Origin of the sequence: Thalassospira sp. MCCC 1A01428, assembly GCF_002115825.1 — a bacterium.
Taxonomy (GTDB): domain Bacteria; phylum Pseudomonadota; class Alphaproteobacteria; order Rhodospirillales; family Thalassospiraceae; genus Thalassospira.
Genome location: NZ_JFJZ01000011.1, coordinates 1 through 57671 on the forward strand (window position 1 = coordinate 1; position 57671 = coordinate 57671).

33 protein-coding genes, 2 pseudogenes and 2 CRISPR repeat arrays (1 of these 37 running past the window's edge) are annotated in these 57671 nt (G+C 55.9%); of the genes and pseudogenes, 11 read left to right on the top strand and 24 right to left on the bottom strand.

Annotated features, from left to right (window positions below):
* The 3 genes from THS27_RS10965 to THS27_RS10975 form a co-directional block, all read right to left on the bottom strand.
* Positions 1 to 21964: hypothetical protein (locus THS27_RS10965; protein WP_085590760.1), on the bottom strand; the 21964-nt coding region annotated here is incomplete at its 3' end.
* A gap of 257 nt (positions 21965 to 22221) precedes the next feature.
* Positions 22222 to 23526 (bottom strand): HlyD family type I secretion periplasmic adaptor subunit, encoded by a 1305-nt coding sequence (locus tag THS27_RS10970; RefSeq protein WP_085590762.1) that lies wholly within the window; start codon positions 23524 to 23526, stop codon positions 22222 to 22224.
* A complete protein-coding gene (locus tag THS27_RS10975) occupies positions 23523 to 25865 on the bottom strand; it encodes a type I secretion system permease/ATPase (protein ID WP_085590968.1) in 2343 nt (780 codons plus the stop codon). The genes THS27_RS10970 and THS27_RS10975 overlap by 4 nt, the downstream gene beginning before the upstream one ends.
* A gap of 311 nt (positions 25866 to 26176) precedes the next feature.
* Here THS27_RS10975 and THS27_RS26890 point away from each other — a divergent pair, with 311 nt between their 5' ends.
* From THS27_RS26890 to THS27_RS27730, 3 genes and pseudogenes are all read left to right on the top strand, one after another.
* The gene (locus THS27_RS26890; RefSeq protein ID WP_168184873.1) at positions 26177 to 26317 is read left to right on the top strand and encodes a hypothetical protein; all 141 of its coding nucleotides are present in this window, start codon (positions 26177 to 26179) and stop codon (positions 26315 to 26317) included.
* Positions 26318 to 26595: 278 nt separating this feature from the next.
* Complete coding sequence (locus THS27_RS10990; RefSeq protein WP_085590768.1) at positions 26596 to 27474, top strand: M48 family metalloprotease; 879 nt, start codon at positions 26596 to 26598, stop codon at positions 27472 to 27474.
* 339 nt (positions 27475 to 27813) lie between these two features.
* Positions 27814 to 28104 (top strand): annotated as a pseudogene (locus tag THS27_RS27730) (MarC family protein); the annotation flags it as partial.
* A 23-nt stretch (positions 28105 to 28127) separates the two neighbouring features.
* Here the strand turns inward: THS27_RS27730 and THS27_RS11000 are convergent.
* Entirely contained in the window at positions 28128 to 28376 is a 249-nt protein-coding gene (locus THS27_RS11000; RefSeq protein WP_139835547.1) for a hypothetical protein, read from the bottom strand.
* On the opposite strand from THS27_RS11000, the pseudogene THS27_RS27735 reads away from it, so the two are divergent.
* A pseudogene (locus THS27_RS27735) lies at positions 28321 to 28542 on the top strand (MarC family protein); the annotation flags it as partial. The gene THS27_RS11000 and the pseudogene THS27_RS27735 sit on opposite strands and share 56 nt — an antisense overlap.
* 55 nt (positions 28543 to 28597) lie before the next feature.
* Positions 28598 to 29427: direct repeats of the CRISPR family, unit length 36 nt; unit sequence GTTGTAGCTACCATCCAAAATCGAACCTGCTACAAT.
* A 72-nt stretch (positions 29428 to 29499) separates the two neighbouring features.
* Here the strand turns inward: THS27_RS27735 and cas2 are convergent.
* From cas2 to THS27_RS11025, 5 genes are all read right to left on the bottom strand, one after another.
* Entirely contained in the window at positions 29500 to 29829 is a 330-nt protein-coding gene (cas2, locus tag THS27_RS11005; protein WP_085590772.1) for a CRISPR-associated endonuclease Cas2, read from the bottom strand.
* Positions 29830 to 29875: 46 nt separating this feature from the next.
* Complete coding sequence (cas1, locus tag THS27_RS11010) at positions 29876 to 30793, bottom strand: type II CRISPR-associated endonuclease Cas1 (RefSeq protein WP_085590773.1); 918 nt, start codon at positions 30791 to 30793, stop codon at positions 29876 to 29878.
* Positions 30794 to 30817: 24 nt separating this feature from the next.
* A complete protein-coding gene (gene cas9 / locus THS27_RS11015; protein ID WP_085590775.1) occupies positions 30818 to 33712 on the bottom strand; it encodes a type II CRISPR RNA-guided endonuclease Cas9 in 2895 nt (964 codons plus the stop codon).
* 54 nt (positions 33713 to 33766) lie between these two features.
* The gene (locus tag THS27_RS11020; protein WP_085590777.1) at positions 33767 to 34351 is read right to left on the bottom strand and encodes a hypothetical protein; all 585 of its coding nucleotides are present in this window, start codon (positions 34349 to 34351) and stop codon (positions 33767 to 33769) included.
* Positions 34352 to 34750: 399 nt separating this feature from the next.
* A CRISPR array of direct repeats spans positions 34751 to 35052; the repeat unit is 38 nt; unit sequence CTATTGTAGCAGGTTCGATTTTGGATGGTAGCTACAAC.
* Between the two features lie 62 nt (positions 35053 to 35114).
* A complete protein-coding gene (locus THS27_RS11025) occupies positions 35115 to 37475 on the bottom strand; it encodes a transketolase (RefSeq protein ID WP_085590970.1) in 2361 nt (786 codons plus the stop codon).
* Between the two features lie 514 nt (positions 37476 to 37989).
* On the opposite strand from THS27_RS11025, the gene THS27_RS11035 reads away from it, so the two are divergent.
* Positions 37990 to 38982, top strand: a complete 993-nt coding sequence (locus THS27_RS11035; RefSeq protein ID WP_085590780.1) for an ABC transporter substrate-binding protein — start codon at positions 37990 to 37992, stop codon at positions 38980 to 38982.
* 59 nt (positions 38983 to 39041) lie between these two features.
* On the opposite strand, the gene THS27_RS11040 is transcribed toward THS27_RS11035, so the two are convergent.
* Positions 39042 to 40271, bottom strand: a complete 1230-nt coding sequence (locus THS27_RS11040) for a methionine gamma-lyase (RefSeq protein ID WP_085590782.1) — start codon at positions 40269 to 40271, stop codon at positions 39042 to 39044.
* A gap of 224 nt (positions 40272 to 40495) precedes the next feature.
* Here THS27_RS11040 and THS27_RS11045 point away from each other — a divergent pair, with 224 nt between their 5' ends.
* From THS27_RS11045 to THS27_RS11060, 4 genes are all read left to right on the top strand, one after another.
* Positions 40496 to 42169 carry a sigma 54-interacting transcriptional regulator gene (locus THS27_RS11045; RefSeq protein WP_085590783.1) on the top strand — a complete coding sequence of 558 codons (1674 nt, stop codon included), beginning with the start codon at positions 40496 to 40498 and terminating at the stop codon, positions 42167 to 42169.
* A 171-nt stretch (positions 42170 to 42340) separates the two neighbouring features.
* A complete protein-coding gene (locus THS27_RS11050) occupies positions 42341 to 43123 on the top strand; it encodes a 3-hydroxybutyrate dehydrogenase (protein WP_085590785.1) in 783 nt (260 codons plus the stop codon).
* Positions 43124 to 43338: 215 nt separating this feature from the next.
* Positions 43339 to 43755, top strand: coding sequence for an antitoxin Xre-like helix-turn-helix domain-containing protein (locus THS27_RS11055; RefSeq protein WP_210402885.1), 417 nt, complete (start codon positions 43339 to 43341; stop codon positions 43753 to 43755).
* On the top strand, positions 43752 to 44456 hold the full coding sequence (locus tag THS27_RS11060; protein ID WP_246832933.1) for an RES family NAD+ phosphorylase: 705 nt from the start codon (positions 43752 to 43754) through the stop codon (positions 44454 to 44456). Before THS27_RS11055 ends, THS27_RS11060 begins: the two co-directional genes overlap by 4 nt.
* 19 nt (positions 44457 to 44475) lie before the next feature.
* On the opposite strand, the gene THS27_RS11065 is transcribed toward THS27_RS11060, so the two are convergent.
* Positions 44476 to 45351 (bottom strand): LysR substrate-binding domain-containing protein, encoded by an 876-nt coding sequence (locus tag THS27_RS11065; RefSeq protein ID WP_085590788.1) that lies wholly within the window; start codon positions 45349 to 45351, stop codon positions 44476 to 44478.
* A gap of 124 nt (positions 45352 to 45475) precedes the next feature.
* Between THS27_RS11065 and THS27_RS11070 the strand changes: the two genes are divergently transcribed.
* Positions 45476 to 46615, top strand: a complete 1140-nt coding sequence (locus THS27_RS11070) for an S-(hydroxymethyl)glutathione dehydrogenase/class III alcohol dehydrogenase (protein ID WP_085590790.1) — start codon at positions 45476 to 45478, stop codon at positions 46613 to 46615.
* 60 nt (positions 46616 to 46675) lie between these two features.
* Positions 46676 to 47533: an S-formylglutathione hydrolase gene (gene fghA / locus THS27_RS11075; RefSeq protein WP_085590791.1), complete on the top strand. Its 858-nt coding sequence runs from the start codon at positions 46676 to 46678 to the stop codon at positions 47531 to 47533.
* Between the two features lie 57 nt (positions 47534 to 47590).
* Here fghA and THS27_RS11080 read toward each other — a convergent pair whose 3' ends face one another.
* From THS27_RS11080 to urtE, 13 genes are all read right to left on the bottom strand, one after another.
* On the bottom strand, positions 47591 to 48208 hold the full coding sequence (locus tag THS27_RS11080) for an energy-coupling factor transporter transmembrane protein EcfT (RefSeq protein WP_085590793.1): 618 nt from the start codon (positions 48206 to 48208) through the stop codon (positions 47591 to 47593).
* Complete coding sequence (locus THS27_RS11085; RefSeq protein ID WP_085590795.1) at positions 48205 to 48879, bottom strand: energy-coupling factor ABC transporter ATP-binding protein; 675 nt, start codon at positions 48877 to 48879, stop codon at positions 48205 to 48207. The genes THS27_RS11080 and THS27_RS11085 overlap by 4 nt, the downstream gene beginning before the upstream one ends.
* Positions 48880 to 48952: 73 nt before the next feature.
* A complete protein-coding gene (locus THS27_RS11090) occupies positions 48953 to 49498 on the bottom strand; it encodes a biotin transporter BioY (protein WP_085590797.1) in 546 nt (181 codons plus the stop codon).
* Positions 49499 to 49738: 240 nt separating this feature from the next.
* Positions 49739 to 50032, bottom strand: coding sequence for a hypothetical protein (locus tag THS27_RS11095; RefSeq protein WP_085590799.1), 294 nt, complete (start codon positions 50030 to 50032; stop codon positions 49739 to 49741).
* 1 nt (position 50033) lies between these two features.
* Positions 50034 to 51263 carry a DUF4258 domain-containing protein gene (locus THS27_RS11100; RefSeq protein WP_085590801.1) on the bottom strand — a complete coding sequence of 410 codons (1230 nt, stop codon included), beginning with the start codon at positions 51261 to 51263 and terminating at the stop codon, positions 50034 to 50036.
* A 320-nt stretch (positions 51264 to 51583) separates the two neighbouring features.
* On the bottom strand, positions 51584 to 52201 hold the full coding sequence (gene ureG / locus THS27_RS11105; protein WP_085590803.1) for an urease accessory protein UreG: 618 nt from the start codon (positions 52199 to 52201) through the stop codon (positions 51584 to 51586).
* Positions 52198 to 52917 (bottom strand): urease accessory protein UreF, encoded by a 720-nt coding sequence (locus THS27_RS11110; RefSeq protein WP_085590805.1) that lies wholly within the window; start codon positions 52915 to 52917, stop codon positions 52198 to 52200. Before THS27_RS11110 ends, ureG begins: the two co-directional genes overlap by 4 nt.
* Positions 52907 to 53608, bottom strand: coding sequence for an urease accessory protein UreE (locus THS27_RS11115; protein WP_085590807.1), 702 nt, complete (start codon positions 53606 to 53608; stop codon positions 52907 to 52909). Before THS27_RS11115 ends, THS27_RS11110 begins: the two co-directional genes overlap by 11 nt.
* Positions 53609 to 53619: 11 nt before the next feature.
* Positions 53620 to 55329 carry an urease subunit alpha gene (gene ureC / locus THS27_RS11120; protein ID WP_085590809.1) on the bottom strand — a complete coding sequence of 570 codons (1710 nt, stop codon included), beginning with the start codon at positions 55327 to 55329 and terminating at the stop codon, positions 53620 to 53622.
* A gap of 2 nt (positions 55330 to 55331) precedes the next feature.
* Positions 55332 to 55643 carry an urease subunit beta gene (locus THS27_RS11125; RefSeq protein WP_085590811.1) on the bottom strand — a complete coding sequence of 104 codons (312 nt, stop codon included), beginning with the start codon at positions 55641 to 55643 and terminating at the stop codon, positions 55332 to 55334.
* 15 nt (positions 55644 to 55658) lie between these two features.
* Positions 55659 to 55961: an urease subunit gamma gene (locus tag THS27_RS11130; protein ID WP_085590813.1), complete on the bottom strand. Its 303-nt coding sequence runs from the start codon at positions 55959 to 55961 to the stop codon at positions 55659 to 55661.
* Positions 55962 to 55999: 38 nt separating this feature from the next.
* On the bottom strand, positions 56000 to 57040 hold the full coding sequence (locus THS27_RS11135; RefSeq protein WP_085590974.1) for an urease accessory protein UreD: 1041 nt from the start codon (positions 57038 to 57040) through the stop codon (positions 56000 to 56002).
* Positions 57041 to 57111: 71 nt separating this feature from the next.
* Positions 57112 to 57671, bottom strand: the 3' portion of a protein-coding gene (gene urtE, locus THS27_RS11140; RefSeq protein ID WP_085590815.1) for an urea ABC transporter ATP-binding subunit UrtE. Its footprint extends 136 nt past the window's final position; 560 of the gene's 696 nt are visible here — the last part of the coding sequence; its start codon lies beyond the right edge, outside the window — the gene reads right to left on this strand; the stop codon is at positions 57112 to 57114.

Genomic DNA, 57671 nt, shown 5'->3' on the forward strand with positions numbered 1-57671 from the left:
CATTTCCGGCACCGCCATCAAGGGTATCATTGCCAGCATCACCTGACAGGCTGTCAGCACCATCGCCACCTTTAAGGGTGTCGTTTCCGGCACCGCCCAAAAGCGTATCGGCCCCGTCGCCGCCCGACAGGGTATCGTTGCCTGCGCCGCCATCAAGCAGGTTATCGCCCGCATTGCCGGTCAAAACGTCATCTTTTGATGAACCGATCACATCCTCGATGGAGGACAGCCGGTCGGTTTCGCCGGCCCCTACCTGGGCCGAGCCCGAGGCAAGGTTAACCGTTACGCCACTGCCAGATGTGCTGTAATCAGCGGTATCGCGCCCTTCGCCACCGATCAGCGTGTCGTTGCCTGCACCACCCGAAAGGGTGTCATCACCCGCACCGCCGTTCAGAACATTGGCCGATGCGTTACCGTTAATCGTATCGTTAAAGTCCGAACCGACAACATTTTCAACATATTGCAACACATCGTTGCCCGCACCACCGGTGGCGGTATTGGCCGACAAGTCAACATTTACACCCGAAATGGCATCATCAAACAGCACGGTATCAACATCACCGCCGCCATAAATGGTGTCATCACCCAGGCCACCGCGCAGGGTGTCGGCACCCACGCCGCCAATCAGGTAATCATTGCCCGATGCACCATCCAGCATGTCGTTGCCTGACCCGCCATCCAGCGTATCGTTCCCGGCACCACCATACAGATTGTCAAAACCATTACCGCCCAGAAGGGTATCGTTACCGGCATTGGCCCACAGGGTGTCGTTGCCATTACCGCCATCAATAACGACATCGCCATAGGTCAAATGGTCACTGGTCAAATCGACCACGTCATTACCATTACCTGCGGCGATGGTTTCAATACCGTCAATCTGGGCACCTGCCGGTGCCTCGGTTACCGCATCAAAACGAATGGACCGCAGGAAATAATCGCTGCTGTCGCTGCCCTGTGCGCCATTGCCATAAGGTTCGGCCGCAAAGGACAGGTAACGGAAGGAAACCGGGTTACCGCTGGCATCCAGCACGGAAATTTCGGCTGTGCCAACATCGCCGCTGGTGTAATCGATGGTATCCGCGTTCAAATCGCCCGTCGCAACAAGGTTGCCATCGGCATCAAATGCCTGCCAGCTGCCGGTTTCCCCACCGGATTCCCCTTTAAGCATGTTGGAAACCTGAATCGTCGCACGGACAGAATCCGCGCCGAGATCAACAACGATGCTTTCGCTTTGTCCGGTTTGGCCGTTATGGTTGATCTGACTGCTCGCCGGGCTGCCACCATTATTGCCAATGCCGTTGCCATCATAGGAAATGGTGTCTGTCCCGGCGCCCAGGTTCAGCTTGCCGTTTTCATCGGTCACTGAAACCCCGAAATCATAGGCATAAAGCCCGGCACCGGACCATGCCGATTGCACCTGATCAGGGGTGGACTGATTGGTCAGGCCAAAGCTGCGGGTTTCGGTGGTACCTTCACCGCCCAGCCCCAATTTACCACCATCAAGCACCAGCGCATCATTACCGTCCGACAATTGCAGCGTATCGTTGCCATCGCCACCGATAAAGCTGTCGGCCGAAATGGCATGGTTGCCAATATCGGCGACATCACCAGTGCCACTGACACCCGGGCTGCCCTCATTTTGCGTGGTTGTGCCGGCGTCAGCCTGATCATCGGCATTAAATTGCAACACATCATCGCCCGCACCACCGTCGAGCTGATCAGTCCCGTCGCCGCCGCCCAGCGTATCGTTGCCATTACCGCCCGCAAGGCTGTCATCACCGGCACCACCGGCAAGGCTGTCATCGCCAGCGCCACCGGCAAGGGTATCGTTACCGGCATCGCCACCCAGGCTGTCATTGCCATCGCCACCCAAAACCGTGTCATCCCCGGTGCCGCCCGATAACGTATCATTGCCGCCATCGCCCGACAGGGTATCGTCACCGGCACCACCGGCAATAGTGTCGTTGCCATCCAGCCCGTCTATTTCATCGTCGCCCTCGCCCCCGGCAAGGTTGTCGTCATAGGCAGTGCCACCATCGGCAACACCGACAAAATCATCTGCGCCCAACGTGCCAAGCGGAACGCCCTGAAGCGTAACTGTACCACCGGCAGGCAGGTTGATAATGGTGTTGCCATGGCCGTCATCAACCATCTGTTCGCGCAATTGCGTCCAGCTGATATAGCCGCTATCGGGCAGGGAAATGGTATCCTGACCATGGGTGAAGTCGGTTACCACATCATCATCAACACCATCGGCAAAACGGAACACATCATTGCCGGCACCACCGGTTAATGTATCGTCCCCAATGCCGCCATCAAGCAGATCATTGCCCGCACCACCGGCCAGCGAATTGTCACCATTGCTGCCCAGCAAGGTATCGTTCGAAGCCCCGCCAACCACATTTTCAAAACCGGAAACAGTATCATTACCGGTGGAACCGCTGCTGGCGGTACCTGCGGCCAGATCAACTGTAACAGCGCCAATGGCGCGGCTCATATCCAGGGTGTCGATCCCGGCATCGCCATTTAAAATGTCATCGCCTGCACCGGCATAAACCCAGTCATCGCCGGTTCCGGCATCAATGCTGTCATTGCCCGCGGCCCCATCGAGCACATCGTTACCGCTGCCGCCCAACAAATGGTCGGCCCCGGCACCGCCGGTCACCACGTCATGCCCGGCCCCACCGTCAAGGCGGTTGCCAACATCATTGCCTGTAATGAAATCACGCCCGGAACCACCGGTGACATTTTCAATACCGCTTAGGGTATCGTGCCCGGTTTGCGCCGAAACAGCTGTGCCGTCCTGCAGGTTAACCGTCGCGCCCGATTGCGCCTGCGACATATCAAGCGTGTCAAACCCGCCATCGCCCGCCAGCACATCGTCACCCGCACCAGCCAGCAATGTATCGTTGCCATCACCGGCCGAAACGATGTCATTGCCCGCACCATCGGCAATCACGTCATTTCCGGCACCGCCCGAAAGGCTGTCGTTCCCGGCTCCACCGTCCAGCGTATCGTTGCCTTCGCCACCGGCAAGGCTGTCATTTCCGTCACCACCGGCAAGGGTATCATTGCCGGTACCACCATCAATAACGTCGTCGCCGGTGCCGCCATCAAGGCGGTCATTCCCGGCACCACCGGAAATATCGTCGTTCCCGGCTCCACCATGCACGGCATCATTGCCATCACCGGCGACAATGGTGTCGTTGCCCTGACTGGTCCAAAGGGTATCGTCGCCGCTGCCACCATCAACCGTGACATCGCCATAACCAAACCGGGTTGATGTTAAATCGACAACGTCGTCGCCTGCACCGGTATTGATAACCTCAACGTCAACAATACCCGGCGTACCAGTGCTGGTACTGGCATGATTATCATCAAGAATAACGGCGTCCTTGCCATTGGTCCCTTGCAGGGTATCAATGCCATCGCCGCCATCAAACACATCGTCGCTAAGCCCGGCACCATTCAGCGATGCCACATCGCCGGTACCGGCAACGCCGGGGCTGCCAACATTGTTGGTACTGTCTGTGGTCGTGCCAGTCTGGTCAGCTTCAAAATGCAGGGTATCGTTGCCAGCACCGCCCAATACGGTATCGCGGCCTTCGCCGCCGCCCAGTGTGTCCTCGCCATCGCCGCCCGAAATCACATCATCGCCACTGCCGCCATCGATGGTGTCATTGCCATCACCACCGCCCAGCGTATCGGCACCATCACCGCCACCAAGGCTGTCATCGCCCGCACCGCCATCAAGGCTGTCGTCTCCGGCACCACCGCCCAGCGTGTCGTTGCCGTCGCCGCCGGTCAGGGTATCGTTACCGGCACCGGCATCAATCGTGTCGTCGCCATCACCACCGCCGAGGGTATCGTCACCATCGGTGGCAACATTTTCCACACCATCGAAGGCATCGGCATTCAAATCGGCAAGGGCCACACCGGTCAGGGTAATCGTTCCACCCTGCGGCAGGGTAATGACGGCATCGCCATTGTCGTTCTCACCCAGATAGGGCTGCAACAAGGTCCAGCTTGAAACATTGACATCAGGCAGGGAAATAACGTCTTCGCCAACGGTAAAGCCGTTTACCACATCATGGTCTGTGCCATCGGCAAAGACCAGCGTGTCGGACCCGGCCCCGCCATCGATAATGTCATTGCCTGCACCGGCGTTAATCACATCATTGCCAGCACCACCCGAAAGGCTGTCGTCGCCAACCCCACCCAAAAGCGTATCAGCCCCGTCGCCACCGCTGATCAGGTCGTTACCTGCGCCGCCGTCAAGCACATCATCTCCGGCACCACCCGAAAGGGTATCAACGCCGTCGCCACCAGAAAGCTGGTCGTCGCCTGTGCCACCATCGAGAATGTCGTTCCCGTCGCCGCCCGAAAGCGTATCGGCACCGTCACCACCCGAAAGCTGATCATTGCCTGCGCCACCGTCAAGAACATCATTTCCGGCACCGCCCAACAAGGTATCATTGCCCAGACCGCCCAGCAGGCTATCATTGCCATCATTACCGGACAAAAGATCGTCGCCAGCGCCGCCATCAAGAATATCGTTGCCTGCGCCGCCATCAACCGTATCGTTTCCGGCCCCGGCAGCAACGCTGTCATTGCCTGCATCGGCATTAATAACGTTATCACCCTCCGACCCGGCGATCGTATCATCCCCGGCAGAGCCAATAACGTTTTCAAAGCCCGAAAGGGTATCTGTGCCGCTGGCATCGCCCGTCGCTGTTCCGGCGGACAAATCAACATGGGCCTGACCGGCACCGGTCATATCAAGGGTATCGGTGCCGTCCCCGCCAATAAGCAGGTCATCACCGGCACCAGCCACAACCGTATCATCGCCCGCACCGGCATCAATCACGTCGTTACCGGCACCGCCGTCTATCACGTCATTGCCTGCCAGCCCGGCAAGGCTGTTGGCCCCGTCATTACCGGTCAGAGTATCGTTGCCCGCCGAGCCGCTAACATTTTCAATCCCGGAAAGCTGATCCGTGCCGGTCGCCCCCGAAGATGCGGTGCCCGTTGCCAGGTTTACCGTCGCCCCGTTGGCCGAAGCCATATCCAGCGTATCGGTGCCATCACCGCCCACAAGGGTATCATTGCCGGAACTGGCAACCAGCGTGTCGTTTCCGGCACCGCCGTCAACCACGTCGTTGCCCGCGCCGCCATTCAGGGCGTCGTTACCCGCGCCGCCCAACAAGGTATCGTTGCCCGCATTGGCCCACAACGTATCATCGCCCGCACCACCATCAAGTGTGGTGTCGCCATAGGCATATTTACCGCTGGTCAGATCAACAACGTCGTTGCCATCGCCAGCATCGATCACTTCAATATCGCTAAGCGCCGGGGCATCGCTGCCACCGGCATGATCGCCATCGAGAATAATGGCATCATCGCCCGATGTGCCCAGCAAGGTATCCGTGCCGCTGCCGCCATCAAAGCTGTCGTTGCTTAATCCTTTGCCATCGAGGTCGGCAATCGCGCCGGTGCCCGGCATGCCGGGGCTTCCGGCATGGTCGGTCTGATCGCCCGTTTGGCCCTGTCTGTCGCCTTCAAACTGCAATACATCGTCGCCAGCCCCGCCCGAAAGGGTATCGGTGCCGGTGCCGCCGCTCAGATGGTCGTCATCGTCGCCGCCATCAAGCACATCGTCGCCGCTGCCGCCATCGATGGTGTCATTGCCAGTTCCCCCGGCAACAGTATCGTTACCCGCACCCACGCTAACCGTGTCGTTACCGCCAATGGTGTCAAAGTTGTCGTCGCCGTCGGTGCCCGTCAGGGTATCGTCACCCGGTGTGCCAACATTTTGCACCCCGTCAAACTGGTCGGGGCCAAGCTGGTCAACCGCAACACCCTGCAAGGTTACCGTGCCGCCTTGCGGCAGGTTAATCACAGCATCACCCGCATCATTGCTGCCCAAAAGCGGCTGCAAATCGGTCCAGGTGGTAATGTTACTGTCGGGCAGTGAAATAACATCCTGCCCCGGGGTAAAGTCGGTCACCACATCGTGGTCGGTGCCATCGGCAAAGACAAATGTGTCGTTGCCGGAACCACCCGACACCACATCATTGCCTAATCCGGCATCGATAATATCGTTTCCGGCCCCACCGATCAGCACATCATCGCCAGCCCCACCGGCAATCATGTCGTTACCCGCACCACCATCAATGGTGTTGGCCCCGGTATCGCCTGTTAACTGGTCGTTTGCACCCGACCCGGTAATATTTTCAAAGCCGTTAATGATGTCAGAGCCGGTCTGCTCACCGCTGGCCGTGCCCGCTGCAAGGTCAACATCAACGCCGCCTGTCATGCCGGAAAGATCAAGCGTATCGGTGCCATCGCCGCCTTCAAGGGTATCGTTCCCCGCGTCCATTGCCACGGTATCATCGCCGCTTCCGGCAATTACATGGTCATCCCCGGCACCGGCCGAAATGGTATCGTTACCCGCACCGGTATCAATCAGGTTGGCCTCATCATTACCAATAACGGTGTCGTCACCCTCGGTCCCAATAACGTTTTCAAACCCGTCAATACTGTCGGTTCCTGTCGCATCTGATGTCGCTGTGCCATTGGCAAGGTCAATTTGCGCGCCATTGGCTCCGGCCAAATCAAGGGTATCGGTGCCAGCGCCACCCAACAAAACATCGTCGCCCGCACCAGCACGCACAACGTCATCGCCGGCACCACCGTCGATCACGTCATTGCCAGCACCCCCGTCGAGCACATCATTGCCATCACCGCCCGAAAGCGTGTCGGCATCCGCACCGCCCGAAAGGCTGTCATCACCCGCACCACCCAGCAAGGTATCGGCACCGGCGCCACCGTCGATCACATCGTTGCCAGTTCCCCCGTCAAGCACATCGTTGCCAGAACCGCCAAAAAGCGTGTCGGCATCCGCACCGCCCGAAAGGCTGTCGTCCCCCGCCCCCCCCAGCAAGGTATCGACACCGTCGCCGCCATCGATCACGTCGTTGCCAGCACCCCCGTCAAGCACGTCATTACCGTCACCGCCCGAAAGCGTGTCGGCATCCGCACCGCCCGAAAGGCTGTCATCCCCGGCACCACCCAGCAAGGTATCGGCACCGGCGCCGCCATCGATCACATCATTGCCATCGCCACCATCAATGGTGTCGTTGCCTGCGCCAGCACGAATGTTGTCATCCCCGGCACCGCCGGAAATAACATCGTTGCCATCATTGGCCCACAAGGTATCGTTGCCGTCGCCACCATCAATGGTGACATCGCCATAGCTGAATTTTTCGCTGGTCAGGTCAACAACATCATCGCCGCCACCGGCCTGAATGTTTTCAATATCGACAAGTGATGGCTGGTCCGCCCCGCCATTGGCATGGTCATGATCCAGAATAATGGCGTCATCGCCATCGCCCGCCACCAGCGTATCAACGCCAGAACCGCCCACAAAACTGTCCGATGACAGGTTTTTGCCGGAAATATCGGCTATTTCACCGGTTCCAGCACTGGTTGGGCTGCCAACATTGTCGGTCGTGTCGCTGGTATCGGCGATGCTGTCGGTTTCAAAATGCAGCACATCATCACCTGCACCGCCATCGATCAGGTCCGCGCCCAGCCCACCGGCCAGCGTATCGTTACCATCGCGGCCAAACAGGCTGTCATCACCCGCACCGCCAACAAGAATATTATCGCCATCCGAACCGGCCAGCGTATCGTTGCCAGCACCGCCGGTGACACCTTCAATATCGATCAGGCTGTCATTGCCTTGTGCGCTTTGCGCCGTACCATCGGCAAGGTCAACCGTAACCGATGTATCACGGTCGCTGTAATCGGCCATATCGGTGCCCGCACCACCGGCCAGCGTATCATTCCCGGCACCAGCTTGCAGGGTATCGTTACCTTCGCCGCCCAGAACGGTATCGTTCCCCGCCCCGCCAGCCAGCACATCATCCCCGGCACCGCCCGAAATAATATTGTCCTGTGCGTTGCCGGTTATGGTGTCGTCAAAGGCAGAACCTTCAACATTTTCAAACCCGGAAATAACATCGTTGCCCGCAGCACCACCAGCCGTGCCCGATGCAAGGTCAACATCAACCCCGCCATTCGCATCTTCATAAGACAGGGTATCATTGCCAATGCCGCCAATCAGGGTGTCATCGCCGCCAGCACCCAAAATGGTATCGTCACCCGCTCCGCCATCCAGAATATTGACGTTTTCATCGCCAATCAAAACATCATTGCCGTTGCCGCCTGTGGCATTTTCAATGCTATCAAGCACATCATTGCCTGCGGCACCAGTCGCCGTTCCGGCACCAAGATCAACCGTCACACCGGTGTTGGTATCACCGTAATCAACCGTATCATTGCCATCGCCACCGCGCAGGGTATCATCTCCCGCACCACCAATCAGGGTGTCATCGCCAGCACCGGCATTGATCACGTCATCGCCGTTCTTACCATCGATAATATCGTTGCCATCCAGCGCATTGATTTCATCATCAAGCTGGCTGCCATTCAGGATATCGTCGTTTTCCGTGCCTTCTATGGTGACATAGCCATAGAAATTGCCCGGCCCGAGGTCGTTGATATCAACACCTTCCAGCGTCAGGCTTTCACCCGGTGCCAGCGAAATAACCACATTGCCCGACGCATCGTTAAACATGCGGTCTGACAAATCTTCATAGGTTTCAATACCATAGGCCGATAGATCGATTTTATCATGTTCGGGGTCAAAATCGGTCACATTGTCGCTGCCACCGCCCGGTTTAACGACAACCATATCGTCGCCATCACCGGTGATAATCACGTCATCTGACGCCCCGCCCATCAGGGTGTCATTGCCCGATCCGCCATCCAGCGTGCTAACACCATCGCTGCCAATCAGGGTGTCGGCATAATCGGTGCCAATAACATGTTCGATATTGCGCACAATATCGTTGCCAGCGGCCCCACTGGCATACTGGTTCACCAGATCGACAACAACCGGGCCATCAACTTCGGAATAATCGGCTACGTCGTGGTTACCATCGCCACCATCAATGATGTCGTCGCCCGCATCACCATAAATCCAGTCCTGCCCGGCATTACCCTGCAACACATCGTCGCCTTCGCCGCCGCGCAGGGTATCGTTACCCTCGCCGGCATCAATGGCATCGTCGCCTGATCCGCCCAAAATGGTATCATTCCCGGCACCGGCATTAATATCATCAGCACCGGAACCGGCATCAATCACATCATCGCCAGCACCCGTATCAATGGCATCATTCCCGCCGCCGGCAGCAACGGTGTTATTTGCAGCACTGCCCTTGATCACGTCGTTAAAATCCGACCCGATCACGTTTTCAATGCTGTTAAGGCTATCGGTGCCCTGGCCCGTTGCAGTACCGTTTTCAAGGTCAATATGCGTGCCGGTTGCCGCGGATGAATAATCAACAGTGTCGTTGCCATCACCGCCCAGCAGGGTATCGTCACCTTCCCCGCCTTCAAAAATGTCATCCCCTGAAAGGCCGGTTAACACGTTGTTGCCATTATCGCCACGCAACACATCGTCAAACAGGGTACCGGTCACATTTTCGATACCATCAAGCGTATCGTCGCCATCCCCACCGATAACGGTATTTTGCGACAAATCAGCCGAAATACCACTACCTTCGTTGGAATAATCAGCGGTATCAACCCCGTCACCGCCGCGCAAATCATCGCGGCCCTGACCACCAATAAGGGTGTCATCGCCTGAACCACCATCCAGCGTATCGTTACCGGCGCCGCCAATCACACGGTCATCGCCCAGCCCTGCTGAAACGGTATCATCGCCGTCAAGGGCATTGATAATATCGTTGCCACTGGTGCCGGTCAGCTCATCGGCATTTTCCGTCCCCAGTTGGGCATCAACGCCCTTGAAGTTATCCACACTCAAATTCGCGGGATTAACATTTAAAAGCGTGATGCTGTCAGTGCCATTCAGGCTGATCGTCAAATTGCCATTGGCATCGGTGCCAAACATCGATTTCAAGGCATCATAGCCGCCAATATTAAAGGCGGTCAGGTCGATCACGTCGCCGCTGGCCTGAAAATCGGTAATGGTGTCATTACCATCGCCGGGGTTAAACACAACCGTGTCATTCCCCGCGCCCAGCGTTAAGCGGTCATTGCCGCTGCCTGCATCGAACCAGTCATTCCCCGCACCACCAACAAAGGTGTCGCTGCCGCTACTGCCGATAAAGCTGTCGGCGGAATCTGTGCCTTCAACAATTTCAACATTGGTCAGGGTATCGGTACCGGCACCGCTGCCACTTACCGTTCCGGCTGCCATATCAACGGTGACAGAACCGTCAACATTACGATAGGACGCAGTATCAATACCGGCCCCGCCGTCGATCTGGTCATCACCCGCACCAGCCATAATGATATTGGCCCCGGCATCGCCGGTAATAATGTCGTTTCCTGCGCCCGTGGTGATATTTTCAATATTTACCAGGCTATCGGTTTCGCCATTGATGGTGACAGTGCCTTGCGCCAGATCAACCACCTGGTCGCCACCCTGCGCCGATGTATCGACGGTATCAATCCCGGCACCGCCATCAAGCGTGTCAACACCAGCACCACCCGAAAGCGTATCATCGCCAGTACCGCCCAACAGCACATCGTTACCCGCACCACCTGCCAGCACATCGTTGCCTGCTGCACCATTCAGAATATTGTTGCCATCATCGCCGGTCAAAACATCGTCTGAACCGGAACCGGTAATATTTTCAACATTCGTCAGCGTATCGGCATCACCGCCGCTGACCTTTCCCGTCATAAGATTGGCATTTACGCCAGATGTGGCGGTGTCATAGCTAACGGTATCAATGCCGTCGCCGCCGTCAATTACATCGGCCCCGGCACCGCCACGGATATAATCGTCGCCCGCATCACCAAACAGCGAATCATCGCCATCACCACCCAAAATGGTGTCATTTCCCGCCCCGGCATGCAGAATATCGGCATCATTGCTGCCCGTCAGGGTATCGGCATAATCCGAACCAACAACTTCCTCAATCCCGGAAAAACGGTCCTGGCCAATATCGCCACCGCTGGCGGTTGCCGCACCGACATCAATGGTCAAGCCACCATTTGCCGTGCTGTAATCAAGAACATCCTGACCGGCACCGCCAATATAAACGTCGTCGCCCGCTTCGCCGAGGAAGTGATCGTCCCCAGCCCCGCCATCGAGAATATCGTTGCCTTCCCCGCCGGTCAGGGTGTCATCCCCTGCCCCGCCCGTCAGCACGTTATTGGCGCTGTTGCCGAAAATAGTATCGTTAAAGGCTGACCCGGTAACATTTTCAAACCCGGAAACGGTGTCGTTTCCGTCTGCACCGCTGGCAACACCTTGTGCCAGGTCAATGGTGACGTCTCCGGTGGCTTCGCTGTAATCGAGCGTATCGGTGCCTGCACCGCCCGCCAGAATATCATTTCCAGCACCCCCGCTAACCACGTCGTTTCCGGCACCGGCATCAATCACGTCATCGCCAGCCCCGCCCGACACCGTGTCATTGCCACCAAGGGCATTAATGGTATCGTTACCGGCACCGCCGCGCATAATATTATCGACACTGCTACCCGACAAATGGTCATCAAAATTGGTGCCGGTTACATTTTCAATGCTTTCAAGGGTTTGATTGCCCAAATCACCTGTCGCGGTGCCATCGGCCAAATCGACAGTAACCGCAGCACCAACATTGCTGAAATCAACGGTATCGGACCCGACCCCGCCCTGAAGCACATCATCGCCCGCACTGCCCAGAAAAGTATCATTGCCTGCACCGCCGACCAGGGTATTGATGGCATCATTGCCGCCAATAATATCGTCTCGGGCCGACCCGATAACATTTTCGATGTTTGTCAGGCTGTCGGTACCACTGCTTGTTATCCCGACACCAGTTGCGAGATTAACCGAAACCGCGTTGCCCAATTCACTGGCATAGCTAACGGTATCAACCCCGTCGCCGCCATCGATCACGTCCGAGCCGCTGCCACCATCAAGCAGGTCATCCCCGGCACCACCCAGAAGGGTATCATCGCCGCCCCCACCGGAAATTGTGTCATTCCCGGCAAGACCACTTAGCGTATTGGCAAGACTGCTGCCGACAATGGTGTCACCATATTGAGAACCACTGGCATTCTCAATGGAATCAAGGCGATCGCTCCCCATGCCGATGGCTGAGCCCTGCGCCAGATTAATGGTCATCGCACCGTTGGCATTGACATAACTTACGGTATCAATACCGGAATCACCGCGCAGGGTGTCGTTACCTTCACTGCCAATAAAGCTGTCGTCACCCGCTCCGCCAATCAGAACGTTGTCAACACTGCTACCCGCCAGAGTGTCGGCAAACTGGCTACCATTTATATTTTCAATATCGACCAGGCTGTCATTACCTGCCGCACCGATGGCCGTCAGATGTTCCAGATCAACATTTACCGCACCACTGGCTGTACTATAATCCGCAGTATCGGTGCCACTGCCGCCAAACAGGGTATCATCGCCAAGGCCACCGGCCAGGGTGTCGTTTCCAATACCCCCATCCAGAATATTATTGGCGCCATCGCCACGTAAAATGTCATTGCCCGATCCACCAACGACATTTTCAATATTGGCAAGGGTATCGCTACCGGCTGCTCCGGTGGCTGTCCCTTCGCTTAAATCAACGTTAACGGTACCTGTGGCATCATCAAAATGAACGGTATCTGTTCCTGCACCACCATCGATATAATCACTTCCCATGCCGCCGGTCAGTTGGTCATTACCATCCCCGCCCAGCAAATAATCATTACCATCCAGGCCAATAATGGTGTCGTTGCCTTCCAGCCCCGACATGGTGTCGTCCGCTGACGTGCCGATCAGAATATCGTCGCCCGATGTCCCTGTAATATCGTGAATGCCAACAAAATTGGCGGCCGAAATATCGTCCAGACCAACACCCTGCAAGGTCATGCTGGTGCCATCACCCAGGTCAACCACCAGGTTGCCATTGGCATCGACCGTCATATTTTCGCGCAAGCGGCCATAGGTATCGATATCAAGTTCGCCAACATCAATGCGATCAGTCGCAACGTTAAAGTCGGTAACCAGATCATGGCCGTCACCGGCAGCAACCTTGTAAAGGTCGGCACCTTCACCGCCCGACAGGGTATCATCGCCCGCGCCACCACGCAGGGTATCATTGCCCGCACCACCGGAAATCCGGTTAATCCCGTCATCCCCGGCTAGAATATCATCGCCGTCAGACCCGGTAATATTTTCAATACCGTCAAGCTGGTCGTTGCCTGCTGCGCCGGTGGCCGTTCCCTGCGATAAATCAACAGTAACGCCGTTGGTTCCGGCATCGGCATAACTGACGGTATCGTTGCCCTCTCCGCCCGAAATCGTATCGTCACCCAACCCGCCAACCAGGGTATCGTCGCCGTCGAGACCGGATAATACGTCGTTCCCGGCACCGCCTTGCAAAATATTGGCCTGCCCGTCGCCCGACAGCACATCGTCAAAATCCGAACCGGTCAGATTTTCAATATTGGCAAGGCTATCGCTACCATCAATGCCTGTTGCCTGCCCTGTGGTCAGATCCGCATTGACGCCCCCCGTGACATCATCAAAGGCAACAGTATCATTTCCGGCACCGCCATCAATGGTGTCATCACCTGAACCGCCGCGCAGCAAATCATCGCCATCGCCACCGGCAATAATGTCATCTCCGGCCCCGCCGGAAATCAGGTCATTATCTGCCCCGCCATCAAGAATGTCGTTACCGGTCCCACCATCAAGGCTGTCGGCCCCGGCACCGCCGGAAAGAACGTCATCACCGCCCGCGCCTGCCAGCACGTCATTGCCGCCATTGCCGCTCAGGCTGTTATCGGCCGCATCACCGATAAGTGTATCGGCAAAGCCGGATCCGTTAATATCTTCAATCGATGTCAGGTGGTCGGTTTCACCACCGGATTGTGTTGCGATACCATTTTCAAGGTCAACAACCACGCCCCGGGTGTCGGCATAATCCGCCATATCCCGACCAGCACCACCATCAAGGCTGTCATCCCCGGCACCGCCAATCAGCGTGTCATTACCTGCCCCGGCCAAAATAACGTCATCGCCGCCACCGCCTGAAATCACATCATCGCCCGCCAGGCCGTCAATCATTTCGGCAAAATCGGTCCCGGTGATCCGGTCAGCATTTTCGGTGGCGCCCAACGAGGATATATCGTTAAAATTCGCCGCCGTCAGGGCGTCGGGCGAAACCCCCGTCAGGGTCAGTTCCTGGCCGTTAAGACGAATGACGGCATCACCCGCATCGTTGCTGCCAATGGCAAGGCGCAAGGCTTCCCAATTGGGAACATCAAAGCCCGACAGGTCAATAAAGTCGGCTGCCGGGTCAAAATCGGTGATGGTATCGTTGCCCTGATCGGCCCCGAAGACAAACTGGTCAGCCCCCCCGCCACCGGTTAAAACGTCATTGCCCGCACCGCCATTTAAAATATCGTCGCCTGCGCCACCCAAAAGGGTGTCAGTGCCGCCGCCGCCCGACAGCACATCATTACCCGCCCCGCCTGACAGAGTATTGGAACTATCATTCCCAAGAAGGGTATCATCACCCACACCACCGGTAACGTTTTCAATGCCTTGCAAAATATCACTGCCAGCGGCGCCTTCAGCAGTACCCGCGGCCAGATCAACCGTTACCGCCCCGTCAGCATCACTATAATCGGCAGTGTCATTACCCGCGCCACCTCGCAGCAGGTCATCGCCCGCGCCACCATGCAGGATGTCATTGCCGCCATTACCCGACAAAGTATTGTCACCGGCATCGCCCGCCAAGACATCGTTAAAATTCGATCCTTCAAGATTTTCGATACCATTCAGGCTGTCATTACCCGCGGCACCTATGGCTGTACCCTGGCTCAGATCGGCATTCACACCACCGGTCGCATCGCCATAACTTGCGGTGTCGGTGCCTTCGCCGCCTTCAAGCACATCATTTCCGGCACCACCGGAAAGAGTATCATCGCCGTCCCCGGCAGTAAGGGTATCCTCGCCTGCGCCCCCCAAAAGCACGTCATTCCCACTGCCACCATCAAGAAGATCCGCACCCTCTCCGCCCGATACAATGTCATTGCCATCACCGCCGGTGATCGTATCGTTTCCGGCGTTACCGCTTAAATTATCGGCACCGGCACCACCGCCAATCAGGTCGTTACCATCGCCACCCGAAACAATATCGTTGCCGTCCCCGCCATCAATTGTGTCATTGCCGCCAAACCCGTCAATGGTGTCGTTCCCGGCCAGGCCATCAATCACATCACTGCGATTGGTTCCTTGCAATATATCTGCATCAGGCGTGCCTTCCAGCGACCGTACACCGGCAAAATTCCGGTAGGTAAGGTCATCCGGGCTTACATTTTCCAGCGTAATAACACTATCGCCAACAGTAATGGTGGCAAAACCCTGGGCGTTTTCACCAATCAGCGGGGCCACATCGGCAAACAGTTCCAGCCCGTCAATGCCCTGAATATCAAGGATGTCACTGGTCGGGTCAAAATCGGTAATCAAGTCGTTACCGCTGGCGCTGGAAACCACAAAGCTGTCTGCCCCGGCACCGCCCGACAACACATCATCGCCTGCCCCGCCATCAATCGTGTCATTCCCGGCACCGGCACGGATGGTGTCGGCGGCATCGCTACCCGTCAGGGTATCGGCACCCGCCGAACCTTCATATTGCTCGAACCCGGAAAAGCTGGTGGTGGAATCGCCAATGGTGGCCGTGCCGCTACCGATATCAAGGGTGACACCGCCAGTGTTATCGCCAAAGGACAGGGTATCGGTGCCGCTGCCACCTTCAAGCACGTCCGCCCCGGTGCTGGCGAAAACGGTATCGTTACCCGCACCGGCATCGATATTATTATCACTGCCGTTGCCATGGATAATGTCGTTACCGGCACCAGCAATAACATTTTCCACCGATTGCAACGTGTCATTGCCTTCGCCGGTCGCCGTGCCATTTGCCAGGTTAATCGACAAGTCAGCGTTGTTAGCCGAATAATCTGCAGTATCGGTGCCGGCACCACCAATCAGCGTATCATCACCTCCGGCCCCCACCAGCACATCGTTACCGGCACCACCATTTAGAATATTCGCGCCATTATCGCCCGAAATATGGTCATCCCCGGCCGAACCGGTAACATTTTCAATGTTTGAAAGGGTCTGGCTACCTGATGCAAGGTCGGCATGGCCTGCGGCAAGATCAACCTGAACAGCACCGTCATTTGCGTAGCTAACGGTATCGCTGCCATCGCCACCGTCAAGGATATCATCGCCACCCCCGCCAGCCAATGTATCGTCACCAGCACCGGTTTGCAGGTGGTTATTGGCGGCATCGCCCTTTACAACATCGTTGCCACTGCCAGTAAGGATGTTTTCAACGCTGCTAACACCGTCAATTTCACCGGTCGATGTGTCGGCGGCAGTGCCATTGGCAAGGTCAACATTCTGTGCGGTGTCGCGCGCGCTTAAATCAAGGGTATCGGTGCCACTGCCACCAATATAGGTGTCATTTCCTGCTTCACCGACAAAACTGTCATCCCCTGCACCGCCATCCAGCACATCATTGCCACCGCCGCCGGTGATCACGTCATTGCCAGCACCGCCCTCAAGCCGGTTTACCCCGCCATCGCCATTCAAGGTGTCGTTATAATCTGATCCGATAACGTTTTCGATCCGGTCCAGAACATCATTGCCCGCAGCACCGGTGGCCGTTCCTGCCGCCAGATCAACATTTACACTGCCGGCGGCATCCGAATAGTCAACGGTATCAATGCCTTCTTCGCCGCGCAGGGTATCATCCCCCGCGCCACCATTTAAAACGTCGTTACCATCACCGCCCGACAGAACGTCATTACCCGCGCCACCCTGCAGGGTATCGTCGCCATCAAACCCGTAAATGGCATCATCGCCACTGGTACCGGCAACCGAATCATCGGCATCATCGGCAAAAATGCGGCCAAAACCACGGAAATTATCCTGCGTTAACGACGACGCATCGACATTTTCCAATGTCAACGATCCGTCATCCCCAAAATCAATAATGGTATTGCCGTTGCCGTCATCGCTCATCATGCTCTGAAGCGTGGCAAAATCAGGCACGGCCAAACGCGACAAATCAATAATATCGGCACCGGTTTCAAAATCGGTAACAATATCGTTGCCAAAACCTTCGGTCAGTTGAATATCGTCAACACCCGCCCCGCCTGTCAGGGTGTCATCGCCAGCGCCGCCTGTCAGGGTGTCAATGCCATCACCGCCCGACAAAACGTTATTGCCGTCATCACCGGTCAAATGATCGTCAAAGGATGACCCTTCAACATTTTCAACCATCTGAACAATGTCATTCCCGGCACCACCCGTCGCGGTTTCATTGGCAAGGTCAACCCGCACACCCCCAATGGCATCGCCATAATCGGCGGTATCCGTGCCTTCACCACCCTGCAACTGGTCATCACCCAGGCCACCGCGCAAATAATCGTCACCAGCGCCGCCCTGCACAACATCATTGCCATCGCCGCCAATCAGGCTGTCATTGCCCGAACCGCCTTGCACAATGTCATTGCCCGTGCCGCCATCCAGCAAATCATCGCCGTCCCCCCCCTGCAACACGTCATCACCGGAATCACCGGTCAGGGAATCATTTCCGGCACCGCCTTGCAAAATGTCGGCGCCATTGCCGCCATCAAGCACGTCATCGCCGTCGCCCCCCTGCAAGGTATCATTGCCATCAGCCCCGGCCAGCGTATCGGCCCCGGCACTGCCATGCACAATGTCACGACCAGCCGTTGGAACATTATCACTCGGCGTGGTGCCATCAGTTCCATTGTCGCCGTCGCTGCCATCTTCGCCGGTTTCATCGGTTTCACTGGCATCACTGTTGCCACCCGTCGTGTCATCCCCCGATGACCCGCTGGTGTCGTCGCTGCCGTTACCACCCGACGCGTCACCATCGCCATTCGTCACACCATCGGTGCCACCGTCTGTCGATCCGTCGCCGGTTGGAGTCTCGCCAGATGTATCCCCCGATCCATCTGTTGAACCGGCATCACCGGAGCCTGTGTTGTCACCGGATCCATCATCCGCATCCTTATCCGTGCCAGTATCAGCGTTGCCGTTACCGGTTTCACCCGCGCTGTTATCGCCACCGGTCGTGTCATCCCCCGATGACCCGTTGGTGTCGTCGCTGCCGTTACCACCCGCCGTGTCACCATCGCCATTCGTCGCACCATCGGTGCCATCGTCTGTCGATCCGTCGCCGGTTGCTGCCTCGCCAGATGTATCCCCCGATCCATCGGTTGAACTGGCATCACCCGAACCTGTGTTGGCACCAGATCCGTCATTCGCATCCGTACCCGTGCCGCCGTTGCCGGTTTCACCCGTACTGGTATCGCCACCCGTCGTGTCATCCCCCGATGACCCGTTGGTGTCGTCGCTGCCGTTATCCCCCGCCGTGTCACTATCGCCATTCGTCACACCATCGGTGCCACCGTCTGTCGATCCGTCGCCGGTTGCTGCCTCGCCAGATGTATCCCCCGATCCATCGGTTGAACCGGCATCACCGGAGCCTGTGTTGGCACCGGATCCGTCATTCGCATCCTTGCCCGTGCCAGCATCGGTGTCGCCGTTACCAGTTTCACCCGCACTGTTATCGCCACCCGTCGTGTCATCCCCTGATGACCCGCTGGTGTCTTCGCTGTCGTTACCCCCCGCCGTGTCACCATCGCCATTCGTCGCACCATCGGTGCCACCGTCTGTCGATCCGTCGCCGGTTGCTGCCTCGCCAGATGTATCCCCCGATCCATCGGTTGAACTGGCATCACCCGAACCTGTGTTGGCACCAGATCCGTCATTCGCATCCGTACCCGTGCCGCCGTTGCCGGTTTCACCCGTACTGGTATCGCCACCCGTCGTGTCATCCCCCGATGACCCGTTGGTGTCGTCGCTGCCGTTATCCCCCGCCGTGTCACTATCGCCATTCGTCACACCATCGGTGCCACCGTCTGTCGATCCGTCGCCGGTTGCTGCCTCGCCAGATGTATCCCCCGATCCATCGGTTGAACCGGCATCACCCGAACCTGTGTTGGCACCAGATCCGTCATTCGCATCCGTACCCGTGCCGCCGTTGCCGGTTTCACCCGTACTGGTATCGCCACCCGTCGTGTCATCCCCCGATGACCCGTTGGTGTCGTCGCTGCCGTTATCCCCCGCCGTGTCACTATCGCCATTCGTCACACCATCGGTGCCACCGTCTGTCGATCCGTCGCCGGTTGCTGCCTCGCCAGATGTATCCCCCGATCCATCGGTTGAACCGGCATCACCCGAACCTGTGTTGGCACCAGATCCGTCATTCGCATCCGTACCCGTGCCGCCGTTGCCGGTTTCACCCGTACTGGTATCGCCACCCGTCGTGTCATCCCCCGATGACCCGTTGGTGTCGTCGCTGCCGTTATCCCCCGCCGTGTCACTATCGCCATTCGTCACACCATCGGTGCCACCGTCTGTCGATCCGTCGCCGGTTGCTGCCTCGCCAGATGTATCCCCCGATCCATCGGTTGAACCTACGTCACCGGAACCGTCATTCTCCCCGGACCCGCCATTCGTATCCGGGCCAGAGCCAGCACCGGTGTCGCCGTTACCGGTTTCACCCGCACTGTTACCGCCACCTGTCGTGTCATCCCCCGATGCCCCGCTGGTGTCATTGCTGCCGTTATCCCCCGCCGTGTCACCATCGCCATTCGTCGCACCATTGGTGCCATCGTCTGTCGATCCGTCGCCGGTTGATGCCTCGCCAGATGTATCCCCTGAGCCATCCGTTGAACCGGCATCACTGGAACCTGTATTCTCCCCGGACCCGCCATTCGTATCCGGGCCAGAGCCAGCACCGGTGTCGCCGTTACCGGTTTCACCCGCACTGTTACCGCCACCTGTCGTGTCATCCCCCGATGCCCCGCTGGTGTCATTGCTGCCGTTATCCCCCGCCGTGTCACCATCGCCATTCGTCGCACCATTGGTGCCATCGTCTGTCGATCCGTCGCCGGTTGATGCCTCGCCAGATGTATCCCCTGAGCCATCCGTTGAACCGGCATCACTGGAACCTGTATTCTCCCCGGACCCGCCATTCGTATCCGGGCCAGAGCCAGCACCGGTGTCGCCGTTACCGGTTTCACCCGCACTGTTACCGCCACCTGTCGTGTCATCCCCCGATGCCCCGCTGGTGTCATTGCTGCCGTTATCCCCCGCCGTGTCACCATCGCCATTCGTCGCACCATTGGTGCCATCGTCTGTCGATCCGTCGCCGGTTGATGCCTCGCCAGATGTATCCCCTGAGCCATCCGTTGAACCGGCATCACTGGAACCTGTATTCTCCCCGGACCCGCCATTCGTATCCGGGCCAGAGCCAGCACCGGTGTCGCCGTTGCCGGTTTCACCTGTACTGGTATCGCCACCCGTCGTGCCGTCCCCCGATGCCCCGCTGGTGTCGTTGCTACCGTTATCACCCGCCGTTTCATCACCGCCATTTGTGGCACCATCGGTGCCACCATCTGTTGATCCGTCGCCGGTTGCTGCCTCGCCAGATGTATCTCCCGAACCATCTGTTGAACCGGCATCACCGGAACCTGTGTTGTCACCGGATCCGTCATTCGCATCCGTACCCGTGCCCGTGCCAGCATCGGTGTCGCCATTGCCGGTTTCACCTGTACTGGTATCACCACCCGTCGTGTCATCCCCCGATGACCCGCCGGTGTCGTTGCTACCGCCACCCCCGACCGGTTCACCATCCGTTGCACCATTGGTGCTTTCGTTGGCAGATCCGCTATCGGTTTCGCTGTTGCCCGACGTATCAGCCGGTTCATCCGCCGGGGTTACATCGGTATTATTAGTAATTTCGCCCTGACCGGAACGCACATCCACCACAACGCCGCCCTCGGCATCGCTGTAATCAATGGTATTGTTGCCGTCGCCGCCGATGATCTGATCGTTGCCACCGCCTGGGGAAAATGTATCGTCCCCGCCTGCGCCATACAGGATGTTGTCGCTGGCGTCGCCGCGCAGCGTATCGTTGCCATTTGATCCGGCAACATTGTCGATATTGGAAAAAGAAACCGTATCGCGGCCATTGGAACTGCTGGCAGTACTTGCCCCCAGATCAACATCAACACCGTCAAGCTGGCCCCAATAGGACAGGCTGTCATTGCCATCGCCACCGTCGATAACATCATTGCCGCCCCCGCCGCTGATCGCATCATCGCCCGATGTTCCGGCGATCACGTCATCATCGGCACTGCCTTCGATGTAATTGAGGGATGAAAGATCAGGCAGGGTAATCGTGCTGCCATCGGCCAGACCGACGGTGTCACCAGCATCAACAATCGACACGGCTTGCAGGTCGGCAAGTGTCAGGTTTTGCAACACCAGCACATCGCCATTATCGAACGTAATAATGACATTTCCGGCGTCTTCATGGGCAAGGCTGATCAGATCCTGAACTGTTTTAACGCCCGCCCCCCCCAGCGACAGGGAATCTTGCGACGGGTCAAAATCGCTAATCGTGGTTTGCCCAAAACCCTGCTGCAAAACAAAAAGGTCGCGGCCATGCCCGCCGGTCAAATGGTCGTTGCCTTCACCGGCCACCAGCGTATCGTTGCCCGCCCCGCCATCAAGGCTAAGCGTTGAGCCATCGGCAATCAGCACATCGTTATAGGCGCTGCCAATAACATTTTGAATGTTGGTAAAAACCTGGGTCGCAATTGATTGCGGCACCTGTGCAGGAGACGCCCCGGCATTTCTGGAATCCACTGTGGCGCCATCACCCGCTGCGGAACCATTTTCCGTGCGTGTATCAAGCACATCTTCCAAGCTGGGGTCGGTAAAACCCGTGCCATCATCCTGATTGGCTGCCGCTGTCAATTTCGTAACTCCCTACATGGGACCACCCGGCACCCCTGCCGGAAAAAAGTCACAACTTCCCATATACGACAGTATATTTCAGCGACCCGCCAGCGGCAACAGCAGAAACGCCCGAAAACCATATGTTTCGGCCTTTTTCACCCTACGTCCCGGTAACGGGGCAGCAAAGCAAAAGAAATGTCAGATTGTGTCAGAATATAGCGCTGTTGCTTCGGTTTTTCAGGCCGAAAATACGCGACTCGGCCAGATAAACCGGCCTATTCCTCGCGGAAGGCACGCTGGAAACTATCCGTGATCGGTTCAAACAAATAGGCCAGAATGGTTCGCGCACCTGTCACAATCTCAAGTTGTGCTGCCATACCGGGAGACAGGATCATACCTTCATGTTCAGCCAGACTATCGGCATCAATTTCCACCATCGCCCGGAAATAAGGGCGTCCATCCCCGTCGCTCAACCGGTCCGGCGATACATCAACCACCTCGCCTTTAACGGGTGCAAACCAGCGCTGACTAAAAGCTGTCACACGGATATTCACCAGCAAGCCCGGCGACACCACATCGATGTCATTGGGTGAAATTCGCCCTTCAATTACCAGCCGGTCATTATGGGGCACAATCTCCAGAATTGGCGCACCTGGCGGTATCACGCCGCCCACCGTGGTAAATTTCAGGCTGGTTACTGTCCCTTCGGTCGGGGCGACGATTTTGGACCGCGCCAAAATATCCTCGGCCGAGCGCAACCGTTCCGTCAGGTCCGATAAATCCGCCTGCACATCACGCAGTTCGGTGTTTACCGTTTCCAAATGATCACGGCTTAGCTGCGCCTGGCTGGCACGCACCTGTTGTATCTGTTGTTCGATCCGGGCGATATCAGCTGAATATCGACCAATATTGCCCAGATTATCCACCAGTCGGCTTTCAAGCTGCAATAACCGGGTGCGCCGGGCATAGCCCTTTTCCACCATCGGCTTTACCATCGCCAACTCTTCCTTAACGATGCCAACCTGCTGTTGCGACGCAATCTTTTGTTCATTCGTTGCCGAAATTTCACGGCGCAGCTCTTTTATGCGTTCATCATAAAGCTGCACCTCACCGCGAAAGGCACTGGTTCGGCTGTCAAACAGGTCTTTTTGCGCCATCACAAGGTCTTTGTGGGCGGCGGGATTTAAATCAGACGGCCAAACCACATGGTCCATCCCCTGCCGTTCCGCATTCAGACGGGCCTGGGTCGCCAGCGCATTTAAATGCCGTTTATACAGCAAATCATAACTGGCCCGCGCCCTGGTATCATCCAGTTCGATCAGCGTTTGCCCCGGTGCGACCCGCGCACCATTTCGCACCAGAATATTGCGAATTATTCCGCCTTCCAGATGCTGCACGGTTTGTCGCCCGGAAAAGGGCGAAACCACCCCGCTGGCAATGGCCGCAGAATTAATACGCGCAGTTGCCGCCCATAAAAAAACCGACCCAAACCCCAGAATCAAAATCATCAAACCAAGGCGGACCAGCGGTTTTACATCGGTATCAAGGGTCCGAACCGACGGAAGCTCGACACCGTTCATCGACCGCCCCCTTGCCTGCGCCCGGCCGATCCTTCAACCACGCGCAATTGCGGGCGCCCATCCAGCCCGGTTTTTACCCGTGGCGTGCGTTGTTCACGCGGTTCACCAGGCGCTGCTGCGGAAACACGTGTGTTTCCATCATCCGCCCCACCCTGATCCGCTTGCTGGCGGGCAACCTGGCGGGCGGTTTTTTCGCGGCTCAGACGGGCATCTGCAGCATCTTTTTGTGCCTTGCGGGCCGCGGCCTGTTTGCGGCGTGCCACGTCCTTTGGCCCCTCGCCACGGTCCAGCCCTTCGTCCTTGCGCGTGGGCGGCGCAAGGGGCCGCGTTACCTTCATTGTGCCATTTGCCGTGCTGCGCAGGGCCCGTTGTTCGCCCCCCTGCCCAGCAGCTGCCACGGCCCGCACGGTGCTGCGGGCCGTGCCATCATCCGTCATTCCCGCATCAGGGTTGCGGCGGCGGGCGGCATCGGGGTTAGGAACGGCGCGTTTTTGCGGGGTAATGCGCATCTGGTTATCGTCCCCCACATTGCCCTGCCTGCCTGCCCCCGTGGCCGTTTTCGCAGAAGACAGCGCATCCGGCCGCGGCGGCACTTGTGCCGAGGACGGCAAGGCCGCAACCGACGCCGGTGCAGGAGGAGGCGGAGTTTGCATACGATTTACATTTACCGGCACCACACGAATTTGCCCGCCAGAAAGCGCAATAATCGCATCTGCGCGTTTTAAAACTTCGCGTTCATGACTAACAATGAAGGCGGTAATCCCCGCACGGCGGACGATATCGACCAGATTGGTCACATATTCCATCCGCCCTTCATCAAGGGCGGTTGTCGGTTCATCAAGCAACAATAATCTTGGCTTGCCATACAGGGCCGCCGCCAGGGCAACAAGCTGGCGTTGCCCGCCCGAAAGATTGGTACCGCCCCGGTCCAGTTTGGTGTCATAACCATCAGGTAAATCAAGAATAAATTTATGCGCCCCGGCCAATTCCGCCGCCTGCACAATCTCGCGCGGGTCGGCCGAGCCCAGCCGGGCAATATTTTCAGCGATTGTACCGGGAAACAAAAACGGGTTTTGTGCCAGATAGCCAATTTGCGGGCCGATCTGGGCACGATCCAGTTTTGATGCTTCGACCTCATCAAGTTTGATCGATCCCGAAGCGGGCGACCAAATCCCCATCAGCAGCTTTAACAGGGCGGTTTTACCCACTCCGTTAAACCCGGCAATGCTTACAACCTGCCCCGCGCCAACCTTGAACGAAAACCCTTTAAACAACACATTTCGGCTGCCGGGCGGGGCAAAAACCAGCCGATCTACCGAAACGGCCATGCCTTTGGCCTTTAATGCCGGCGCGGCAAGGCGGGGTTTGCGGTCCAGCAAAATGCGGTTTAGCCGCTCAAACGAATTACGTGCCGATGTCCAGGACCGCCACGCCGCCACCGCCCCGTCAAACGGCGCCAGGCCGCGCATGCCCAAAATCATCGATGCCACCATAATGCCGATTGTGATGCTTTCGCTTAGCACCAGATAAGCCCCGGTGCCGATAAACATCACCTGCATCGACAGGCGCACAAAATGCGACAAGGTCGTCGATGTGCCAACCCGGCGGCTGGTTTGGCCTTCCCAATACAGCGCATCGGACTGGTCCGCCTGCCAGCGCGCGCGGGCCGCAGGCGTCATGCCCATGGCTTCCATTGCCTCGGCATTGCGAACATAGGTTTCTTCCTGGGCAATGCCGCGATTTTGCGATTGTTCGGATCGATCTACCGAAATTCGCGCCGCAGCCTCGTTGGCCACCGCAATCAAAATCAGGATCACCGCACCGCCAAGCGCAACCATGCCCAGACGGATATCAAAAATGAAAACCACGCCAATATAAACCGGTGCCCACATGAAATCGATCAGGGCAAACGGGCCAGACCCGGTTAAAAACCCGCGCAAGCCATAAAGGTCACGTAAGGGGCGCTGCCGGTTGGGCGCGCCGCGCGATGCCTGTTCCACCACATGGGCAAACAAATCGCCGCCCAAACCAAGGTCAAGCCCCGTGCCCACCCGGATCAAAACCCGGGATCGCAATTGCTCCATCGCGGCGATAAACACCAGCACAATGGCAATGCCAAGGGTCAACAAAAACAGGGTATCAAAACTGCGCGAGGACAAAACCCGGTCAAAGACCTGCATCGAATAAATCGGGATCACCATATTCAGCAAATTGATGACCATGCTGAATCCGCCCACAATACCGATCGACCGCCAGAACATCCGTTCAAGCGGGGTGCGGTCACCTTCGCGGTTACGTCCGGCCAATATGCCGGAGCGGGCTTTGTTCGGCTGGGCCATCCTGATCCCGTAAATATCGTCGCCGCGTGCCTGCGGCCTGTCCCCACCAGCAATCATCCCGTCGCATCACACGGCAGGACAACCTATCTGGTTGCATTAGTCCTCTACGACTATTCTAGTCAAACTTAATAAAGATGCGTTAACGAAATCATTGGTTTTGGGCCAATGCTTCATCAATTACCTGAATTTACAGCCCTTCTTTTGTGATCTGGCGCACCATTCCTGATCACACCACAGTCAAAACCCTTGCAACGGGCCTCGATCTATCCAATTTTCGTTTTTTTAATTCTAAAAACAGTTGCGAGTCCCCAATGGCTAACCCCAAAAATTCCTCAACCCCGAACCACCTGCAACAGGCCAAATCCAACCCGTTCAAAAAAGCCCTGTTAACCATTCTTGCCGTCATGGCACTGTTTTATGTCGGATACTGGTTCAGCCAGATGGTGTTTTAACCACTATCCTTCCCTGCCTGTCGTTGCCTGGTAAAACAGGCAACACTGGCCAGCCCGAAAACAACAGGACCAGGCACCACAACCCCCAATTCCTGTTTCGCGCCTCCCCTGTTACCCGCCCAAACCCGGCTTGCATCATTAATGCCATTTTGCCCGTCGGCGGTTATTTTGCCGAATTGATCAAGCCCCATGCACCGGACAACGCAGAAGCGTATCATCAGGGATCATTGCCCATGGCAAGATTTAGCGGTGGCCTGGTACGATAAGGGGTTTGTCAAATGCTGGAACTTCCCAACTCCGTTCAACGGTTTTTGGCCTTACGCGCAGGCGGGGTTACCCATACCAGCGGGCTTTTAGCCTGCATGGCAGGGGTTCTGGTTGTTTGTGCGTGGCTTCTGGGCGGGCCAATGATGATGGTTTCGGCGTTTTTTGCCATTACCCTGATGATGATGTTCGGGCCAATGGTATCGTCAGACACGATAATGAAGCTGCTGCGCGCGACACCCTTGTCCCCCCAAAGCCATCCGGCCCTGCATGAAATGGCGGTCCTTCTTGCGCATCGGGCAGGTCTGGCCTTTATTCCGCGTCTGTATCTATTACCCGGTAAAGGGGTTAATGCCATTACCACCGGCAAGGATGACAGCACCATCATTGCCTTGTCGCAAGACGCCATTACCGGCCTGTCCCCCCGGCAATTGCGGGCGGTTCTGGCCCACGAAATCGCCCATGCCTGGCATAACGACACCCAGATCCTGATGATGACCGACATTCTTTATCGCGCGACCTGGACCGTGGCGGTTTTTGCGATGTTTGTATTCATATTCAGCACAGCACACCCAACCCCGCCGATATGGCTGGTCATCGTGCTGGCCACAGCGCCAAGCATAAGTTTTTTGTTGCAACGCGCCGTTATCCGAGACCGCGAATTTGCCGCCGATCACGGTGCAAGCGACCTTTTGGGTGGCCCCGACGATCTGATCGATGCACTGGGCCATATCGAACAAATCAATCGCCGCACCCTGCGTCTGATCCCCTATCGCAGCACCGAACCCCCGGCCCTGCTCGATACCCATCCTTCTGTGACCACCCGCATTGCCGCCCTGCGCGACCTGCCGCCACCTTTTGCCGGGGGCTTTTTTACCCGCCCCCGACGTTAACCCACCTGGCACGACAGGTACCGCCCAAGATACCGCTCATTGAAAATGACCTCGTAATAATCAGTACAAGACAAAAACCACAAACCGGCGATATATCGACATGTCAAAACGGAACCGCGCCGACAGGGCATGGTTGCCCCGACAATTACCGGCAAAATCGGGAACCGGGCATTTACCTTTCTCGTTCAAACGCGTAAATCAACGCTGGCTTTTCCGGTGACTTCGGACGAGCTGAAAACCGCCTGTTTATGGCGACAATTACGGCGTGATGTGCAAAAAATGCACCCTTACATCGACGGATGATCAAGCAAAAAAGGAAATCCCATGCCCGATATCAGCATGTTAAGCGAACTGATCGCCGCCTTTGTTACGCTGTTTGTGATTATCGACCCGGTGGGGCTGGTTCCGGTTTTTCTGGTGCTGACCCAGGATACCAGCACGGCTCACCGCCGCCGCATGGCGATCCGGGCCTGCATTACATCCTTTCTGATTTTAACGGCCTTTGCCCTGCTGGGCGAAAAACTGCTGGGCATTTTTGGCATTCATATGCCCGCCTTTCGCATTTCGGGCGGAACCTTACTGTTTTTGATCGCCCTTGAAATGCTGTTTGAACGGCGCGGCAAAAAACGGAATGAACGCGCCGAACAGGTTCATCAGGAACTTGAACACGAAGATGACGAAATCGTTGCTGGCAGCAAAATCCCGTCTGATGCCAAACCGCCACAAGCCGCAACCAGCCCGCATACAGGCACCGTTGCCAGTACCAGTACCACCGTCCCGCCCGGGCAAACCCCGGCATCCAAACCGGCACAAACCGCCCCCCATGATGAAGACGACCACGAAGACGTGTCGATCTTCCCCATGTCGATCCCGTTTCTGGCCGGTCCTGGTTCTATTGCCACGGTTATGCTCCTGATGGGCAAATATCAGGACAATATCGTCATGCAAACCGGCGTGATTGGCGTTGTCGGGCTGGTGATGGTCTGCGCACTGGTGATGTTTCTGTTGTCAGGCCTGGTCGCCAAACGCCTCAGCCCCACCGTCGCCACCGTCATCTCGCGCCTGCTCGGCATGATCCTCGCCGCCCTCGCCATCCAGTTCATTATTGACGGGATTAAGCAGGCGTTTTTCTAGCATCCAAAATCGAACCTGCTACAATGGCGATAGCTGCATCATCGATATCAACAATGTTGTAGCTACCATCCAAAATCGAACCTGCTACAATAATGCAGCACCCCGCCACTTGTCGCGGTTTCGTTGTAGCTACCATCCAAAATCGAACCTGCTACAATAAAACCCCGTAGGCAGACCAAGCAAGTATGGTTGTAGCTACCATCCAAAATCGAACCTGCTACAATTGTGTGATTAACGCCATTATAGATATTCTCGTTGTAGCTACCATCCAAAATCGAACCTGCTACAATGCGGCATGACACGCTACGCACAAACCGAAGGTTGTAGCTACCATCCAAAATCGAACCTGCTACAATAAAACCCGATAACCTTGTCGATTGGATTAAGTTGTAGCTACCATCCAAAATCGAACCTGCTACAATCATGATTACGACGTCAAAGGTCGCGCCATTGTTGTAGCTACCATCCAAAATCGAACCTGCTACAATTGCGGCAGATATCAATTCCACCCAAGAGTTGTTGTAGCTACCATCCAAAATCGAACCTGCTACAATACCGAGAATAACGAAACTTTCATAAAACTCGTTGTAGCTACCATCCAAAATCGAACCTGCTACAATGCATCATATCTTGCTGCAAAAGCTGTTTGGGTTGTAGCTACCATCCAAAATCGAACCTGCTACAATACGGCCCATACCCATGGGTTGCGGGTCCAGCGTTGTAGCTACCATCCAAAATCGAACCTGCTACAATGTAAAAGGCGGCGCGACCAAACTTGCTGATGTTGTAGCTACCATCCAAAATCGAACCTGCTACAATAGGAACATCGAATCCCGCAGCATATTCAAAGTGTTGCGGGATTTTTTTGAGTCAAAAACCGTCATTTTCACCTCAAAAAAGAGCCAGTTGGTCCGGTTTTTGATCGTTTTTTGTCGGCACCTTGCCCATAAAATTGACCATCTGGCCAAACTGTTTGTCGGTCACCGACAGGATCGAGACCATGCCGCGTTCGGGAATTTTGGCCGAGATGCGCTTGCTGGCGGCATCGGCCTTGGCCCGGCTTTCGTAAAAGCGGTAATAGACCGAAAACTGTTTCATATCGAAACCTTCATCGAGCAAATAATCATGAAATTTGCGCGCCCGGCGCTTTTCCGCCTTGGTTACCACTGGCAGGTCAAACATCACAAAAGCCCACATGATCCGATACCCCGATAATGCCATTTTGCCCTGGCTCCCCGGTTGATCTGTCTGATCGGTCTGATCCGGGTTACAGCCCCTCCATCTCCATCTGCTTTTCAATTCTGATTTGGGGGGGAAGATCCAGCTCTTTACGCTGGCCCGCATAAACAGAAGCCAGCGAAAAGGCCAATTGCCCCATCACCCGGTAAACCGGCAATAATCCTTCATTCGTGGGAATGGCCCCGGTCACAATAGCCGCCAGTGCCTTTTTGGCATCGGGTGTTACCACATCACCCCATATATCGCGGTTGGCATAGACCACCCGGTCCACCAACGGGCGAAATGGTTCCATCAAATCATCGACCAGACGAAACGGATTACGTTTGGAGGTATGAAAAATGCCCAAAGCCGGGGCCAATCCGGCGGCCGCCACCGCGCGCGCCATGGCAGATCGCACAACGATGTAGCCATAATTCAGCACCCCGTTAGGTCCGCCGCCATCGGGGTTACGGACAAAATCATCGCCCAGAAGGCGCGACCAGTAAAACCGGGCGGCACGGGCCTCGATATTATCGGGGTCGCCGGGTTTGACCATCGCAATCAGTTTGATCAGGGCATCGGCTCCGATCGGGTCCGGCCCGCGCAGGGTGTTGGCTTGCTCACGGATTTTGGCGCGAATAATCTGGCGCCATAACCGCCGGATCAGGGCCGGTTTTGCCATCGCCTGGGTTGCAATGCGGTCCGCCTGTTCAAAATGGCCGGTAAAGGGCCAGACGATGGAGGATGGCATATGTTTGTCATCGCACAAAACCAGCGGAATATTTTCGCGCGCCAGCGCCGCAGCAAGATCGGTTGACAGGGTGGCGCGATAGGCATGAACAATCACCGCATTAATGTCACCCAGTGGTAAACGGCCCAGCTTTGCATCGCCGTCCATAACTTCCAGCGCATTTCGTGCCAGTCGCAGATGCCGGTTTTCACCCGAAATATCCACCACCCGCCACATATGCCCGCTCCGTTACAAGGGTTGCTACCAGTTCAAGCGCGATGTTTCATACACAATCCGCCCCAACACATCGCGCACCACCAGTTGCGGGTCGGCATCACACAAGGCCTTAAACCCGAAACGAAAATTTTTGCGCGCCGGATGACGGCTGATATGCGACGACAGATTAAGCGGTTGAAATTCCCAATCGCCCGGCGAATTGGTGGCCAGAACACATAACCGCGTTTTGCCATCCTTGCTGCGCAACCGCACTGTATCGCCCTTAAACAGCCGTAACAGCAAGTCATTGCTGTCATGTTGCTGCCATTGCGGCACATATCCGGGGCGCATTGCATCAATGGTGCGAACAACCTCAAATCCCGGCTTTCCCGACCCGTCCCGGAAAATATCCAGCCAGGCGTTGCTTCCGGGCTTGAACGTCCGGGATGGCAATTTGCCACCATCGCCCCCGCCGATCATCACCGCTTCGTCCAGTCCATAAAGCCGAACGGTACGCCGGGGCGAAAGCCCGCGTGTCAGGCATTCATCGCGATAGGCGGCAAAGGCCGCCGCCAATCGTTCATCTTCCTTAACCTTGCGGGTGCGTATTTCAACAGCACCGGTTTTACGGTCAACATCTTCATATGTTGCTTCGCTTGGCTGAAGGGCAAACAGCCTTTCGATATTGCCCGCAATATCGCCCAGCATTTCATGGTGGCGCTGCAAATCGGCCAACGGTTCGCGCGCGGCCCAAAACAGCACCGCCTGCCCCGCAGTCATATCCTTTTCCAGCCGCGCGATCAGGGCAGGGTCGACAACCAGTTTCTTTTTCAAATCATCGAGGCTGGAAAATTCGCCCGGATCAAACCGTTTGCGTTGCCGCACCAGATAGCGCCCGTCCGCAAAGCGCGCCACAACGCCAAGATTGGTCGCCATATGCAATTTGCCATTCAGTTCCCGGTTCGGACGGTGCGTGGTGCGGGCCTGATCAATCAACTCGTATAAATCATCGCGAAAATCGGCCCAGGGCAACGGCACCCGATAGCGTTCGGCCATATCGTGTTTTGCCCGGCTGGCCGAAATGGTTTGCAGTTTTTGCACCACATCGCGCGGGGTGCAGGCCGTTACAGCCGCATCAAGCAAATGATGGCGATGATCATCGCGGTTTTTGCCGCGTTTGGTGCCATCGGCACGTTCTTCTTTGGTTGGCGGGGCTTCAACCAGATCCGGGTCTTGCTGGTGGGCAACCTGCTGCACCAGATCCATCACGCCCCAGCGTTTGCGCAAATCATCGGTGATGAAACCATTAATCGCCTCCACCCCGCCGGTCGGGCGCAAATGAGGAAACACACATTGCAAATATTGCTTGGCCGCTTTGGCGATATAACTGGTATCGGTTTTATAGCGCCGGGCAAAGGCATCCTGATCCTCGAACCGGTCCATCGCATCGGGGCGAAACAGTTTTTCCTTATGCCGAATACCGGGAATACGGCGCACCGTTTCCACGATCTGTTCGTAACTGCGCGCCGGAACGCCCGCCACATTCAACCCGCCGGCAAAGGCTTCAAACGGGCTTTTATTGCCCTTGGCTTTGTTCACATTCTCATGAATAACCAACAGGTTATACAGGCTGTCATCCAGTGTTTTGGACCGAGGCAGGGTGTGGTCAATATCGAATTTTCCCGAAAACAGATCCGCCACATCAATCGACAGCCCGGTATAGGGACACATCCTGTTCTGGGCTTCCCATAATTTCAGTTTGCGACGGTTTTTGCGGCTGGCGGGCCTTTGATGGGCCAGCGTAATGGCATCATATTCGGCATTTTTGGCCTGTTCGCGGGCAATCCGCCGGGAATCCTTATCACGATCTTCCTGCGTTTTTTTCATTTCGCGGGCCATTTCAATTTGCACCCGCTTAAAAACCCAGCCCTGTTTCTCGCCTTTTTTCACCAGCGCATTCACCACCTTGCGCAGGCTGTTTAGCGCCACATGCACCACCGGGTTGGGAATGCGGCCAAATTTTTCCTCAATCGTCGCGGCAGGATAGCCGCGTGTTTCCGGGCTCATACGCCCGCGCACCAGATGGGGGAAAACCTCACCATAATAAGGCAAACGCTTGCAGACCATTTCGCGTGCGCTTGCCGCAACCAGCCCGGCCTGCTCGGCGGCGGTATTGCTGTCGATAATATCGGCTTTCAGCTTTTCCAAAATCTCGAAGGTTGCGGTTAGGCCGGTGGCGGCATAGCCGCGCCGCAGGGCAATGCCGTCTGCCGCATTTTCGGCCTCGGCCCCGGCCACAGCATAATCGCGCATCAGGGCCAAGACCATCCTGTCGCGGTCATCCTCGTCGCGCAGCAATTTTTCAAAGCCGGTGCGACGTTCTTCATCCAGACCATCATAAAGCGCAACCATATGCGCCCCGCCCTGCCCCAGGGCAGCAAACCGGCCATCGGCATCGCTCAGGGTTCTTCTGATGGCATGACCTTCAAGCTTTTTGGCCGGCCCCGCATTGCGCCCGGCCTGCCCCTCAAGCGACAGGCGCACCCCCCGTTCCGTCGCACCGATCAGTTTTTTAATCTTTGCCACCCCCAAATCTTCGCCCGCCATCAAACGGGCAACCAGAAGATCACGCTGATCACGGGTCAGCTTCGCGCGCGAGGCATCGGCATATTCGATCCGAAGGTTGTTGACCTCCTCGTAAATCCGCTTTTGCTGAAACAGATCACAGGCCAGCGGCAGGCGTTCCTCGGTTTCGGGATTATAAAGGCAGCGGCCAATTTCGGGTTTGGGCGGTTCTTGTTCGAAAAACACCTTTTCATGCAGGGTGCGGCATGTATCGGCATCAAGAGCGGGATGAAACGGGTGTTGAAAGGCCAACAGCGCATCAAGTTCATCTTCAAGCTGGCTGCGCACAAATTGCAACGCCAGCGATGTGCCCACCCGGCGGTGCAGGGGGTAGCGTTGATGCGGGGCCGGGGCGGCCTGTTCGCGCAGCTACAACATCATGCCGGGCGTTTGTGCATTTTGTGCGGCCATTTCGCGGCGTGTGGCCCGCGCCTGTTCGACCATCACCGAGGCTTCCTTGCGGGCTTTTTCGTCTTCCTCGCTGGTGCCGATGACACGGGTCAGGCGCATACCGCGATTTTTGGCAATATGTAAAATCGCCCGTGCCAGATCGGTCCCACTCAGGGCTTCAGACAATCCCAGCGCCCGCAGGCGTGTGCGGCTGTTGGGCGAAATCAGACGATGCCCCTTATCATCTCGCAGCGTGTCGTCACCCATGGCAATATCGGTAAAGGCCGGGTCCTTTATGCCATCGGGCTTGCCGTCAAAATCAGTCGCAATTTTCAGGGTTTCAACCAGATAAGCCCGCAAATCACGCAACCGGTTACGCTTGCGACGATACCCGCGGCGCATGGCCCGATGCCCGCGCCGCTCTGCGGCCCCGTCCGGGGTCGGGTAAATAAAACTGACCCCGTCCAGAAACCCGACCGGGCGCCCTGCATCATCAACCTCGACAATACAGGCCCCCAATGATGCCACCCCGACATCAACCCCCAATATGACGTTTCTGTTCATGCCGCCTCTCCGCTGATCCGCAACTATTAAGACATAACCCAACGGCACGAGCAACCAAAAGGCCCGCCCGATAAAACCTCACCGGACGGGCCAAAAATCAAAAAATCTGGGTCAGGAATGGCCGTAGCCAAACAATTGACAGACACCGGAGAAATACGCATACTGAAAACGGTTCGATTTTGGATGGTAGCTGCAACAAGCTATCATGCGAAAGATAAGGGGGGCTCCGGCCTCCCTTTTTTCGTTTCAGGCCATGCCTCCAAAACCTTTTCCCCGTCAAAATTCATTTTAAAAAATGACTCATTTTTAAAAAATCCGACCAAAATCAGCACCGGAATTCCATTTTTTGAACCAAAAAAATCCCGCAACATATTGATAGTGCTGCGGGATTCGGTATTCCTATTGTAGCAGGTTCGATTTTGGATGGTAGCTACAACTTCTATGTATTGGTTCGGGTGGACCGCGCCATTGTAGCAGGTTCGATTTTGGATGGTAGCTACAACTTACCGCCACCAAGCTGCGAGAAGACCACTATTGTAGCAGGTTCGATTTTGGATGGTAGCTACAACCGGGGAGTACGATATAAGGTCGTCTTATATATTGTAGCAGGTTCGATTTTGGATGGTAGCTACAACTCAGTTTGGTGGACATGCCAAGTCAATTCTATTTTAGCCGGTTCGATTTTACTTACCAAGCCACAGCAATCCCAAACAAAAAGGGAGAGCCAAAGCCCTCCCTTTCGCCGTCCCGTTTTACCGGGTGATCAGTCCCACCGCTTGGCCGCGCGCAGGATGGCTGCGGTGTCGATCTGGTAATGCTTATACAGATCGATGCTGTCGCCGCATTGACCAAACGCATTTATTCCCAGCGGGGCCACAGCATGGCCGCGCACCGCGCCAAGCCACGCCAGCGCCGCCGGGTGGCCGTCAATCACCGTGACCATGCGGGCATCTGATGCAAGTGGCTTCAGCAGGTTTTCAATGTGGGCCATGTCGTCACCTGCCTTGCCTTCCAGCCGGGCGCGTTCCAGGTCTTGCCATTCATTATATAAACGGTCCGTCGAGGTAACGGCCAACAGGCCAAGGCCCGGATGGTCATCTTTAAGCTGTTCCCACGCGGCAATTGCTTCGGGTGCCATTGCCCCGCAATAGGCCAGCACCATTTTGCAATTTTCACCCGGTTCGCGCAGCCAATAGCCCCCGCGCACAATGTTGGATTTGGTCACGTCATCCAGTTCACGTTCCGGCTGCGCCATCGGTTTGGTTGACAGGCGCAGATAAACCGATCCGCCGTCTTTATCCTGCATATGATTAAACGACCAGCCCATCACAGCGGCCACTTCATCGCCAAAGCTGGGTTCAAAGCTGGTCAGGCCCGGCTGGCCCATGCCAATCATGGGTGTTCCAATCGATTGATGTGCCCCGCCTTCGGGGGCCAGTGAAATACCGCTAGGTGTTGCCACCACCATAAAGCGCGCATCCTGATAACAGGCGTAATTTAGCGCATCGAGCCCGCGGGCAATGAACGGATCATAGAGCGTGCCGATGGGAAACAACCGCTGACCAAACAGGCTGTGCGACAGGCCAAGGGCGGCAAGGTTCAAAAACAGGTTGTTTTCGGCAATGCCCAGCTCCACATGCTGGCCCTTGGGCGTTCTGATCCATTTTTGGGCCGAGGGCACCTTGCGGTCGCGAAATTCATCGGCCAGATTTTCCCGGGCAAACAGGCCGCGCTGGTTTACGAAGCCGCCCAGATTGGTCGACACCGTCACATCGGGCGATGTGGTGACAATACGGTCGGAAAAATCGCTGTTTTTCGACTTTGCCAATTCATTGAGGATCTTGCCAAAAACTTCCTGGGTGCTGCTGCTATCTGCCCGCTGATAGGGCATTTCCGGAACGGTGATGATTTCGGCAAATTTCTGGCGCGGCTGGCGATTGTTAAACGGGGCCGCGTCAACAAAGGCGCGCAGATCATCGGCGGCGCAATCCAACCCGGCGGTCATATCCCATTCTTCACCCTCGGCAACATTGTTGGCTTTGCGAAAGCCATCCATCTGCGCCACATTCATCAACCCGGCATGGTTATCCTTATGACCCTGAAGCGGCAGGCCAAAACCCTTGACGGTATAGGCGATAAACACTGTCGGTTTGTCGTTGGGCACATTTTCAAAGGCGTTTAAAATCGCCTCCATGCAATGCCCGCCCAAATTGGTCATCAGGTCATGCAGGGCATCATCGTCATAATCGGCCAGCAGGCTGGCAAGTGCATTATCGCCCGGCATATCGGCCAAAATCTGTTTGCGCCAGGCGGCTCCACCCTGAAAGGTTAATGCGGAATACACATCATTGGGCGATTCATTGAGCCATTTTTTAAGCGATTTGCCGCCCGGACGACCAAAGGCCTCGTGCAGTTTGCGACCATATTTAATGGTGATGACGTTCCAGCCCACAGCGCGGAAAAACCGGCCAATCACGCGAAACAGATGGGCATCAATCATGCCATCCAGGCTTTGGCGGTTATAATCGATCACCCACCAGACATTGCGAATGTCGTGTTTCCAGGTATCAAGCAGGGCTTCGTAAATATTGCCTTCATCAAGCTCCGCATCACCCACCAGCGCCACCATCCGGCCCGGTTTTTCACCCTTGGGCAGCATGTTTTTATAGCGCAGATAATCCTGGGTTAAGGCGGCAAAGTTGGTGACCGCGGCACCGAGCCCGACCGACCCGGTTGAAAAATCCACGACATCGCCATCCTTGGTGCGCGACGGATAAGACTGCGCCCCGCCAAAAGCCCGGAAATTTTCCAGCTTTTCACGCGATTGCCGACCATACATATAGTTAATGGCATGAAAAACCGGCGAGGCGTGGGGTTTTACCGCCACCCTGTCTTGCGGGCGCAACACATTAAAATAAAGGGCCGTCATAAGGGTGCTTAGCGATGCACAACTGGCCTGATGCCCGCCAACCTTGATACCATCGCGTTTGGGCCGGATATGGTTGGCGTGGTGAATGGTCCAGCTTGACAGCCAGCGCACCTTTTTTTCCACCTCGGCCAACATTTTCAAATCCGTTGCCGAAACGCTGGTGCCAGCCGTGGCTTCAATAATTTCGCCTGTCATGTCGGTATCGCTGTTTGCTGCCAATTTCTTTCTCCCGCTTGCATCGCTGCAGATCATCCCGGTTCGGATGCCGCCTATATTTTGGTACTTGAATACGTATTTCCAAAACCCGGCCCATGCAGGCAAGCAATTTTGACAAAATTCGCAGAACCAGCGACAGTTTTGAAAATTCTTCGGTCATCCAGCGCAAGATTTGGCAATTTTATCGAACGGTAATTTTGCGAAAAAACCTACATCAACGCTGCGCCGAACGATTCGCGCCTTGTATCCGTAGCGTCACCGGGCAAAGCATTGCTCATCGCAACACCGTCCCCTCGCCGGGTCGCCATGCCTGCCGGCGCGGCGGTATCCGGCCTGTAACGATGGCCCCACAGCCTTGCCTTTCACCCTGTTTTACCCGCATCCAAAATAAATACGGTTGCGGGACTGAACCAAAGTAAATGCCCAGGTCATTGATTTAACCGTTCATCTATGCCAGTGGATAGGGACCCGATTGCTGGCAAGAATGATAAAAATGAAAAGTCCTGCCCTGTTTGTGTTTTCCACCCTGTTGTGCGTGATAGCCATGGTTCTGCCCGGGGCCGGCGGCCATGCGCGGACAAAGGCACACCCCGTGGCGCAACAACCATTGCAAGGCAATCCTCCCACGGCACGCCTGCCGGTCGACATCAATTCAGCTTTTTGCCAGGGACAACAAACCTGGGCCGAGTTTTCCGAATATCATGTTGAACTGCTCCGTCTGGCATTGGCCTATAGCCATAGCGACATCACCATCAAGCCCGTCTGTATGGATTACCCGACTGAAAAACGACGTATCGCCATGCTGCAATCGGGTGATGAAATTAACGTCGTGTTTTTTGGCACCACGCCTGAACGCGAACGTCAGCTTAAAGCGGTACATTTTCCCATTTTTCTGGGCACAACCGGTTTGCGCATGTTCATGACCTTACCTGAAACATCAAGCCGGCTGAAAAAAGTTAAAACACTTGAAGATTTACGCCAGTTCACCTTTGGTCAAGGGCTGGGCTGGCCTGACGGCGCAATCTTGCAACACAACAGCCTGTCGGTGATAGAGGGCCGTTATCTTACGTTGCATTCCATGTTGGTGCGGGGCCGGTTTGACCTTTATCCCCGTGCATATTGGCAAATTCGCAACGAATATGACTGGATGCGTGCAACCGAACCCTCACTTGTGATCAATCCGGACATTGCCCTTTATTACCCGCAACCGATTTACTTTTTTGTCAGCCCGACAGAGCAGCTCCTGCACGATGCCATTTTGACCGGACTTCAACGCGCCTGGCAGGATGGCGCAGTATTGGCGCTTTTGCGCAAGAACCGCGAAACCGGCCCGTCGTTTCGCACAATCGACCCCACCCGGCTGCATCTGATCTATTTACCCAAAATCAAACAAACCGTTGAAACCGATAGCGCGATGCAAAAATACGGACTGGTTGATGGTTCAGACTTCACCAGCCAGCCAGCCCCTGTCGCCCCCGGTCAATAAAGTCACCATCCGGCCCGTTTAAAACCGGAATGGCAACAATATTGATATGTCTTGCGTGTTTATTCCGCCGCCATTTTCACCGCACCACCATCCAGTGCGTTTTCCAGATCGGCCAGAATATCATCCACGCATTCAAGCCCGGCGGAAATGCGAATCAAGCCATCGGTGATCTGATATTTCGCCCGTTCTTCGGGGCTATAGGTTGAATGGGTCATCGAGGCCGGATGCTGAATCAGGGTTTCGGCATCACCAAGGCTCACGGCACGGGCAATCATTTGCAGGCTGTTCATCATTTTACGGCCTGCTTCAATTCCGCCTTTCAGCTCAAACGCGATCATGCCGCCAAAACGGGTCATCTGTTTTTTGGCAAGGTCATGCTGGGCAAAGCTTTCAAGGCCGGGGTAATAAACCGTTTCGACCTGCGGGTGTGCTTCCAGAAACGTGGCAATTTTTTCGGCATTGTCGCAATGGCGTTCCATGCGCAATTCCAGCGTTTTCAACCCGCGCAAAACCAGATTGGCATCCTGAGGCGACAAAACCGCCCCCGTCATATCCTTTAGCCCGACCAGGCGGATATCGGTCAAATCCTCGGCTGTGCCAATAATGGCACCGGCCATTAAATCACCATGGCCGCCCAGATATTTGGTTGCCGAATGCACCACAATATCGGCCCCCATTTCCAGCGGACGCTGCAAATACGGGGTGCAATAGGTGTTATCCACCACCACCTTGGCCCCATGTTTATGGGCAATATCGGCAATGGCCTGCACATCGACCAAACGCATATTGGGGTTGGCCGGGGTTTCAAAATAAACCACCTTGGTGTTATCCGAAATTGCGGCTTCGAGATTTTTCGGGTCCGACAAATCAACATGGGTGTGTTTAACCCCGAACCGTTCCAGCCCGTGGCGGAAAAAGGCAAAGGTGCAGCCATATAATGTCCGGTCCACAATCACTTCGTCGCCCGGCGAAATCAACGTCCAGAATACCGAGGTAATCGCCCCCATGCCCGATGCCGTGGCAATTGCGGCTTCGCCGCCTTCCAGTGTTGCCAGGCGGTCTTCCAGCAAACTTAATGTCGGGTTGCCAATACGCGAATAAATATAGCCGCCTTCATCGCCTGCAAAACGGCGTCCGCCTTGCTCGGCACTGTCAAAGGCAAAGGTCGAGCTCATATAAACCGGCTGGTTCAACGCACCGTTATGGCTGGCAGGATTATAGCCATGGTGAATGGCGCGGGTGGCAAAACCGGCTTTGGCGTTCCGATGGGCATGGTTTGACGAAGACATAAAGGCACTCCCGTTTTTTAAACTGTTCTGCCCTCATCAACGCAACCGCCGTGCCAGTTTCAGCTTTTTGTTTGAATTCAACATCTTACAAATATTCCGCAAATTACACCTGTACCGTAAAATTTACACACCCGACGCCACACGCCACAGAAATGCTTGTCTTTCGCAAAAACAGCGCCTTATATATGTATATAATAGTTTACGCTGTAAATTAAGGTGTACGGATGCGCTTTGAAATCACCGGCGAAAACCGCCTTGGCATTACCCGCGACGTTGTAAACACCTTAACGGCGCGCGGGCTGGATATTCGGGCGTTTGAAGTCACCCCGCACCATATCTATGCCGACATTCCCGCCCTTGCCCCCGATGATTTTGCCGAACTGGCGCGCCACCTGATGCGGGTACCTGGCATTCACAATGCGCAGCCGATTGACCATTTACCGACTGAACGCCGCCGCGCCCAGCTTCACGCCACCCTGGCCGCCCTTGGCGACCCGGTTATTGCGGTTCATGCCAACGGCCTGATTGCGCAGGTTAACCCGGCGGCACAAAAAATTGCCGGTACATCCAAAACAACCCTGCGCGACCAGCCTCTTGCCAGCATTTTGGCCGAACCTGATATCGCAAGCCTGCGCCGGGACGGCTTTTCGCAAAGCGAACGCGAGGTGACGCTGGGCGGGCAAACCTACCTGTTGCAGGTGGAACCGATTGGCCAGGTCGAGGATGGCAGCCCGGTGCATGATACAGGCCCCCGCGAAGATAACGCCCCATGGGGCGGGGTGTTGATTTTTCACCGTGCAGCGCGGTTGGGCCGAGTCATCACCGCCCTTCAGGATCGCAATCACACCGAATTTGCCGACATTATTGGTGACAGCCGTGCGCTGGCACGGGTTAAAACCCAGGCCCAACGGCTGGCGATTGTTGATGCGCCGCTGCTTATTTTAGGTGAAACGGGCACCGGCAAGGAACTGTTTGCCCGCGCCTGCCACCGGGCCAGCAAACGCAACGGCCAACCGTTTTTGGCCCTGAACTGTGCCGCCCTGCCCGAAGGCTTGGCCGAAAGCGAACTGTTTGGCTATACCGCCGGGGCCTTTACCAGCGCACGGCGCGGCGGCAAACCGGGACTTTTGGAACTGGCCGATGGCGGCAGCCTGTTTTTAGATGAAATTGGCGAGCTATCGCCCTATTTGCAGGCCAAGTTACTGCGTGTTTTGCAAGATGGCCGCTTTCGCCGTGTGGGCGGAACCGAGGAAATTTCGGCCGATGTGCGCATCATCAGCGCGACCAACCGCGACCTTGAAGCCATGTCGCATGATGGAACGTTTCGTGAGGATCTTTATTTCCGCCTCAATGTTCTTGGCATCACCTTGCCGCCCCTGCGCGAGCGGCGCGAGGATATTGACGCGCTGGCGCAAAATTTTGTCGCCCGTGCGGCCCGCCAAACCGAACGCCCCTGCCCCAAAATCGCGCGCGATGCCTTGCAATGGCTTGTCACCCGCGACTGGAAAGGCAATGTCCGCGAGCTTGAAAACACCCTGTTTCGCGCCGTTGCCCTGCTTGATGGCGATATTTTGGCCGCCGCCGACCTGCAATCGGCTTACGGCCCGCATTCGGCATCGCAATACGACGATAAAACAGCGTCGCCACCGCAAAATGCGCCCCTTTTGCCCGAAAATGCACGATCAACCGCCACGACCTCGCAAAACACCCTCGAAACCTCTCTGATTGATCAGGCACTGTTTTGTGAAAATCATGGTGCAGCAATGGATTTTCTGGAAAAAAACCTGCTGGAACGGCTTTACCCCGATTATCCCAGTTCGCGCAAACTTGCCGCCCGATTGGGGCTATCACACACAGCGGTTGCCAATAAACTGCGCAAATACGGCATTGGTACCTGATCGCGCTTACGCGTATTGCACTGCCGCATCCCGGGAAAAGGTGAAACATCAATCAGGCGCACGCAACCCCCGCGTGATTCCTTGCCTCAACGATTGCGCTGCGGCATGATCGGATTACCTCATAAGGGCAAACCCGCCGAACGCCCCCTCATCGGACAATGGAGAACCACCATGCTTAAAGGCAAACACGCGCTTGTAACCGGCTCGACCAGCGGTATCGGCCTTGCGATGGCAAAGGCACTTGCCGGGCAAGGTGCCAATGTCATGCTTAACGGTTTTGGCGACGCTGGCGAAATTGAACAAATTCGCCTCGGCATCGAAAGTGAATTTGACGTCAAAGCACTTTATAGCGGCGCCGACCTTTCCAAACCCGACCAGATCGAAGACATGATGAAAATGGCCGCCAGCGATTTTGGTGGCGTGGACATTCTGGTTAACAATGCCGGCATTCAATATACCGCCCTTGTCGAAGATTTCCCGATTGAAAAATGGGATGCGATCATCGCAATCAACCTGTCATCGGCCTATCACACCACCCGGCTGGCCCTGCCGCATATGAAAAAGCAAAACTGGGGCCGGGTGATCAACACCGCATCGGCACATGGCCTTGTCGCATCGCCGCAAAAGGCGGCTTATGTTGCCGCCAAGCACGGTATTGTCGGCTTTACCAAGGTTGTCGCCCTTGAAACCGCCGAAACCGGCATTACGGCGAATTCGATCTGCCCGGGCTGGGTCCGCACCGAACTGGTGGAAAAACAGATCAAGGCCCTGGCCGAGAAAAACAATGTCTCGGTCGAGGAAGCGGCAACAGAGCTGGTGTCAGACAAACACCCGTCCAAAACCTTTGTCACCCCCGAACAAATCGGCCAGACGGCGGTTTTCCTGTGCTCGCCCGCAGCAGACCAAATGACCGGCACCAGCCTGTCGGTCGATGGCGGCTGGACGGCGCAGTAAAACTCATGTCTATGTCACCTTCGGTGGCATAATATATCTATCCCCGTGAATAAAACCGATCCGTTACATGTCATATTTTCATGGGATGCAGCGGGTCGGCATCATACATTGCGGTTTATCACAACCACCGCCCCGGCAACAGCAACCAGACATCCAAAACCTCTTGCACAATTCTTATCATATGATAACTTTAATCACATCATATGGAGGAAAACATGCTTCACCCCGTTATCCGTGATGGCGAAGCAGGCATTGTGCGGCCCGTGACGGAACGCGATAAAATAGCCGTTCTGGTCAAGGCGATTGTGCGCACCGCCAACGCATGGGGCCTGACCAATGCCGAAGCCGCCGCACTTTTTGATGTCCCGACAGCCACCTGGAGCCGCATGAAAGCAGGGTCTTTTCAAGGTAAACTCGATCAGGACAAGGTGACACGTGCCAGCCTGTTAATCGGCCTGTTTAAGGGCTTGCGGTTGCTGTTTAACGGCCCGCTTACCTATGGCTGGCCCAAAACCCCCAACAAGGGTGCAGGCTTTAACAACAAAACCCCGATCCAGATCATGCTTGATGGCGGCATCCCGGCGATGATGCGGGTTCGCCAACATATTGATGCGCTGCGGGGTGGGCTTTGATTAATGCCGCCGACCTTGAATGCCGGGATTTTAACGCTGACCATACAATTCGCCTTATCCCGACGGCCTATTTTAATGAACCCGCGCTAAGCCCGCTTGCCGATAGCCCCGACGAGCTTGATATTCTTGCCGAAATAGAAGGCCTGACATCAGCCCGGCTGACGGCCCCACTGCCGGTGCCCGACGGGCTGGACCCCGCCGAACTGCGAAGCGAGGCCGATGGTTATGGCTGGAGTTATGTCAACGCGGCCTTTTGTTACACCCGCGCACAAGGTAACAGGTTTAACGGGCCTCTGCGCGGGGCGTGGTATGCATCCTTTGGTGAAAATGCCATCCAAACCGCACAGGCCGAGGTCGCATGGCACCTGACCCGCGAACTTGAAGCCACCGGCATCTTTGACAACACCACCGCGTATCGAGAACTGATTGCCGGGTTTAACAGCAAATTCCATGACCTGACGCCCTACCCGCAAAATGTCATCCTGAATAAATCACCTGCAATCGCCTATCCTGCCGGGCAAGCACTGGCGCAAGACATCCTTGCATCTGGCGGCAACGGATTGATTTACCCCTCCGTCCGTCAGACAAAAGGGCACTGCATTGTCGCACTGCGCCCCAACCTTGTGCAAAATATTCGCCAGGGAAACCAATGGGTTTTTACATGGTCCGGCTCGGCCCTCCCCGAAATCATCCGCACCTAAAGCGCACGCCCCGTCCTGCTCACCCCAAATACCGCGCCAAATGCTCCACCAGCATCCGCACCTTGGAGGAGAGATGCCGATTGGCGGGGTACAGCGCCCAAATGCCTTCGTCAGACGGTTGATAGCGTGTCAGGATCGGCACCAATTCGCCACTGGCGATATAGGGATCAACGTAAAAATCGGGCAATTGCACAAGGCCAAGGCCCTTGCGCGCGGCATCGAGCAGGGCCTGGCCGCTATTGGCGGTGATGCTGCCGTGGATGCGAATGGTGCGTTCGCGGCCATTTTCCTCGAACCGCCAATAATCCAGCGTGCCGGGCAGGCAATTATGCCGCGATAGCTCCGACAGGCTATGGGGCTCGCCCCGCTTGGAAAGATAAACCGGTGCGGCACACACATATAAACGGCGCGATGACAGCCGCTGGCTCATGATGGTTCCGGGGGTTCCCTCCAGTCGCCCCAGCCGGATCGCCAGATCATACCCCTCCAAAATCAGATCCAGCTTCTGATTGGTAAAGCGGCAATTCACCTCCAGCTCCGGGTATCGGGCGACAAAATCATTGATCAGCGGGGCAATCACGCTTTCGCCGTAAGTGGTGGGGGCTGTCAGTTTTAACTTGCCGCGCGGGGTATCTTGCAGGCTGCTGATCGCGCGTTCTGCCTCTTCCAGGCCATCGCGCAACTGGCGGCAATGCTGGTAATAAATCAGTCCCGCTTCGGTGAGGGTGACCTTGCGCGTCGTTCGGTAAAACAGCTTGCTGCCCAGACGGGTTTCCAGCGCCGTGATCTGGCGGCTGACATGGGCAATCGAAACGCCCAGCTGGGCTGCCGCGCCGGTAAAGCTTTGGCAGTCCGCCACGGCGATACATTCGCTTATGCCATCCCACGCATTCATTATTACCACACTGTAAAAGTTATTTGCATAAATACGGGATTAACATTTTCTCGGAAACAAATAAACTTTCCTTCATATCTTTGCATTTTTCGATGCATTCCCGCTGGTCTGAAAAGGATTTACCATGACTGCACAAACCATCACCTGCAAAGCCGCCATTGCCTGGGAAGCGGGCAAACCGCTCTCGATCGAGGAAGTCCAGGTTGCGCCGCCCAAAGCAGGCGAAGTGCGCATCAAACTGACCGCCACCGGCGTTTGCCACACCGATGCCTTCACCCTGTCGGGCGACGACCCCGAAGGCATCTTTCCGGCCATTTTGGGCCATGAAGGCGGTGGGGTTGTTGAATCCATCGGCGAAGGTGTGACCAGTGTCGCCGTGGGCGACCATGTTATTCCGCTTTACACACCGGAATGCGGCGAATGCAAATTTTGCAAATCGGGCAAAACCAACCTGTGCAGCAAAATCCGCGAAACCCAGGGCAAGGGCCTGATGCCCGATGGCACCACCCGCTTTTCGCAAAACGGCACGCCGATTTTCCATTATATGGGCTGCTCGACTTTCTCCGAATATACCGTTCTGCCGGAAATTTCGGTCGCCAAGGTTAACAAGGCTGCCCCGCTGGAAGAAGTTTGCCTGCTTGGCTGTGGTGTGACCACCGGCATGGGGGCGGCTACCAATGCCGCCAAAGTGAAAAAGGGCGATACCGTTGCCATTTTCGGCCTAGGTGGCATTGGCCTGTCGGCCATTATCGGCTGCCAGATGGCCGGGGCAGAACGCATTCTCGCCATCGACATTAACGAAAAGAAATTTGATCTCGCCAAACAGCTGGGGGCGACCGATTGCATCAACCCCAAAAATTTCGACAAGCCGATCCAGCAGGTGATTGTCGATATGACCGATGGCGGCGTTGATTACAGCTTTGAATGTATTGGCAATGTCAACATCATGCGCTCGGCATTGGAATGCTGCCACAAGGGTTGGGGTGAATCCGTGATCATTGGAGTGGCCGGGGCCGGGCAGGAAATCTCTACCCGTCCGTTCCAGCTGGTTACCGGGCGTGTCTGGCGTGGTACGGCCTTTGGCGGGGTTAAAGGCCGTTCTGAACTGCCAAATTATGTTGAACGTTATCTGGCCGGTGAATTCAAATTGTCAGACTTCATCACCCACACCATGCCGCTTGAAGACATCAACCATGCCTTCCATCTGATGCATGAAGGCGAAAGCATACGCAGCGTCATCCATTATGCACCGGCCGCCAAATAAGTTGCCGCCATTCTGGGCCGGAAGCAATCTTCCGGCCCAATCGCATAATTGGAGGATGAAATGAGCATCGAAAATATCTCTAGCGCCAAAAGTTTCGGCGGCTGGCACAAACAATATAGCCACCCATCATCGACCCTGGGCTGCGACATGCGCTTTGCCATTTACCTGCCGCCCCAGGCGGGAAATGGCACCACGGTCCCGGTGATGTATTGGCTGTCGGGCCTGACCTGCACCGATGAAAATTTCATGCAAAAGGCTGGCGCGCACCGCATTGCCGCCGAACTGGGCATTGCCATTGTTGCCCCGGATACCAGCCCGCGCGGCGACCATGTGCCCGATGATGAAAACGAAGCCTATGATTTTGGCAAAGGGGCGGGTTTTTACGTCAATGCCACCCAGGAACCCTGGCGGCAAAACTACCGGATGTATGATTATATCCTAAACGAGCTTCCGGCCCTGATTGCCGAACATTTCCCGGTTAATGACAACGCGGTGATTTCCGGCCATTCGATGGGCGGGCATGGTGCATTGATGATGGCGCTGCGCAATCCGGGCAAGTTCCGCTCTGTCACCGCATTTTCACCCATTTGCAACCCGGTCAATGTGCCCTGGGGGCAAAAGGCGTTTGAAAACTATCTGGGCCCCAAACAGGCCGATTGGGCCGCATATGACAGCTCCATGCTAATGAGCACGGCCCAGCCCACCGGCTTCACCCCCGCCCTTGTCGATCAGGGCGATGCCGATGGCTTCCTCAAAGACCAGCTAAAGCCCGAAACGCTGGAACAGGCTGCCAAAAACAGCGGCTACCCGCTGACGCTGCGCATGCAGGAAGGCTATGATCACAGCTATTATTTCATCGCCAGCTTCATCGAAGACCATATCCGCTTTCATGCGACGCATTTGGGACTAACGGCCTAAAACATTCAGCCGACAAGACCCGCTTTCATGCCGGACCTGACAACAGGTCCGGCATTTTTATTTGCGTCCGACAGGATCATAACTCCGCGCTTCAATCGCATCGGCGACATCATCGGCCATTTTCAGAGTACGGATGATCAGTGGCACCGACAGGGCCAGCATATTGCGATCCAGCCCCCGCGCCTTTTGCGCCTCGCGTACATCATGGAAAATGGTTGCAATAACGGGGATGAAGCGCAGCACCAGCGAAAAGGCGAGGCCGACTTTTTCCGGATTGATGCCGACAAAGCGCAGCGGCTGCATGGCGCGTTCCAGAGCCGCCAGCATCACAGAAACCCGTGTGGTGAGCGTCACCAAGGCGGCAAACAGCACAACGATGGCAAGGCGCGTGACCACCACCAACCCCGCCTGCCAGTCATTCAACCACAGCTGCACGGCAAAAAACACCACCAGCAACCAGACAAGCGGGCGGATTTGCGCCCATAAAATTTGCGGTGAAAACCGCGCCACCCCATAAAGCGCAATGACGGCGGCCAATATGCCCAGCAAAATTTGCCAGTTTGGAATAAGAAACACCGCCGTGCCCAGCACCACAAGTGCCAGCACTTTTAGCCCGGCCGGCAGGCGATGGATCCGCGAGGCGCAATCCTGATACAGGCCGCTGGCGAGGTTCATGACATCAGATCCACATAAAACGGCAGCGCCTTTTGCGGGATATCGTCACACACCACCCGGCCCTGATCGATCACCAGAATACGGTCATAATCGGCCAGAAGGTCGAGATCATGCGACACCGTAATCACCTGTTGCTCCAATTCGGCAATGGCCTGTGCCACCCGGTTGCGATTGCGCAAATCGAGCAAAGTGGTGGGTTCATCAAACACAATGCAGGCGGGCTCCATAATCAGCACACCGCAAATCGCCAAAAGCTGCTTTTGCCCGCCACTGAGTTGATGGCTGGGATGGGTGCGATAAGCCCCAAGGTCATAGCGCGCCAGCATGGTATCAATCCGTCGGCTGACGTCGTCTTTGGGCAATTTCAGCGGCTTAAGGCCAAAGGCAAGGTCTTCCTCGACCACGGGAAAAACGATCTGGTTATCCGGGTTTTGAAAGACGAACCCCACCCGTGCGCGCACTTTGCGGCCCTCTTTTGCGGTATCAAAACCATCGACCCGCACATGGCCTGCGCTGGGCACCAAAAGCCCGTTAAGCAGACGTGCCAGCGTGCTTTTGCCCGATCCATTGGCACCGACAATGCCAATACGCCGCTCGCCAAGGGATAGGGAAATATCTTCCAGCACATTTTGCACCCCATAGCGCAACGCGACATTCTGCAATTCGATCATTGGCCTCTCATATTCCGCCCAGCAAAAAGCCGCCTGCACTTATCGCACAGGCGGCCCGATTAAAGCATGCAAATCAGGCAGGCGATACCAGCGGATAAGCCCGACGCACCGCAAGGGCCGCCCCCGTTGCGACAAAAACCTTCAACGCATCGCCAACCAAAAAGGGCGCGGACCCGACCGTGGCCTTCCAATAGGAAATATCAACCGCGACAGCCACCCAGGCATTGCCCAGCCCATAAAGCACAACAATCCCGCCAAAGGCGATGATGGCGGCGGTATTCACTGCGTTCAAACGGTCCCAGAATTTCTCGATCAGATAGCCAATGACAAAGGCCGATACCGCCCAACCGATCATGAAACCACCGGTCGGCCCCAAAAACACGCCAAAGCCACCGCGCCCACCAGCCAAAAGCGGCAAACCCAGCGCGACCAGAACCAGAAACAGCACCACCGACAGCGCCCCGCGCCGCGCCCCCAAAATCGCCCCGGCCAGCATCGGCGCCAGTGATTGCGCCGTAATCGGCACGCCTGTGAGCGGCAGGGCAAAGGGCGGAAACAGCCCCAAAACAGCCATCAGGGCCGCAAAAAGGGCGATATAAACAATGTCCTTGGTCTTCATTCTGATCCCTCACTTCCGGGCCAGCCCTGCAGCGGCCCATAATACGACCTACCGCAAACGCAAAAACCGGCCCCGCATCACATCAGGGCCACCAAATTCATTGGTAATGGATAACTACAAATGCAGGATTTTCCAAGGGAAATGCAAACCGAAAGCAAAGGCGACAATAGGAACGTCGACGGTGCGAGGCATGCTATCCAAAAAATCACACGCTCAGCTTACTTAAGTTTTAATGAATGACTATAGTTCTGAAATTAAATATTCAATTTTTTGAATCGCACCGTTTACAATTGGCTGAGTTACCTGATCTAATTTATGTTCATTTTTTTCAATAAGATAAGCATTAACAGACTCCAAATCAGTCAATTTTTCTGTAAATTTATGATCCCATTCACTTGGGCAAACATCTAGCGCATCGCGCAAAAAAATCAAATCCTCTACGAGATCTCCTAAGCCAATTGCCCCATTTTTATAGTTTATGACCTGATCCTTCATTCTTTTAATTTGCCGGTCATCATATTCAGTTCTCATCATTTCACCTCGCCCCTCTCATAACTGTTATCACTTTTTCATTTTCAGTAATTACAGTTACTTTATTTTCCATATCAACATACCGAACTCGACCTGGGATTGGATCAGCACTACGTTTTCCAAATTTTACCGCATTTTCAACAGATGATGACATTATACCCCTATTTTGCATTTGATCTAAGGCATGACCAGAATATTCGCGACCAGAAATTACGCCATCAGAGTTTCGAGTTTTCTGATATGCTGAATTCTTAAGCTCATGACCTTTTCTGCCCTTAAAGCCGGTCGACGGCCTCTCTCGAGCGATGTGCTCTGATACCTGATTCTCATGCTTCGGTGCATCCAGGTTCTCTCGAAATTCGGCATCGCGATTAGTCGATCCGCCCGATTGCCTGTTTTGCCTTAAGGTAGTGTCACCGAATGCTCCCTCGCCCTCAGCACTGCCTCGGCCTCCCTTCCCCATTCTGGCGCCAACACGTCCGGCACCTAGAGTCAACAGAGTTATAAGCCCGGTAACAACAACCTCGGCAGTAACTCTTGCAAACAAGGCGGCAGCCTGCTCGAGGTCTTGATCGTCAATAGCATTTGCCACAAGCCGGATGGCATTAATCAAATCGCCAATAATTGTAAAAATGGCAGAACCCAGCAATGCATAACCCAGAGCAACCATAACGGGGATGATAACGCCATCGCTAACGACGATCATTAAACCAAGACTGGCAGCAGACACACCAAGCGCAACCGGCGAAACCAGATTCCGAAAAGATTCAGCCACATCCTCCCCCAAATAATTGGGGACTTTCTCGAAAGTCAGCTCGAATTTTTCGTCCATCGACATCGTTGCCACATTGCGGCCCTTGAGTGTCGAAAGCACCGGGGTCATCCGGCCACTGATCTTTTCAGGAACGGCACAGCCAACTCGGCGCTCATCGGCAATTTCAAGCGCCATCCATGCGCCTTGACCAACAATACGGCCAACATCGCGCACCATATCCTGCTCATTGCGCGGGGCAAGGTTGCCACCACCTGCGGACAACCAGAAGTGACGCAGCTTAAGCCCGTTACCGGGATGAGAGGCATAATGCCGGACCCGGTCGGCAATACGCTGCGGATCGTCAATGCTGCCGCACATTCTTACATCAAAACGATTGAGCTGACCAAATCTGATGGGACGGCCAATCAACAAGATAGAGCCATTGCCGCGCAATTCGACAATTTCGCTGTGGGAAAACACATCCTTCTCCTGACAGGTCCACATAACAGGTGGGGAAAACCGAACATGCAGAGACTATCGTGAAGGCTTGGGCATTTTCCTGTGCAAAAGTTCAAAATCCTGAACTTTCCTGAAAACAGAACAAGATATTGAATTTATGGGGAAATCATAAAAATCACTCAAGCAGACATGTTTCAATATCTGGCGAAATTCCGCTCGCGCCGGCGAAAACTCGCCCGACAGCCCAACTTTTGCGCGAATCGCAAAAAAACAAACACCCGACCCTTTCGGGCCGGGTGTTGCTGAACTCCCATCATCTGCGATCTTCTGCTTGTTCTATGTCACGCAGCAGATTGACGGAGCCCCCCTGATTCGATGATAAAGTTTTTCACATCCTCAAGGCCTTCCATCGCCTTGAGATTGGTGAAAACAAAGGGCCGGTCCCCGCGCATTTTGCGCGCATCACGGTCCATAACCCCCAGATCGGCCCCCACCAGCGGGGCGAGATCGGTTTTGTTGATAATCAAAAGATCCGAACGGGTAATGCCCGGCCCGCCTTTGCGCGGAATTTTATCGCCCGCCGACACATCAATCACGTAAATCGTAATATCGGCCAGTTCGGGCGAAAACGTCGCCGACAGATTATCGCCGCCCGATTCAATAAAAATCGCCTCAAGGCCCGGATGTTTCGCACTCATATCTTCGACTGCCGCCAGATTGATCGAGGCATCTTCGCGAATGGCCGTGTGCGGGCAGCCGCCGGTTTCAACACCCGCAATGCGGTCCGGCGCAAGCGCCCCCGAGCGGGTCATGAATTCGGCATCTTCGCGGGTATAAATATCGTTGGTAATGGCGGCGATGTTAAATTCGTCGCGCATCGCCTTGCACAGGCGTTCAAGCAATGCCGTTTTGCCAGAGCCAACCGGCCCACCGATACCAATGCGAAGCGGAGAAGTCATGATCGGAACAACCTTGTATATTGGGTTTCGTGTTTCATCGATGTCCAGTCGATCAACGGCGCGCAGGCACCAATGTCATCCGGGTCGGTTTCCATGGCCTGTTTAACGGCCAATTCCACCGTGTTCTCTAACGCAGCAATGGCGCGAATACCATCGGTCTGCCCCAGCGGCACCAGCCGCACGGCACTGGAAACCAGATTGGCCACCATCGCATGGAAAAACGCCGTTAAGGCGCTACGCAAATCAATATCCGCCCCCGCCGCGGCAATCGCAACCGCCACCGGATAAGACGGCAACCGGCCATCCGTAAGCATCGAAGCCGCCCAGTTTGCCAGCAAGGCATCATCCCAAACCTGGCCAAGGGTGGAAACAAACGCCCGCCCCTGAGCGGTTGCTTCCAGCGCCATTTCGGCCGTGCCCCGGCGGCAATCGGCATCAATGCCAATGGCAATCAGACCCTCAAGGTCACCTGCGCAGGCGGCATGGTAAGCCTGGCAAAACAGTACCCCGTCAATGCGCCCGGCACCAAAGGCCAAAACACCTTCCACCCAGGTTATCACGCTGTCGCGCTTGCCAACCCGGCCATCCTCAATCGCAAATTCAACGCCGTGCGAATAGGTATAGGCGCCAACCGGAAAAGACGGCCCCAGCCATGTCATCAAGCGCATCAACCCGCGAGAATTAAGGGGCTGCGGCACGGTATGATCAATGGTCATGATCACCCCCGGCGGTAGGGTTGCGGGTGTGACTGTGACTGTGCAAGGCCGCATGCGAATGAGAATGTGCGTGCGAGCCTGTGCTTTCCGTATGGCTGTGAGCATGACTGTGACTGTGACTGTGACTGTCGCTTTGACCATGGCGGGGAACAGCAATGGGCCCCGTCGCATCCCCCGCGTCCCCGTGATCAGCATCGGCAAAGAAATCGTGGTCATGGCCATGATGATGGCCATTTTCCTGCGCATTACCGCCGAGGCCATGATAGGCCCCGCGTTCGGGGTCAAAGGGTGCAATTTCGCTGTCAACCACACCGCCAAGGCCAATGATCATATCGCGCAAAACATGGTCTTCAATAATGCGCAAGCGCCCGTCTTTAAGCACCTGCATCGGCGTATGGCGGTTGCCAATGTGCCAGGCCATGCGGGCCGCCGCAATGGGGCCGGCACAGGTAATGGTCAAAACCGGTTCGGCGGCGGCACACACTACAATAACGCCGCCATCGGCCAGTTTCAAATGATCGCCATCGCCCAAACGCACCGCATGAGGCAGATCCAGCAAAAAGGGCGCGCCCGCATCATCAAGCAGGCGAATGCGCCGCCGGTGCCGGTCAGCAAAGGCCAGCGTTACCGTCCCGCGCACTTCAGCGGCATGGTTTTGCCCGACGGGAATATGTTCAATGGCGCGCCGCATGATCCCGCCCCTTAAAACAGGAAGTAACGTTGTGCCATCGGCACTTCGGTTGCCGGTTGGCAAGTTAGATGCACCCCGTCCGCATGAACCTGATAGGTTTCCGGGTCGACATCAATTTTTGGCAAGGTATCGTTCAACTTCATGTCCTTTTTGCCGATATTGCGCGTATTCGATACCGGCAACAACTGACGTTGCAAGCCAAATTCGGCGGCGATCCCGGCATCGATCCCGGCCTGGGACACAAAGGTAAAGCATGATTTGGTCAGCGCCCCGCCAAAAGCCCCGAACATCGGCCGGTAATGCACTGGCTGCGGGGTGGGGATAGAGGCATTCGGGTCGCCCATAGCAGCCCCCATGATCATGCCGCCCTTCAGGATCATATCGGGCTTCACGCCAAAAAACATCGGTTTCCACACCACCAGATCGGCGATTTTACCCACCTCGATCGAACCGACATGGCTGGCAATGCCCTGGGCAATCGCGGGGTTGATGGTGTATTTGGCGATATAGCGCTTGGCGCGGAAATTGTCGTTTCCGTCGCCGTCTTCGGGCAAATTGCCACGCTGCTTTTTCATCTTGTCAGCCGTTTGCCAGGTGCGGCAAATCACCTCGCCCACCCGGCCCATCGCCTGACTATCGGACGAAATAATCGAAAACGCGCCCAGATCATGCAAAATGTCTTCAGCCGCAATGGTTTCGCGGCGAATACGGCTTTCGGCAAAGGCCACATCTTCGGGAATTTTCGGATCGAGATGATGGCAAACCATCAACATATCAAGATGTTCGTCGATGGTATTAACCGTAAAGGGCCGTGTCGGGTTGGTGGAGCTGGGCAAAACATTGGCTTCGCCGCACAGCTTGATAATGTCTGGCGCATGGCCGCCCCCGGCCCCTTCGGTGTGGAAGGTATGAATGGTTCGGCCCTTGAACGCGGCCCGGCTATGTTCGACAAAGCCGCTTTCATTAAGCGTATCGGTATGGATCATCACCTGCACGTCAAGATCATCGGCAACCGACAGGCAAGCATCGATCGTGGCCGGGGTGGTGCCCCAGTCTTCATGCAGCTTTAATCCGCAAACACCTGCTTTTACCTGTTCGATCAGGGCGGCAGGCAGGGTGGCGTTGCCCTTGCCAAAATAACCAACGTTAACCGGCAAACCGTCGGCGGCTTGCAACATGCGGGCAATATGCCACGGGCCGGGGGTGCAGGTGGTAGCGTTCGTACCCGCTGCCGGGCCGGTGCCCCCACCCAACATCGTGGTTACACCAGAATACAGGGCTTCATCCGCCTGTTGCGGGCAAATCCAGTGAATATGCGCGTCAATACCGCCTGCGGTGATAATATTTCCCTCACCGGCAATCACTTCGGTACCCGGACCAATAATAATATCCACATCGGGCTGAATATCGGGGTTGCCTGCTTTGCCAATGGCAGCAATGCGGCCATCACGCAGGCCAATATCGGCCTTTACAATGCCCCAGTAATCCAGAATCAGCGCGTTGGTAATAACGGTATCCACAGCCCCTTCGGCGCGCGACGCTTGTGACTGCCCCATACCGTCGCGGATCACTTTGCCGCCGCCAAATTTGACTTCTTCACCATAGGTGGTGAAGTCTTTTTCAACTTCGATAATCAGGTCGGTATCAGCAAGGCGCACTTTGTCGCCCACGGTCGGGCCAAACATGGCAGCATAGGATGAACGATCAATTTCATAGGCCATGTTCAGTCCCCCAACGCGCCGTTAATTTTGCCATTAAAGCCGTAAACCACACCTTTGCCGACATATTTGACCAGGGTGACTTCGCGGGTTTGGCCCGGTTCGAACCGCACGGCACTGCCCGCAGGAACATCAAGGCGGCAGCCCCGTGCGGCTTCACGGTCAAAATCAAGGCCGGAGTTGGTTTCGTAAAAATGATAATGCGACCCCACCTGCACCGGGCGGTCACCGGTATTTGATACCGTTATAGAAACGGTTTCACGGCCCTCGTTTAAGGTCAGGGTACCGGGTGCTGTTATAATTTCACCGGGGATCATAAAAACGCACCTTTCCTAGCGAATGGGTTCATGAACGGTAACGAGCTTGACCCCGTCAGGAAAGGTCGCTTCGACCTGAATGTCATGGATCATTTCGGCAATGCCCTCCATCACCTGATCGCGGGTCAAAACTGTGGCCCCGTCACGCATCAATTCGGCCACCGATACGCCGTCGCGCGCGCCCTCGACCACGTAATCCGTAATCAGGGCGATGGCTTCGGGGTAATTCAGCTTTACGCCCCGTTCCAGCCGCCGACGGGCCACCATTGCGGCCATCGCGACCAGTAATTTGTCTTTTTCGCGTGGCATCAGGTTCATGGTGCCCTCCCTTTTTCGTGCAAGCCGTTCTGCATCGCTTAAATCTCCCACATGCGCGCCAAGCGCGCCGGAAGATGATTTACCTTATGGCGAAACATCGCCCACCAGGCGCCATAGGCGCTGCGCAACCGCATCGGTTCAACCGCCAGCCACCGCACAATGACAATATTTGTCATTGCGGTTGCCGCCGCCAAAACCCCGCCCCCCTGTTGCGCAGCGCCCTTTAGGCATTCGCGGGCAACCTCAAGCTGATTTTCGGCCCCCCGACCGGTGAAAATCGCCGTGGCACTGGCCCGCGCCCCGTTAAAACTTGCCGGATGATCCAGCACCCGTAAAATATCGCCATCCAGATGCAACGCATCACGCCATATGGGGCGACCATCAAGGGAAACATCCCAGGCATCACGCGCCAGACCGTGCGAAAAAACCTCGCCCCGGGCCAAACGGCCAAAAACCATTATTTCCCCGGCCAGAACCCGGCCAGAACCGAAAACAGAAACCGATGTTGTGCGGCGCAAACGGGCACCATCAAACAAAATCGTTTCCTGGGGCAACCATTCCAGCCACGCGCCATCTTCGGCGGTCAGATCGACCGTCATTTTGCCATCCGGCCCTAATGACCGATAAACTTTTTCTGCCGCCTGCGCAGTCAGTTGTAATTGGGTATTTTCACCCGCCCGGCCCGAAAACGCCAGTTGATCGCCGCCAACCATACCGCCCGATGTGGTCACCAGCACCGCCTGGCTAATATCGCCGGGCTGGGTGCGCGGAAACAGCATCTTCATCGGATCACGATAAAACAGATGATTCAGGGCCGAAGGCTGGCCGGGATGATGTGCCGCCTTGAAAGAAACTTCCGCCCGCCCATCGGTCACAATCGGGCGCGCCAAGCAATCGGGGTGCACCTTTGTTTCCGGGCGCACTACCGCCGAAATCGCGGTGTCGTCAAGCGCGGAACTTTCAATCTTGCCTAACTGCACAGGCCCACCCAACGCCGTTTCAACTTTGCCACCAACAGCAGCAAGCAACACATTAGCAAAATCCAGGCCAGAACCGATACCCGGCCAACCTCGGCGCATTAAGGCGTTTTTTGGCGCGCAAACAGACAATCGCGCGTGTTGTTCATGCGCGAAAATTAGGCAGGTGCTGATCAAACGGTCAGATAGGTGCGAACATTTTCCCGGTCCAGTTCATTTTTCGCCCCCGCCAGCACCACTTCGCCGCGTTCCAGCACAATGATTTCATCGGCAAGTTCATGTGCAAAATCAAAATATTGCTCGACCAGCAAAATCGCCATGTCGCCCCGATCTGCCAATTGTTTGATCACGCGCTGAATGTCTTTGATGATCGAGGGCTGAATGCCTTCGGTTGGTTCATCAAGGACAAGCAAGCGGGGCCGGGTCACAAGGGCGCGGCCAATTGCCAGTTGCTGCTGCTGCCCGCCCGACAAATCGCCGCCGCGCCGCCCCAGCATGTCGCGCAAAACGGGAAACAGATCAAAAATTTCATCGGGGATATGACGTAGCGGCCGGGGCAAGGCCGCAAAACCGGTTTCAAGATTTTCCTTAACCGTCAAAAGCGGAAAAACCTCGCGCCCCTGGGGGACAATGGCAATCCCCGCTGCGGATCGTTTCCACGACGGATCCCGCGATATTTTTTTACCTTCCCAGACAATATCGCCACTGGCTATCGGGTGCTGGCCGACAACAG

What these genes read in the sequence shown, in the direction of transcription:
- THS27_RS11135 (WP_085590974.1), bottom strand. Translation starts at nt 57,040, where the DNA reads ATGCGCCGAGGTTGGCCGGGTATCGGTTCTGGCCTGGATTTTGCTAAT.
- THS27_RS11090 (WP_085590797.1), bottom strand. Translation starts at nt 49,498, where the DNA reads ATGAAGACCAAGGACATTGTTTATATCGCCCTTTTTGCGGCCCTGATG.
- THS27_RS10990 (WP_085590768.1), top strand. Translation starts at nt 26,596, where the DNA reads ATGCTGGAACTTCCCAACTCCGTTCAACGGTTTTTGGCCTTACGCGCA.
- THS27_RS11125 (WP_085590811.1), bottom strand. Translation starts at nt 55,643, where the DNA reads ATGATCCCCGGTGAAATTATAACAGCACCCGGTACCCTGACCTTAAAC.
- THS27_RS11055 (WP_210402885.1), top strand. Translation starts at nt 43,339, where the DNA reads ATGCTTCACCCCGTTATCCGTGATGGCGAAGCAGGCATTGTGCGGCCC.
- ureC (WP_085590809.1), bottom strand. Translation starts at nt 55,329, where the DNA reads ATGGCCTATGAAATTGATCGTTCATCCTATGCTGCCATGTTTGGCCCG.
- cas2 (WP_085590772.1), bottom strand. Translation starts at nt 29,829, where the DNA reads ATGGCATTATCGGGGTATCGGATCATGTGGGCTTTTGTGATGTTTGAC.
- THS27_RS11070 (WP_085590790.1), top strand. Translation starts at nt 45,476, where the DNA reads ATGACTGCACAAACCATCACCTGCAAAGCCGCCATTGCCTGGGAAGCG.
- THS27_RS11020 (WP_085590777.1), bottom strand. Translation starts at nt 34,351, where the DNA reads ATGAACAGAAACGTCATATTGGGGGTTGATGTCGGGGTGGCATCATTG.
- THS27_RS26890 (WP_168184873.1), top strand. Translation starts at nt 26,177, where the DNA reads ATGGCTAACCCCAAAAATTCCTCAACCCCGAACCACCTGCAACAGGCC.
- THS27_RS11065 (WP_085590788.1), bottom strand. Translation starts at nt 45,351, where the DNA reads ATGAATGCGTGGGATGGCATAAGCGAATGTATCGCCGTGGCGGACTGC.
- THS27_RS11115 (WP_085590807.1), bottom strand. Translation starts at nt 53,608, where the DNA reads ATGCGGCGCGCCATTGAACATATTCCCGTCGGGCAAAACCATGCCGCT.
- THS27_RS11035 (WP_085590780.1), top strand. Translation starts at nt 37,990, where the DNA reads ATGAAAAGTCCTGCCCTGTTTGTGTTTTCCACCCTGTTGTGCGTGATA.
- THS27_RS10970 (WP_085590762.1), bottom strand. Translation starts at nt 23,526, where the DNA reads ATGAACGGTGTCGAGCTTCCGTCGGTTCGGACCCTTGATACCGATGTA.
- ureG (WP_085590803.1), bottom strand. Translation starts at nt 52,201, where the DNA reads ATGACTTCTCCGCTTCGCATTGGTATCGGTGGGCCGGTTGGCTCTGGC.
- cas1 (WP_085590773.1), bottom strand. Translation starts at nt 30,793, where the DNA reads ATGTGGCGGGTGGTGGATATTTCGGGTGAAAACCGGCATCTGCGACTG.
- THS27_RS11025 (WP_085590970.1), bottom strand. Translation starts at nt 37,475, where the DNA reads ATGACAGGCGAAATTATTGAAGCCACGGCTGGCACCAGCGTTTCGGCA.
- THS27_RS10975 (WP_085590968.1), bottom strand. Translation starts at nt 25,865, where the DNA reads ATGGCCCAGCCGAACAAAGCCCGCTCCGGCATATTGGCCGGACGTAAC.
- THS27_RS11085 (WP_085590795.1), bottom strand. Translation starts at nt 48,879, where the DNA reads ATGATCGAATTGCAGAATGTCGCGTTGCGCTATGGGGTGCAAAATGTG.
- THS27_RS11130 (WP_085590813.1), bottom strand. Translation starts at nt 55,961, where the DNA reads ATGAACCTGATGCCACGCGAAAAAGACAAATTACTGGTCGCGATGGCC.
- THS27_RS11110 (WP_085590805.1), bottom strand. Translation starts at nt 52,917, where the DNA reads ATGACCATTGATCATACCGTGCCGCAGCCCCTTAATTCTCGCGGGTTG.
- THS27_RS11050 (WP_085590785.1), top strand. Translation starts at nt 42,341, where the DNA reads ATGCTTAAAGGCAAACACGCGCTTGTAACCGGCTCGACCAGCGGTATC.
- fghA (WP_085590791.1), top strand. Translation starts at nt 46,676, where the DNA reads ATGAGCATCGAAAATATCTCTAGCGCCAAAAGTTTCGGCGGCTGGCAC.
- THS27_RS11080 (WP_085590793.1), bottom strand. Translation starts at nt 48,208, where the DNA reads ATGAACCTCGCCAGCGGCCTGTATCAGGATTGCGCCTCGCGGATCCAT.
- THS27_RS11045 (WP_085590783.1), top strand. Translation starts at nt 40,496, where the DNA reads ATGCGCTTTGAAATCACCGGCGAAAACCGCCTTGGCATTACCCGCGAC.
- THS27_RS11095 (WP_085590799.1), bottom strand. Translation starts at nt 50,032, where the DNA reads ATGATGAGAACTGAATATGATGACCGGCAAATTAAAAGAATGAAGGAT.
- THS27_RS11040 (WP_085590782.1), bottom strand. Translation starts at nt 40,271, where the DNA reads ATGTCTTCGTCAAACCATGCCCATCGGAACGCCAAAGCCGGTTTTGCC.